At 49.8% G+C, this 57671-nt stretch carries 44 protein-coding genes (2 of these 44 cut by a window edge); 28 read left to right on the top strand and 16 right to left on the bottom strand.

The genetic code is table 11. From position 1 onward, the window contains the following. Nucleotides 1–6142: the 5' portion of a hypothetical protein gene (locus IYN85_RS19520; protein ID WP_196160629.1), read on the bottom strand. 1205 nt of this gene lie to the left of the window's left edge; 6142 of the gene's 7347 nt are visible here — the first part of the coding sequence; the start codon lies at nucleotides 6140–6142; the stop codon falls past the left edge of the window. A gap of 128 nt (nucleotides 6143–6270) precedes the next feature. Here IYN85_RS19520 and polA point away from each other — a divergent pair, with 128 nt between their 5' ends. The 6 genes from polA to IYN85_RS19490 all read left to right on the top strand — a co-directional run bounded on the left by polA (nucleotide 6271) and on the right by IYN85_RS19490 (nucleotide 12829). Next, the gene (polA, locus tag IYN85_RS19515) at nucleotides 6271–9063 is read left to right on the top strand and encodes a DNA polymerase I (protein WP_196160628.1); all 2793 of its coding nucleotides are present in this window, start codon (nucleotides 6271–6273) and stop codon (nucleotides 9061–9063) included. A 122-nt stretch (nucleotides 9064–9185) separates the two neighbouring features. Further along, complete coding sequence (locus IYN85_RS19510; protein ID WP_196160627.1) at nucleotides 9186–9557, top strand: response regulator; 372 nt, start codon at nucleotides 9186–9188, stop codon at nucleotides 9555–9557. A gap of 10 nt (nucleotides 9558–9567) precedes the next feature. Further along, a complete protein-coding gene (locus IYN85_RS19505; RefSeq protein ID WP_196160626.1) occupies nucleotides 9568–10176 on the top strand; it encodes a histidine kinase in 609 nt (202 codons plus the stop codon). Between the two features lie 2 nt (nucleotides 10177–10178). Then, complete coding sequence (locus tag IYN85_RS19500) at nucleotides 10179–11138, top strand: sensor domain-containing diguanylate cyclase (RefSeq protein ID WP_196160625.1); 960 nt, start codon at nucleotides 10179–10181, stop codon at nucleotides 11136–11138. A 67-nt stretch (nucleotides 11139–11205) separates the two neighbouring features. Beyond that, complete coding sequence (locus IYN85_RS19495) at nucleotides 11206–11760, top strand: hemerythrin domain-containing protein (protein WP_196160624.1); 555 nt, start codon at nucleotides 11206–11208, stop codon at nucleotides 11758–11760. 52 nt (nucleotides 11761–11812) lie between these two features. Next, nucleotides 11813–12829, top strand: a complete 1017-nt coding sequence (locus IYN85_RS19490) for a hypothetical protein (protein WP_196160623.1) — start codon at nucleotides 11813–11815, stop codon at nucleotides 12827–12829. Here the strand turns inward: IYN85_RS19490 and IYN85_RS19485 are convergent. Genes IYN85_RS19485 through gshB form a run of 5 tightly spaced genes read right to left on the bottom strand, consistent with a single transcriptional unit; the run spans nucleotide 12789 to nucleotide 18921 of the window. Continuing rightward, entirely contained in the window at nucleotides 12789–15071 is a 2283-nt protein-coding gene (locus IYN85_RS19485) for an ATP-dependent DNA helicase (protein ID WP_196160622.1), read from the bottom strand. The genes IYN85_RS19490 and IYN85_RS19485 overlap by 41 nt on opposite strands. Next, nucleotides 15049–16659, bottom strand: a complete 1611-nt coding sequence (locus tag IYN85_RS19480) for a VRR-NUC domain-containing protein (RefSeq protein WP_196160621.1) — start codon at nucleotides 16657–16659, stop codon at nucleotides 15049–15051. The genes IYN85_RS19485 and IYN85_RS19480 overlap by 23 nt, the downstream gene beginning before the upstream one ends. Further along, nucleotides 16656–17081, bottom strand: coding sequence for a Holliday junction resolvase RuvX (gene ruvX / locus IYN85_RS19475; RefSeq protein ID WP_196160620.1), 426 nt, complete (start codon nucleotides 17079–17081; stop codon nucleotides 16656–16658). Before ruvX ends, IYN85_RS19480 begins: the two co-directional genes overlap by 4 nt. After that, complete coding sequence (locus IYN85_RS19470; protein WP_196160619.1) at nucleotides 17074–17964, bottom strand: energy transducer TonB; 891 nt, start codon at nucleotides 17962–17964, stop codon at nucleotides 17074–17076. The genes ruvX and IYN85_RS19470 overlap by 8 nt, the downstream gene beginning before the upstream one ends. 6 nt (nucleotides 17965–17970) lie before the next feature. Then, on the bottom strand, nucleotides 17971–18921 hold the full coding sequence (gshB, locus tag IYN85_RS19465; RefSeq protein ID WP_196160618.1) for a glutathione synthase: 951 nt from the start codon (nucleotides 18919–18921) through the stop codon (nucleotides 17971–17973). A gap of 255 nt (nucleotides 18922–19176) precedes the next feature. Here gshB and pilG point away from each other — a divergent pair, with 255 nt between their 5' ends. The 8 genes from pilG to IYN85_RS19425 all read left to right on the top strand — a co-directional run bounded on the left by pilG (nucleotide 19177) and on the right by IYN85_RS19425 (nucleotide 31946). Continuing rightward, nucleotides 19177–19557 (top strand): twitching motility response regulator PilG, encoded by a 381-nt coding sequence (gene pilG / locus IYN85_RS19460; RefSeq protein ID WP_196160617.1) that lies wholly within the window; start codon nucleotides 19177–19179, stop codon nucleotides 19555–19557. 53 nt (nucleotides 19558–19610) lie between these two features. Beyond that, nucleotides 19611–19988, top strand: a complete 378-nt coding sequence (gene pilH / locus IYN85_RS19455; RefSeq protein WP_196160616.1) for a twitching motility response regulator PilH — start codon at nucleotides 19611–19613, stop codon at nucleotides 19986–19988. A gap of 5 nt (nucleotides 19989–19993) precedes the next feature. After that, entirely contained in the window at nucleotides 19994–20530 is a 537-nt protein-coding gene (locus IYN85_RS19450; RefSeq protein WP_230390872.1) for a chemotaxis protein CheW, read from the top strand. A 66-nt stretch (nucleotides 20531–20596) separates the two neighbouring features. Further along, nucleotides 20597–22693: a methyl-accepting chemotaxis protein gene (locus tag IYN85_RS19445; RefSeq protein WP_196160614.1), complete on the top strand. Its 2097-nt coding sequence runs from the start codon at nucleotides 20597–20599 to the stop codon at nucleotides 22691–22693. Nucleotides 22694–22722: 29 nt separating this feature from the next. Beyond that, nucleotides 22723–23571 carry a protein-glutamate O-methyltransferase CheR gene (locus IYN85_RS19440; protein ID WP_196160613.1) on the top strand — a complete coding sequence of 283 codons (849 nt, stop codon included), beginning with the start codon at nucleotides 22723–22725 and terminating at the stop codon, nucleotides 23569–23571. 17 nt (nucleotides 23572–23588) lie between these two features. Beyond that, nucleotides 23589–30413: an Hpt domain-containing protein gene (locus tag IYN85_RS19435; RefSeq protein WP_196160612.1), complete on the top strand. Its 6825-nt coding sequence runs from the start codon at nucleotides 23589–23591 to the stop codon at nucleotides 30411–30413. 5 nt (nucleotides 30414–30418) lie between these two features. After that, nucleotides 30419–31447, top strand: a complete 1029-nt coding sequence (locus tag IYN85_RS19430) for a chemotaxis protein CheB (RefSeq protein WP_196160611.1) — start codon at nucleotides 30419–30421, stop codon at nucleotides 31445–31447. Nucleotides 31448–31466: 19 nt separating this feature from the next. After that, entirely contained in the window at nucleotides 31467–31946 is a 480-nt protein-coding gene (locus tag IYN85_RS19425; protein WP_196160610.1) for a chemotaxis protein CheW, read from the top strand. 319 nt (nucleotides 31947–32265) lie between these two features. Here IYN85_RS19425 and IYN85_RS19420 read toward each other — a convergent pair whose 3' ends face one another. Next, nucleotides 32266–35130 (bottom strand): class I adenylate cyclase, encoded by a 2865-nt coding sequence (locus IYN85_RS19420; protein WP_196160609.1) that lies wholly within the window; start codon nucleotides 35128–35130, stop codon nucleotides 32266–32268. Nucleotides 35131–35442: 312 nt separating this feature from the next. Between IYN85_RS19420 and IYN85_RS19415 the strand changes: the two genes are divergently transcribed. From IYN85_RS19415 to IYN85_RS19390, 6 genes are all read left to right on the top strand, one after another. Next, nucleotides 35443–36165, top strand: a complete 723-nt coding sequence (locus IYN85_RS19415; protein WP_196160608.1) for a response regulator — start codon at nucleotides 35443–35445, stop codon at nucleotides 36163–36165. Between the two features lie 5 nt (nucleotides 36166–36170). Continuing rightward, entirely contained in the window at nucleotides 36171–37607 is a 1437-nt protein-coding gene (locus IYN85_RS19410) for an ATP-binding protein (RefSeq protein WP_230390886.1), read from the top strand. 355 nt (nucleotides 37608–37962) lie between these two features. Further along, on the top strand, nucleotides 37963–38673 hold the full coding sequence (deoD, locus tag IYN85_RS19405; protein WP_196160606.1) for a purine-nucleoside phosphorylase: 711 nt from the start codon (nucleotides 37963–37965) through the stop codon (nucleotides 38671–38673). Nucleotides 38674–38683: 10 nt separating this feature from the next. Further along, on the top strand, nucleotides 38684–39088 hold the full coding sequence (gene cdd / locus IYN85_RS19400; RefSeq protein WP_196160605.1) for a cytidine deaminase: 405 nt from the start codon (nucleotides 38684–38686) through the stop codon (nucleotides 39086–39088). 247 nt (nucleotides 39089–39335) lie between these two features. Then, nucleotides 39336–41210 (top strand): propionyl-CoA synthetase, encoded by a 1875-nt coding sequence (locus IYN85_RS19395; RefSeq protein WP_196160604.1) that lies wholly within the window; start codon nucleotides 39336–39338, stop codon nucleotides 41208–41210. 79 nt (nucleotides 41211–41289) lie between these two features. After that, a complete protein-coding gene (locus tag IYN85_RS19390; protein WP_196160603.1) occupies nucleotides 41290–43239 on the top strand; it encodes a diguanylate cyclase in 1950 nt (649 codons plus the stop codon). Between the two features lie 14 nt (nucleotides 43240–43253). Here IYN85_RS19390 and IYN85_RS19385 read toward each other — a convergent pair whose 3' ends face one another. Both IYN85_RS19385 and IYN85_RS19380 read right to left on the bottom strand, forming a co-directional pair. Continuing rightward, nucleotides 43254–44312, bottom strand: a complete 1059-nt coding sequence (locus IYN85_RS19385; protein ID WP_196160602.1) for a hypothetical protein — start codon at nucleotides 44310–44312, stop codon at nucleotides 43254–43256. A 10-nt stretch (nucleotides 44313–44322) separates the two neighbouring features. Then, nucleotides 44323–45333, bottom strand: a complete 1011-nt coding sequence (locus IYN85_RS19380) for a BamA/TamA family outer membrane protein (protein WP_196160601.1) — start codon at nucleotides 45331–45333, stop codon at nucleotides 44323–44325. A 306-nt stretch (nucleotides 45334–45639) separates the two neighbouring features. Between IYN85_RS19380 and IYN85_RS19375 the strand changes: the two genes are divergently transcribed. From IYN85_RS19375 to IYN85_RS19340, 8 genes are all read left to right on the top strand, one after another. Continuing rightward, nucleotides 45640–46287, top strand: a complete 648-nt coding sequence (locus IYN85_RS19375; RefSeq protein WP_196160600.1) for a hypothetical protein — start codon at nucleotides 45640–45642, stop codon at nucleotides 46285–46287. Nucleotides 46288–46292: 5 nt separating this feature from the next. Next, nucleotides 46293–47021 carry an ABC transporter ATP-binding protein gene (locus tag IYN85_RS19370; RefSeq protein WP_230390871.1) on the top strand — a complete coding sequence of 243 codons (729 nt, stop codon included), beginning with the start codon at nucleotides 46293–46295 and terminating at the stop codon, nucleotides 47019–47021. Further along, entirely contained in the window at nucleotides 47018–48235 is a 1218-nt protein-coding gene (locus IYN85_RS19365) for an FtsX-like permease family protein (RefSeq protein ID WP_196160598.1), read from the top strand. Before IYN85_RS19370 ends, IYN85_RS19365 begins: the two co-directional genes overlap by 4 nt. Continuing rightward, on the top strand, nucleotides 48228–48950 hold the full coding sequence (locus tag IYN85_RS19360; protein WP_196160597.1) for an outer membrane lipoprotein-sorting protein: 723 nt from the start codon (nucleotides 48228–48230) through the stop codon (nucleotides 48948–48950). The genes IYN85_RS19365 and IYN85_RS19360 overlap by 8 nt, the downstream gene beginning before the upstream one ends. 1 nt (nucleotide 48951) lies before the next feature. Continuing rightward, nucleotides 48952–50019 (top strand): sensor histidine kinase, encoded by a 1068-nt coding sequence (locus IYN85_RS19355; RefSeq protein WP_196160596.1) that lies wholly within the window; start codon nucleotides 48952–48954, stop codon nucleotides 50017–50019. Further along, nucleotides 50016–50774 carry a LytTR family DNA-binding domain-containing protein gene (locus IYN85_RS19350; protein WP_196160595.1) on the top strand — a complete coding sequence of 253 codons (759 nt, stop codon included), beginning with the start codon at nucleotides 50016–50018 and terminating at the stop codon, nucleotides 50772–50774. Before IYN85_RS19355 ends, IYN85_RS19350 begins: the two co-directional genes overlap by 4 nt. A 124-nt stretch (nucleotides 50775–50898) precedes the next feature. Further along, nucleotides 50899–51354 (top strand): bacteriohemerythrin, encoded by a 456-nt coding sequence (locus IYN85_RS19345; protein WP_196160594.1) that lies wholly within the window; start codon nucleotides 50899–50901, stop codon nucleotides 51352–51354. Between the two features lie 62 nt (nucleotides 51355–51416). Continuing rightward, nucleotides 51417–51875: a bacteriohemerythrin gene (locus tag IYN85_RS19340; RefSeq protein WP_196160593.1), complete on the top strand. Its 459-nt coding sequence runs from the start codon at nucleotides 51417–51419 to the stop codon at nucleotides 51873–51875. Between the two features lie 19 nt (nucleotides 51876–51894). Here IYN85_RS19340 and IYN85_RS19335 read toward each other — a convergent pair whose 3' ends face one another. From IYN85_RS19335 to IYN85_RS19305, 7 genes are all read right to left on the bottom strand, one after another. Further along, entirely contained in the window at nucleotides 51895–52641 is a 747-nt protein-coding gene (locus tag IYN85_RS19335; protein WP_196160592.1) for a TrmB family transcriptional regulator, read from the bottom strand. After that, complete coding sequence (locus tag IYN85_RS19330; RefSeq protein WP_196160591.1) at nucleotides 52638–53348, bottom strand: NAD(P)H-flavin reductase; 711 nt, start codon at nucleotides 53346–53348, stop codon at nucleotides 52638–52640. Before IYN85_RS19330 ends, IYN85_RS19335 begins: the two co-directional genes overlap by 4 nt. Before the next feature lie 110 nt (nucleotides 53349–53458). After that, complete coding sequence (locus IYN85_RS26000) at nucleotides 53459–53833, bottom strand: hypothetical protein (RefSeq protein ID WP_230390870.1); 375 nt, start codon at nucleotides 53831–53833, stop codon at nucleotides 53459–53461. Between the two features lie 115 nt (nucleotides 53834–53948). After that, a complete protein-coding gene (gene ubiD / locus IYN85_RS19320) occupies nucleotides 53949–55412 on the bottom strand; it encodes a 4-hydroxy-3-polyprenylbenzoate decarboxylase (protein ID WP_196160590.1) in 1464 nt (487 codons plus the stop codon). A gap of 25 nt (nucleotides 55413–55437) precedes the next feature. Next, nucleotides 55438–55818, bottom strand: coding sequence for a gamma-butyrobetaine hydroxylase-like domain-containing protein (locus IYN85_RS19315; protein WP_196160589.1), 381 nt, complete (start codon nucleotides 55816–55818; stop codon nucleotides 55438–55440). A gap of 57 nt (nucleotides 55819–55875) precedes the next feature. After that, a complete protein-coding gene (locus IYN85_RS19310) occupies nucleotides 55876–57183 on the bottom strand; it encodes an ATP-binding protein (RefSeq protein ID WP_196160588.1) in 1308 nt (435 codons plus the stop codon). Between the two features lie 6 nt (nucleotides 57184–57189). Continuing rightward, a protein-coding gene (locus IYN85_RS19305) for an HD domain-containing phosphohydrolase (RefSeq protein WP_196160587.1) crosses the window boundary here: on the bottom strand, nucleotides 57190–57671 show its end. It continues 1054 nt past the right edge of the window; only the last 482 of its 1536 coding nucleotides appear in the window; the start codon falls outside the window, past its right edge; its stop codon occupies nucleotides 57190–57192.

The raw sequence follows: 57671 nt of genomic DNA, 5'->3' as shown, positions 1-57671 counted from the left end.
TGTAGCCCGACGCATTGCCATTGGTGGCAGACAAGTCTTCATAGCACTGTTCAGAAGCGCTGTTAACGGTGCCGGTAAAAATCAGCGTGCCATCGCTGGTCGTCGCAGGTGGCGTAGTGGCCTGGCTGCGGATTTCCACACGGTTAAAATGTGAATGGGAGGTCGGTACCCAGCAGAAGTAGTTACTGTTGTCTTTTTCCATGGTAAAGGAGAGGGTGGCGTCACTGATGGTCGCGTAATCCGTATAGGTTGAAACACTGACCCCGCTCGCCAGATTATTCGACGTGTCGCCAGCGACAACTAGGTAATAGTAATTTGTGTAAGCGCTCAAGCCGGTATCGTTATAACTGGTTTCACCGCCGGTCAATGTCGTGACCAGGTACGTGCCCGATTGGGTTGGTATTGCATTGACACGCCGATAAATACGCACCTGAGAGAAATCCGCATCACCTGGGTTCGTCCAGCTTACCGTGGTTTCGTAGTCGCCACCCACGACGGACGCCGCAGTCACGTTCGCCGGTGGGGTTAGGTCAACTGGTGTGGCGGATATCTGCGCGGCGAGGGAAAAATTACCCACCTCATCTTCGCTGAACAGACTGTATGAATAGGTCGTTCCGGCGCTGACCGCGTTGTCCGTATGGCTGTCCGTCGCACCGGCGATGGCAATAATCGCGACGCCGGTTCCGTCAGTGGCATTAACGGGGAAGCCGCCGACAGCGCGCCTGACATGTACGTTTACCGTGTCGTCGCCGGGGTTGGTCCAGCTTAATCCGATCTGCAGGTTAGTGTCCGTTACCGTCAGTCCGCTGACCGCGGCCGGAGCGATGGTGTCTTGTGGCTGCATGATGGGTACGTTGTATCCGGCAGAGACATTGCCGTCGGCGTCTTCGCTGAATATCGCGTAATAATAGTTTTGCAGGTTGGTCAGCCCGCTGTCGACATAGCTGCTGGTCGGAATAGACAGAGTCGCAACGGCGACACCACTGGACAGGGTTGTCGGGTAGCTGGTGGTGCTGCGTCGAATGTGGATCAAGGCAGTGTCTGCTTCAGGCGGGTTGTTCCAGCTCAGCGACACCTGCTCATCACCGGCAGCGCAGGTTGTACAAGACACCAGCGACGGTGGTGTTAAATCGACCGGCATGGCGCTGATGTCAGTACTGGAGGCGTTATTGAACACATCTAGTGAGAAAAACCGGTAAAAGTACGTGGTGTCGTTGGTCAGCGCTGTAGTATCGGAATAGCCCGTCGCGTTGCCCTCATAAACAGTTATCGCGGCAACATCGTTGGCATCGGTCGGATACACATCGTCCCGACGCAGAATCCTGACGCGATCAAAATCCGGATCGGGTGGCAACGCCCAGGTGAGGTCAACACGCTGATCCAAAGCAGTCGCACTGATATTGAACACAGAAACCGGCGCAGTGACGTCCACAGGATACGCGTTTATCTGTACCGCTGTGGAGGCATTGCCGTTGGCATCAACGGCGAACAGGCTATAAAAGTAAGTATCGCCATCGTCGAGATTAATGTCGGTGTAAGTTTGCGGAATACTGCCGCCACCGTCGTCGAGGCTGGCCGCTGAAAAATCACTGAACTCATCGACCGGAAATGCGGTTTTACTGCGACGCACAACAATTTTCTGCAGGTCTGGGTCAGACGGGTTGGTCCAATTCAGGGTGATCTGACCTTCACCGTTAATCACACTGACCGTGGAGACAGCGGCGGGTGGACTGGTATCGATCGGGGTCGCGGTCGTGGTGACGCGATTGGAAATGAGCCCGGCATTATCACGCACAAAAAAAGAGTAGTAATAGGTCGTGTCGTTCGTCAGCGAGGCATCATTATCAATGATATTACTGGTGCCAGCCGGTAGGTCACCACCATTGACTGCAACGCCATCAAGCGGGCTGGTGGGGAAGTCATCAAGGCGTCGGCGGATGCTGATAGCAGCAACATCCGGATCCAGCGGGTTGATCCAACTGAAGGTTACCTGTTGATCCGCGGGCGTCACGATCAGCCCGGTGATCGAACCGGGTGGGGTCAGATCCTGGGGTGTTGCGGTAACCTCGATAAAACTGGCGTTGTCAAACACATCCAACGAATAGAAGCGGTAGAAGTAATCGTTGCCGTTGATTAAACCGAGCGTATCGGACACCGATGTGCTGTTGCCTTCGTAAATCAGGTCTGCCAATGGATCAAAAGCATTCGTCGGATACACATCTCCCCGCCGCAACACTTTGACCCGGTTGAAGTCGGCGTTGGCCGGGTTGTTCCAGACAAAGTCGATGCGTTGATCAAGTTCATCGACCGTTGACAGACTGACCGTAGGCGGTGGGTCATTATCGACGGGTTGGCCGAGTAATGTGGTGGCCGCCGAGGCGTTATTGTTCGCGTCCAGCGCAAAGACGCTGTAGTAATAGTCTGTGAGGTTGATTAGTCCGACATCTGTGTAGGTTGTAGGGATGCTGCCCCCACCGGCGTCTAGACTCGCGACGGACTGACCGTCTTGAAACGTCAGCGGATAGGCTCCGGAGCTCTTGCGGATGACGATGCGATCGAGATCCGGATCAGGGGGATTGGTCCAGCTGAGGGTCACCTGTGCATTGCCGCTCACCAGTGAGGCCGCACTGACACTGGCCGGTGCTGTGGTATCAATTGGCGATGCTCCGGTGGTGACCCGCGACGAAATGAAGCCAGAGGTATCTCGGGCAAAAAAGGCGTAATAATAAATCTGACCATTCACTAAACCACTGTCCGTAACGGTTTGCACACCAGCGGCAACGGGGCTGCCCGCAAGCCCGATCCCGTCGGCTTCATTGGTGGGAAACTCATCGGCACGGCGGCGGATGATGACGTCCTGTAAATCGTTTTCTGCCGGTGTAGGATCGTTCCAGGTGAAGGTAATCTGCTGGTCCTGCTGCACAACCTGCAGACCAGTGATTGATTCCGGTGGGGTCGCATCTTGTGGCGTTGCCGTCGCGTTCAGCTCTGCAGAATCGCCGTTTTCGTTACGGTTAATCAGCACATAGTAATAGCTCTGGCCGTTGATCAGACCACCGTCTAGATAGCTGTTGGTCGCTGTGGTGAAAGGATTGCCTGACACCAGCACGCCAGATGCTAATGCGTCTGCCAAGCTCACGGTACTGCGCAGGATCACGGTGTCATCGATGTTGGTACTGGGGTTCGACCAAGTCAGGAAGATTTCATTCTCGCCGGCGTTGGCCGTAAAGCTGAGCGCTTCTGGCGCTGGGTCAGTGGTGACCGGTATAGCACTGATCGTGGCGAGATTTTCGTAGTTACCGTTGTCGTCCAGGGCAAAAGCGCTGAAAGTATACAGTTGATCATTCGTCATCCCGGTAAAGGAAGTACTGTTGCCCGGTGCCAGGATTTCATTGGCAGTAACCAGTGCATCGACGCTGAAAGCGGGCAGATCACCAAGCGTGTAGCCGACAACGGTTTTGGTGAAATCCGCGTCGGTGGGCAGTTGCCATTGCAGATCCACACGTTGGTCATCCGCAAACGCCAGCAGATTGGTAATCGGGGCCGGGGCGGTGTAGTCCGTCGCCTGACCAACGACAAAAGCAGGCAATGATTCATTGCCACTGCTATCGATAAAGTAGACGCCGTAATAGTAGGGCACATCATCTACGACGGTGGTGTCCGAATAAAACCGGACTGAGGCTGGTAACTCAATGGCGACACCATCGGCGCTGGTGACAATAGGTGCTTCGCTGCGCACCAGTTTGGTTTGTGTTACATCATCGGTATTGGCCGGTAAGTCCCAATACAACGAAATTTCTCCCTCGCCTGGCCGAATCGTGACGTTGCTTGGCGCGCTGGGGGGGATCCGATCCACGGTGCGCGCATAGACACTGATAGGCAGTGAATCGTTACCATTACTGTCGGTTGTAAAAAAAGAAAAATAATAGTTTGCGTTGGTGTCCAGACCTTCGACCGGGAACGACGTCAGCCGGCCGGGGGCGTGATCGTAAATTTTTGTGCCCTGACCGCTGTTTGCCGGGGCTTGATTGGTTGACATACGAATGCGGATAAAACTGGCATCCGTCAGGTTGGATTCGTCCCAGCGCAACAATACCGAATCTTCAAAGCCCTGTGCTTGTGCATTCTGGATCTGCACCGGTGGCAAGTCATCGCGCGGTGTCACCTGTAAAAAAATGTACCCACTTTGTGCACTGCTCGCCGGGTCGTAGGTTGCCAGCCAGATATTCTGCTGCGCGCCGTTTGCGAGACCGGTCAAGGCAAGCTGGCTTTGGCTGGCTGGCAAAATACCCGGTGTCGCACCAGGGTTGAGGGCCAGATAATTGGGGTCGGTACTGACATGGTAGTAAACCGACAAGCCGGTATTCTGTAAGGGTTGCCAGTTGAGTTGAACGCGACCGTCTCCCGGCGTCGCTTGCACATTGGCCAGGGTTTCCAGCCCAGCGCTTAAGGGGGTTGTGGCGCTCGCATTCAGTGCCCAGGCCACGTTAATGTTTTCAGCAAGATCGGTCGTGAACAGGCTGTAGTAGTAAGTGGTATCCGCCTGCGTGCCATAATGATTCAGTGATGTGGTGGCGGCTGATATTTTACTCAGCCGTTGGCCATCGTTGCTGGTGGCCGGCGGCGCGGTTGTCGACCATTGAATAATCACGTCAGTCAGATCACTGTCGTTGGGCACCGTCCAATTAAGTTCTACCCCGACCTCGATTGCATTGGCTGTGAAAACGGTTGCGCCAGGCGGCGGAATTGTATCGGTTGGTGTTGCCCTCAGTTTCGCCGGTATTGCGCTTGCGACCCCGTTTTTAACCGCGAACAGGGAGAAAAAGACTTCGTTGGCGCTGGAAGCAGTAAAGTTCAACGTAGTCATGTTCGCGGCGAGATCGAACCGTTGTTCGCCGTCAACCGTCACCGGCGTGTTTCGGTAGCCCAACGCACTGGTCACAAGAATCAGGCTATCAGCATAGCCCGAGGCATCGTCCCAGGTAAGATAGATTTCGCCTTCACCTGCCCCCGCCTGAGTGGCAAAACCGGTCGGCGTGACGGGTCGGATCACCGGCATCGGATGAGCTAACAGGGTGGCCGCTGTTGAGGCGTTGTCCTGCGCATCCAGCGAAAAGACAGAGTAATAGTAATCACGTTGCGACAGGCCCAAATCGTTATGAAACAGGTTACTGGTGAGCGTGTAACTGGTGTCATCCGCCAGCGCTTCCGTGTAACCGGGAAAGTGGTTAGGGTGCCGGGCCACCATATACTGGCTGACATCGTCGCTGTTTGGTGCAAGCCAGCTTAGCTGCACACTGTCTTCGTTGACCAGGGCTTCCAGTTGTCTCGGGGGCTCGGGCGCCAACTGGTCAACAAAGGTGACGGATACCGTGGTTAACGGGCTGGTTTGACCCAGAGCATCGGCCGCCACAAATCCATACACATAGTTGGTACCGCTGGTCACAGACCGATCTGAGTAAAAGTCGGTAGGTGCCTCGATGGTTGCAAGGGGCGTTAGCGTTGCAATGTCGGTAAACGCACTGGTTTCACGATAAAGCGTGATAGTCCGTAAATCGGTATCGGCGGGATTGAGCCAGCGCAGGTCCAGATAATCTTCGCGGATTGTCGTCGTGACGTTGGCGACCGCCGTGGGTGCACTGTCGTCAATCGAGGTGAGCGTGCGAATCGCAGCGGCATCGCTAGCGATGACCTGACCGTCACGCAGTTCAATAAATAACCGGTAATGTACGGAGTCAGCCAAAGGGGCTGCCGCGTCCAGATAGGCGGTGTCCCGACCTCGGTAGATTTCAGTACCGCCCCGGGCATCGGTAATGGGTGCCAGTGCCCGGCGGATTTTGTAGGCTGAGAGATTTTCAATGCCGGTTGTGTTCCAACTCAGTTCAACCTGGCCCACCACGTAGCGCCCGGTAAAATTCAGCTCAGTTGCCGTGTCGTCACCAGTGGTACCCGTGCCACCCCCAGTCGAACCATTGTCTGCGGTCCCACTATTGAACCCTCCACCGGTTACCGGATCCTGGATCGCCGACAACTGCGGTTCTCCAGTCGGAGTAGCGTTAACAGGCCCATCCGAACCGCCGCAGCCGGAGAGAAAGAATAGGGTTAACAGAAGAACCTGCGTCGATCGAACAGCGTCTAGCATTCCGTCCTACTTAAAAATTATCGAATTGGCGCAACCACAGCCTAGCTGGGTTGCCATAGATTGTCAGATAAGCCGTGTTACACTAATCGGCCGAAAATTAAAAATATTTACTATTTGGAACACCGTTTATGGTCAATAACTCAGCGCCTGTGGTGCTTGTCGATGGATCTTCCTACCTGTTTCGCGCTTATCACGCTCTGCCACCGCTCGAAAACGCCCAAGGCATGCAGACTGGCGCCATCAAAGGCGTTGTGTCGATGCTGCGCAATCTGATCAAGATGTATCCGGAAAGCCCGATAGCGGTTATTTTCGACGCCAAAGGCCCGACGTTTCGTAACGATATGTACGATCAGTACAAAGCAAACCGTCCGCCCATGCCTGAGGAGCTGCGTGAACAGATCGAACCGATACATCAATGTGTACGCGCCATGGGTTTGCCTCTGTTGTGTATACCTGGTGTAGAAGCGGATGATGTGATCGGAACGCTAGCGCAACAGGCCACTGCAGGTGGTCACGACTGTGTCATCAGTACCGGTGATAAGGACATGGCCCAGCTGGTGAGCCCTCACGTGTCGTTGATCAATACCATGAAAAACGAATTTCTGGACGTGGCAGGCGTCGAGAAGAAATACGGTTTCGGGCCAGACAAGATGATCGATTACCTGGCGTTAATGGGCGATAAGGTCGATAACATTCCCGGGGTGCCGGGTGTCGGCGAAAAAACTGCATTGGCGTTGATTCAGGGGCTGGGTGGACTGGATGACATATACAGCCGGTTAGATGAAGTGGCGACACTGACATTTCGTGGCGCTAAAACGATGGCCGCAAAACTGGAAGCCAACAAAGAACAGGCCTATCTGAGTTACCAATTGGCCACCATTAAACTGGATGTTGAACTTGATGTTCGGTTGCAGGAGCTGCAACCAGACCCGGTTGATAATGAGGCGTTGTTGGCGTTATTCGAGCAATTTCAGTTCCGTACCTGGATTCGAGAAATGAATGGGGATGATAGCCCCGCAGCCGACAAACCCGAAACGGCAAAAAAGATACAGACAGATGCCGCGCCATCGGTTCTCGACCCCGAGCAAGTGGATTATAAAGTAGTCACCGAATTGGACGATTTGGATGCCATTGTCGCCTCGGTACAATTGTCAGAACAATTGGCCTATTTGCCGGTGTTCGCCAAAGGGCACTATCTGCAGCCAAAATGGATAGGGTTGGCAATCGCCAGCGAGCCGGGTAAAGCCTGGTACATCGTGATGCAGGAGCAGGGTCAAACTGTCCTGGATGCTGCCAGTGTTTTCGTCAAACTGGCACCCTTATGGTCTGAACATCGCATTGAAAAAACCGGATACGATATTAAGGCGGATCATCATTGGTTTAATGATCTTGCTATTGAGCCTTCCCGGCTGGTTAATGACGTGCAGGTCATGGCGTTTGTGTACGACAGTACGCTGAAACGGGACAAATCTTTAAGCGCTCATTTTCCACATTTATCGTTAGATAATTTGGCCATTACTTATCTGAACAAACAGCCCAAGACGGTCGAAGATTTTCTGGGTAAAGCGGGTAAAAAACAACTGGCGGCCGATGAAGTAGCGTCAGCAGAGATCGGTGTGTGGTGGGCCGAACGAGTTGACTTCTTACTGCGCTTGGGTGTCTGGTTCCGGCAAGGTTTGGCACATCGTCAGCTGACGTCGGTATACGAAAAAATAGAACGGCCTTTGTCCCAAACGCTTGCTCAAATAGAAACCAATGGCGTTTGTTTGGATACCGAGTTCCTCAACGATTTAAGCCAGCAATTTAAAGCACGTTTAGCGGAAATTGAACAACAAGCGCACCAACTTGCCGGTACCGAGTTTAATCTCGACTCGCCAAAACAGTTGGCCGAGATTCTGTTTGAAAAGATGGCTTTGCCGGTCGTGGCAAAAACCGCCAGTGGTGCACCTTCGACGAATGAAGAAGTCTTGTCTGAACTGGCTGCCGAATATGAATTACCTCGGTTGATTTTACAGTCCCGTCATCTGCGTAAACTGGTGGGCACCTATACCGATCCGTTACCGACTATGGTTCAGATTGAAGACGGTCAAAGTCGTCTGCACACCACATACAATCAAACCGGTGCGCAAACCGGTCGACTGAATTCCAACGATCCGAATCTACAGAACATTCCGGTACGCAGTGATGAAGGGCGCTCCATTCGTAAAGCTTTTATTGCACCACCAGGTTACAAAATTGTGGCCGCGGACTATTCGCAAATCGAACTGCGCATCATGACGCATTTGAGCCAGGACGCGAACCTGATCAAGGCCTTCAAAGAAGGTAAAGATATTCACCGGGCTACGGCTGCCGAAGTGATGAACGTTCCCGAAGACGAGGTCACTAATGAGCAGCGCCGCTCTGCCAAAGCCATTAACTTTGGCTTGATTTATGGCATGTCTGCCTTTGGTCTGGCCAAACAATTGGGCATTTCACGAACCGATGCGAAAACCTATGTCGATGCCTATTTTGAACGTTACCCGGGCGTTCGCCGCTACATGGATGAAACGCGAGCGGAAGCCGCAGAAACCGGTTATGTGGAAACCGTGTTTGGCCGTCGCTTGTATTTACCGGGCATACAAAGTTCTAATCAGATGGTGCGCAAAGGCGCTGAGCGAACGGCCATTAACGCACCCATGCAGGGCACCGCTGCTGACATCATTAAAATGGCGATGGTGGATGTCGAAAACTGGCTGGAGTCCACTTCCCTGCGCGCCAAAATGATCATGCAGGTGCACGATGAATTGGTGTTCGAAGTGCATGAGCAGGATATGCAGGCACTGGTTGAAGGCGTCAGGTTCCGTATGCAACATTGCGCCAGCTTGGATGTGCCACTGATTGTCGATGTCGACACCGGAGCCTCCTGGGAGGAAGCCCATTGATGAATGGGCGGGGCGCAGAACCCGGTTAATCCGATACAGCGTACAGTGACCTCAGTGAACGGTCACTTGCGCTACCTGCGTTTATTGTCTTTATTTAACCATAGTGATTTTTTGGAGTTCCTATGTCGTTACCGTTGTTGATCGTCGATGACTCGAGCTTTGCTCGCAAACAGGTCATTCGTGCGTTGCCCAAAGAGTGGGAGGTCGAAGTTTCCCAAGCGGGCAATGGTGAGGAAGCGATCGCGCTGATTGAACAGGGCAAGGGCGAAGTGGTGCTGCTTGACCTGACCATGCCTGTGATGGATGGCTTCGCTGTACTGGAAGAAATCCGCGCCAAAGACCTGCCTGCCATTGTTATTGTCATCTCCGGCGATATCCAGCCAGAAGCGGAAGCCCGCGTCATGAAACTCGGGGCCGTTGCCTTCATCAAGAAACCTCTGGAGCCTGCTGTACTCAGTCAGGTGCTTCGAGATTTTGGCATTTACTCAGGCTAAGGGGCGTATTTTGACTGACGAAGTGTTAGACGAGGAACTCAGAGATTGTTTTCAGGAACTCAGTAACGTTGCCGTAGGTCGAGCAGCTGATTTACTGGCCCGCCTGTTAAATAATTTCGTCATCATGCCTATTCCGGTCGTTAATTTGTTAGAGCGTTCGGAATTAAGCATGGCGTTGTCGTCCGTTCAGGATGCGCAATCGGTGAGCGCAGTTTGCCAGGGGTTTACCGGGTCAAAAATAGCAGGTGAAGCCTTGTTGATTTTCAATGATGCCAGTTTTACAGATATGGCCGAACTGACGCATTTTAAGGGTGAGATCACTGAACAGATTGAACTTGAGTTATTGATGGATATCGCCAATATTTTGATCGGTGCCTGTTTAAAAGGCTTGGCTGAGCAGATTGATGTCAGCTTTTCTCAAGGGCAGCCTTATTTGCTGGGCCAGCATATTAATATCGATGAGTTGCTAAACAAAAATGGCGCGAGTTGGAAACGTCTTTTAACGATTGAATTGCCTTATCGTTTGGAGGGCCGTGCGGTTAATTGCGATCTTCTGTTGTTGTTTACGGAAGACAGTTTGAATGTTTTGCGCGATAAAGTCTCATACCTGCTGGAGTAATCATGAGTCAGGGACATCACGGTTTAGAGGAATTCCATTGGTTAATCGAGGTTATGCAAACCGTCGATGTCGGTGTACTTGTACTGGATTTGGAATACCGCGTCACCGCTTGGAACGGTTTTATAGAAAACAATTCCGGCATTGATTCCTCGGATGCGATGGGCAAATCATTGTTCGATGTATTTCCGGATTTGTCTGTAGAGTGGTTCAAACACAAAGGTGATACTGTAGTTCAATTACGTAACCGCGCCTTTACCACCTGGGAACAGCGACCTTTTGTTTTTAAATTTCGAAACAACCGGCCTATTACCGGTGTAACCGAATACATGTATCAGAATTGCACCTTTATTCCAGTGATTGGTACCACTGGAAGCGTGCAAAATTTGGCCGTTATTGTTTATGACGTGACCGATATCGCCGCCAGTAAACTTGAGTTAAAGGCCGCCAATGAACGGCTTGCTCAGTTGAGTCGGACCGATGGGTTGACTAAATTATTTAACCGCGGTTACTGGGAAACGTTGTTTGAAACGGAATTCATGCGTCAACAACGACATGTGCGCGACATGTGTTTGATTATGTTTGATATCGATCACTTTAAAAAAGTTAACGATACTTACGGCCATCAGGCCGGGGACGACGTGATTCGGGCTGTTGCCGAAGCTGTGCGCTCCAATTCGCGGGCGACGGATGTCGCTGGGCGTTATGGTGGTGAAGAGTTTGCCATTCTGTTGTTGGATTCTGATCTCGACAACACCTATGCCTTAGCCGAGCGTTTGCGAGCGTCCATCGCCAATACCGTGGTTAAGACAGAGGCTGGTGATTTGCAGGTGACAGTCAGCCTGGGGGTTGCACCATGGTCGGCGTCTTTTGCGCATCATGGCCAGTGGATCGAGGCTGCTGACCAGGCCCTATACCATTCTAAGCAGGCTGGCCGTAACCAAACGTCTGTTGCCTCCACTTGATGTGCATCATGGCAGATTATTCAACCCGAACTATGCTCAAAGACAACCATTAATATTGGGTTCGCTTATGAATAATGCCATTCTTCAAAAGCTCAATGCAGACCACAAAAACATCGCCAAGGTGATGTATTGTTTACGTGCGCAGATCAAAGGGTTTGAGGACCCCGACATTGAGCCCGCCATCGCCCAGATTATGGATATTTTGGACTACATTTCGACGGTTCCGGAACGCTGGCATCATCCGGTTGAAGACATTGTCTTTAAGAAACTTCTGGAGAAATCACCGCCTCACCCAGAACAGATCAAAGCCGTGTTACGCGAGCATGAAGATCTTGAACGACTGACCATGGAATTGAAAAACGCCTTTGAACGCGTTGCGATGGACATCGCCGTGCCAGTTGCGCATCTGTACCGAACAGCAACTATTTATCTGAGTCGCCAGATGCTGCATCTGGATGCTGAAGAAAGCGTTTTGTTCCCGATGGCAGAAGAATATCTGGAAGACTCGGATTGGACGGATATCGAAGAAGCGGCTCAGAATATTATTGGCGCGATGGAGGATACCTCTCGTTTGGAATATGACCACCTGTTGGATTCCATTATCAATTTTGAGGCAGGCTGATCCGAACGTCCGTAGAGAGCGTAAGTACCGCTGAAACGAACAGGGTGCGATTATGATCGGAAACTCAAAACTTTGGACTGCGCGTCTGGCTTTACAGGTAAGTATCGTGACCGCGGTATTCTGTACCGCCTTAATTTATATACTCAGACCGTTGGGGATCAGTCCCGATTTGTTGCCGGACGCGGGCCCCGCCTGGTATTACTGGAAACTTCCCGAGCCCACTTTCTGGACTCACTTTACCGCCTGGGCTGGTTACTTGCTGCACCAATTTTTTATCTGGGGTTTGATCTTCTACGCCCAACGAACAGCGCTTAAATACAGCAAACGTCTGCAGCCGATTAATGTGATTGCCTTGTTGGGAACCTTGGTGTTCGTGGCCCTGCATTGGGTTCAAACCGCCATTTGGTACGATGGTCTGGCGCAGGATGTGTCGGTGTTCAGCTCTCAAGGATCTGTGATCATTCTGCTGGTCATGGTTCTGGTGATGGAAAATAATCGACGGGGTTTGTTCTGGGGGAAGAAAATCCCTTTTATGGACGAGCCAGGAAGAGTGTTTAAACGCTATCACGGTTATGTTTTTGCGTGGGCAACCATTTACACTTTTTGGTTCCACCCGATGGAAAATTCCTCCGGCCACCTAATCGGGTTTTTATATACCTTTTTTATCATGATTCAGGGCGCGTTAATGTTTACCAGTATGCATGTGAATAAATACTGGAAGGTTACCCTGGAGGTGTTTGTCCTGTTTCACGGAACCATGGTAGCTTTCATGTTGGGGCAGGAAGCTTGGCCAATGTTTATGTTTGGATTTGCCGGGTTGTTTATTATTACGCAGATGCATGGGTTGGGTTTGAAAGACTGGCAGAAATGGCTGTTTCTGTCTGTTTACGTCGCAGGTATGGTGTTGGTTTATTCCGATCGCGGTTGGGCTCAATTGAATGAAGTGGTCCGTATTCCGATGATCGAATATCTACTGGCATTCCTTTTTGCTGGTGTCACCTGGGGTGGCATGAAGCTGGTAGGACGTTTTACTCGAGGGAAGGCCATTGCACCAGCGGTCCAATCCTAACGTTCCAGAATGATGGCAACCATTGTCGTTTGTAATAGTCGACGAAGCGGTCGTCGATCAGCAGAATCTGGCCTCGATCCGTTTCCGTTCTCACACAGCGACCTGCAGCCTGTAAAACCTTTTGCAGCCCTGGAAACAGGTAGGCAAAGTCAAAACCAGGGTGCTGTTGGCTATCCATAAGCTGACGAATCGCGTTATTGACATCATTCACTTGAGGTAACCCCGGCCCGACGATAACGACCTGCTCTAATTGAACACCGGGCAGGTCGATACCTTCTGAAAACACGCCGCCGAGAACCGTCATCATGGTGAGCCCCGTTTCTTGTTGAAAGCGACTGAGCGCCGCGTCCCGATCTTCCGTTTTCCAGGATGGGGATTGAATCAACAGGCTTGATTTCGTCGCCAGTGTCTGTGTGCAACTTTTTAATTGTTGATAACTGGAAAAGAAAACCATGCTGTTTTTTGATGAGTTAATCACCGTTTGTAACGTCTGTTGCAGCAATGACGCCAGTTGATGTCGATCAGCAAACCTCGTGGATACATCCGATGCAATAAAAACCTGATACTGCTCCGCGCTAAAAGGGGATGGTAACTCTTGTGTTACTGCCTGAGCTAAACCATTCAGAAAATTTGTGTAGGGCCAGGGTTTCAGAGTTGCACTGAACGCAACAACGTTGTTGACCAAGTTGTGTTTGCTCTGCAGTAAAGCACCGGGATTCAAGCACAGCAGCTCGACACTTCTTTCCTCAGGTTTTCCCTGTTGATAGCGCCACCGAAAATCCGTTGGGTTGGCCAATTCGTTTAACCGTGCAAAACGTGCGCAGGCGAAAATCAATTCTTGCCAATCACTGTCGGGTGTATAGCTTTGGTGGTCGCGCAGCAGTACCGGGCTTTGGGCGATAAAATCTCTTAATACGGCGCATAGTTGTGACGGGTTATCTGAACTAAGTTCGAGGGTTCTGTCCTTACAGGCTTTTCGCAGTGCGGATTGCAATTTACGTAAAGCTTTTTGGATACCGATAGGGGTTTTGCCAAGTAATTGTTGAATCAGCCGACCCTCGAATATATCGCTGAATATCATTCGCCCGCGGTCGATCAGATTGTGGCTTTCGTCAATTAACAGCGTCGCGTTGTTGTTGATCTCTTTCAGCAGATAAGGTTGTACCGCGGTTGTATCATAAATGTAGTTCAAATCAGCCACGACGATGTCCGACCAAATCGCCCAGTCCTGACTTATGTAGTACGGACAGATACTATTTTTTTCACCGAATTGTTTCAGCGCTTCATCGTGCCAATGCGTTTGCGAAAACAATTGATCACGCAGACGTCCGCGTTTGCCGTAATAGTCTTCAGCGTAAGGGCAATAGTCACCGTCGCAAACCGAGTCTTGTTGCAGGCATAGGCGTTTTTTTGCAGACAAATAAACATTGGTGAGGTGTTTGTCAGGATCCAGTTTTGTTAGTGCTTGTTCGGCGGCTTCCCGTCCGGTGGTTTTCATGGTCAGAAAAAACAGACTCTGCGTTTGTGCTTTCGGCATGGCTTTCATGGCGGGGAACAGTGCCGCGAGCGTTTTTCCAGTACCGGTCGGGGCTTCGATGGTGACGTGCTTGCCCGTGCAGCAAGCTTTGTAAACAGCCTCCGCCATTTGCCGTTGACCGTCGCGCATGGTTGGAAATGGGAACCTGAGCTGATTCAGAAAAACGGCGCGATTCTGTCGCTGTCGAAGTAATTTCTGCAGCCAAATGTCGTATCGGGCACAATAGGTAATCAGTTGGTCGATGAGTTCTGTGCGTTGCCAGGTTTCCGATTCTGGCCATTGTTGTAAGGTCTGTGGATGAACATAGGTGACGATGATCTGTATTGAGTCACTGGTGGGGCTCGACAGCGCGTATAGAGCGCCGTAAATTCGCGCCTGTATTCGATGCAGTTCCTTCGCACTGTCTGGTATTTCTTGTGCGGGAATTCTCGACGTTTTTATTTCTTCGATGCCATCCTCGAAAACGCCGTCTGCTCGACCACTGATTTTCAACGCAAAATCGCGACACTGCCATAGGGTGCTTAAGCTGACTTCCGCGCGATATTCTCCAGAGCGAGAGGTCTGCGTAAGCTTATGGGTTTGTTGGCCCTCAAAGGCCGAAGGTGAAGGGCGAAAACTGCCAATCAGGTTGCCTTGAGTCTGGTTGAAGTCAGCCAGGGCACGAACACTGACGGTAAAGGTTTCAGTCTTCGGCATAGCGGACATAACAGACTTCGGCGTTAATGTTGTTTTGCTGAAAAACAGTTAACCAGGCAATTTGATTGTCTTGTAGTTTGTCGCCAGGACCTTTGATTTCGATAAAGCGATATTGACCATCATTGACTTGAAAAAGATCCGGAAAGCCAGATCGATGATGACGGATGTCCGACAGAATATGATTGAAGATCGCCTGCCATTGGTGGTGAGAGAGTGCATCAAAGCAGGTCAGCACCAAATCCAGAGACAGTGCAGACCAATTGACGAAAGGGTTGCGCAGCCCGTTTTTTTGTTGCCAGTGGCTTTGGATTGCCTCTCGCCATTGTTCCAGAGAATGTCGGGCAATGTCGTCCAGAATAGCTTTTCGCCGTAAGGAAAATTCCGCTTCGGTTAAATCGGTTGGACCACTTTGAAAAGGGTGGTGCCAAACACCGGAGACATCCGCAAAAATGGCCGGCCAGTAAATTAGCCCGAACACGGCCATCGGCAATTGATTCTCCAACCAAACGGAACCGTTAAAATGCTCTGTGGCCAGCTGTTCAACACAGCTGTCACCTTTGGGCCAAGTGACCTGAAAATCTTTAATCAGCGGTTTGCCTTGAACGATTTTTTTGAGCCCCAATTTGTCTCGAACTTTATTGGCGAACCGTCGATAGAACTGCGGTTCGTCAGTCGACAGCGGATTGTCGGCAATGGCTTGTAAGATATTCCAGGCTTCTTCATATCTTTCAAGTTTAAACAGAATTCTGGCTTTGCGTTCACGACTGGGCGGTTGATCGTTCGTTTGAAAAAGTGTCAACGCTCGCTCCAATTCGCCCAGCTGCTCCAGTCGATACGCGATTCGGTTCAACAGTCTGTGCCATTTGTGCGCCAGGTTTTCAGGTAACACCAGCGCTTCAGCCGCCTCAGCCAATATATTCAAATTTGACCAATCTTTGCTGTCATTGAGCAGATAAAAGTCTGCGGACAAGTCCTGCAGCGCGATCAGCTGTTCAATATCTTCAGCACGATTGAAAAGGCGATTGCTCTTATCGAGGCGGTATTGCTCGTATTTGAACAGCCCAAGGTCTTCGAGAATGAACTCCGTCAGATCCTGTCGCGCATTACCAAAATACATCAGCTGTAGGCGTCTGACCGTTTCATAGTGACACGGTGTAATAACGGGTTCTTCCACGCCCCATTCGGAGCAGGTTCTTAATTCATCGTCATCTATCCAAGCGTCAACCAAGTCCGCCTTGCGACACTTAGGATCGTCGCTGAAAATTTCTCGGCTCACAGCGATGGGTAGCAGTTCTACCATCTCATATCCAAAGACGACAGGATTAAGTTCCACCAGTTCTGCAATGACCAGCTCACTCACCGCGCCTTCTAAATCCGTCACTTCGGCATAGTTCAGCTTGTGAACAAGGAAATTTGGCCCTTTGCGGAGATACAGCCGAACCAAAAGTCGAGCCGCCTGATCGGTGCATTGATTTAATCGATGAATAAAGGCTTGATCCTCCGCATTGAGGATATCCGCATACCGCTCAGCCACAACCTGAACCATCTGCCTGAAATAGTTTAGGTAATAATCTGGCGGCGGAATATGCGGTGTCATGTTTGTTTTTGTAATTCGTTGAGCCACGATTGCAGAATGATTTGGGCGGCAATAGAGTCGATGTCCGCCTTTTTTGCCTTATTCATTGACATCCCGTCACCCAAATGATGAAAGGCTTCCCGGGTGGTCAATCGCTCATCCGCCGGTTCCGCAGGGAGTCCATAGCGTCCGTGCAATCGTTTGCGGAACTTATGGGCTCTGACAGTCATCTGCGATTCGCTGCCGTCCATGTTGTAGGGAATGCCAACCACGAAACCGGCTGGCTGCCACTCTTTGACCAGTGAATCGATATCAGCCCAATTGGGTATGCCGTCCCTGGCACGGATGGGTTTCAGTTTCGATGCTGTAAAGGTTTCTGTCTGGCCTGAGGCAACGCCGATCCAGCCCAATCCCCAATCAAAACCAAGCCAGAGTTTAGCCATCGGCTAAGCCAAAGCTATTGTCGACCCTGAATTGCCAGGTTCGGATGATTTCCAGAACATCATATTCGTCCAGCATTTCAGCGTTGAACTCGGTGAAGGGCGCTGCCAGATAAACAATCTGTTTGGCGGCTTGATCCAACATAGTGTGGCCACTGGAACCGGTAACCTGCACAGAGCGCAACGTTCCGTCTGAGTTGATGGAGACAGCCAGACGGACCGAACCACTGATGCGCTGTTTACGAGCTGCTTCTGGATAATTCTGGTTTCCGATACGTTCTACCTTATCCAGCCAGTTGAAGATGTAGTTGGCGTCAGTGGCTCTTTTCGTCGAAACGGCAGTAAGGGTGCGGACTCTGGGGCGTTTCGCGTAAGATTGTCGGCTTTCATCCAGCAGGGCTTTTAATGTCGATACATCTGTAATGTTGTTCAAAATGAGCCGCTCATCGGTTTGTACCGGTTGTTCGGCGCTGCCGTCGTCTTGGCTGACCGCCAGGGCTGAATGGTCCGAACGAGCATTGGTGGCAATGATACGGTCGTGACTGACGCTCAACTGAGAAAAGGCAATCTGCTGAATCGTCGGCGTGGTATGGAAGATCTGGTTGTCTTCAATGTCGGCCAGTTCGGTTGTTTTCAACAGTGCTTTGTCTTCCAGCGTACCACTGCCCTGTTGATCAGCGTCCGCCAGAAAGTCCGCATCTTCATCGCGAACATGATCGTCGCTTCGGTGCAGGCTTAACGTGACATCTAAGGTAGGGCTGCGGCTGGTACTGACATCATTTTTGAAGCCAATGCCAAATATCAATAACGCATGCAGCGCCAGTGCCAGAAAGACGGTAAAACTTAATCTGTCAAAGGCACCGACGCGTGCCGCCTGATTACTCATGTTGCTTTATTTCTCTAAGTGACTTTCAATGGCCGACATTAACAACCCGGCGATATCCGTATCGTAAGCAGCGTCAATCTCCCGGATACAGGTAGGGCTAGTGACGTTTACCTCGGTCAGATAATCCCCGATTACATCGAGACCGGCAAATATTAAACCACGTTTTACCAATTCAGGAGCGACCTGGTTGGCAATCCAGCGATCTCGTTCAGTCAACGGCTGCGCTCGACCTGTGCCTCCAGCGGCCAGGTTGCCCCGGGTTTCGCCCTTGGCCGGCAGACGGGCCAGGCAATAGTCAACGGGAACGCCATTAACAACTAATATCCGCTTGTCTCCGTCCTTAATCTCTGGAAGGTACTTCTGTGCCATGATCTGCTGTTGGCCATGTTCGGTCAGGGTTTCAATAATGACGCTGACATTGGGATCATCGTGTTTTAAGCGGAATATAGCGCTACCGCCCATGCCATCCAGTGGCTTGAAAATGACGTCCTGATGTTCTGCGTGAAACGCCTTCAGCAACGAGGCGTCCCGGGTGACCAGGTGTGGCGGTGTACATTGTGGAAATGCAGTAGCAAACATCTTCTCATTGCAGTCTCGAAGGCTTTGGGGTTTGTTGACGACCAATGTTCCGTCCTGCTCAGCACGTTCGAGAATATAGGTGGCATAGATGTATTCATTGTCGAAAGGGGGATCCTTGCGCATTAATATCACGTCAAAGTCCGCCAATTTAATGTCACTGGTGCTGCCCAGGTCATAAAAATGGTCGGGGTCTCGGAACACTGTTAATTCAGTTGCTTTGCCATAGGCTACACTGTCCTTTAAATAGAGGTCTGACATGGTCAGATAATGCAGCGACCATTTCCGATCCTGAGCAGCCCAAAGCATGGCCAACGAGCTGTCTTTTTTGTAGTTGGTCTGTTCGATGGGATCCATCACAATTGCCAGCTTGATGCTCATAATTTAATCCGTTTTTCTGTGGTGGCACACATGTTAAATCAATACGCGCTGAGTCAAAATAACTTTCTTTACAACCAGTTATAGCGATAAGTTAGAATCTATGATAAAAGTGATCCGTTATAAGGCGGTGACAATGTACCTTAGCTGAACACGAAACCTGTGTTAGGCTAATGTCTTGCTGTTGGTTGAATTTCCAACCGACATTTGCGACCGTAACTAAATATAGAATAACAGCGCTTACCCTTGGGACGATCTATGGATACAAGTTTTGAAAACCTGAAAGTCATGGTGATTGATGACTCCAAGACGATACGCCGGACCGCAGAGACTTTGTTGAAAAAGGTCGGATGTGAAGTTATTACGGCGACAGACGGTTTTGATGCGCTGGCTAAAATTGCTGATTCGAAGCCAGACATCATTTTTGTCGACATCATGATGCCGCGATTGGACGGGTATCAAACCTGTGCGCTGATCAAGAATAACAGTGCCTTTAAAGAAACACCTGTAATCATGCTTTCAAGCAAGGATGGGCTATTTGATAAAGCAAAAGGACGTATAGTGGGTAGTGATCAATATTTAACCAAGCCGTTTGGCAAGGAAGAATTGTTGGGCGCTATTCGTGATTACGTAAAATAACAATATGTTACCTAACTTTTTTAGCCTATTGCCAAACTTAAAGGTTTTTTAATATGCCACGTGTATTAATAGTAGATGATTCACCAACCGAAACCTATGCATTTCAGGGCATGCTGGAAAAGCATGGTTATGAAGTGCTGACCGCAGACAATGGAGCAGACGGCGTTGCTTTAGCTCGTCAAGAATTGCCAGATGTTGTCCTTATGGACATCGTTATGCCAGGATTGAACGGCTTCCAAGCCACTCGACAATTGACTAAGGGTGCCGATACTGCCCATATACCGGTTGTTATCGTGACCACAAAAGATCAGGAAACGGATCGAGTGTGGGGTCGACGTCAGGGGGCTTCTGGCTATCTTGTGAAGCCAGTCTCTGAAGATGAGCTGTTGAAAACCATTGAGGCAGTCATGGCAGGAAAAACCTTAGGGTAATGACCATGTCTGAATTGTCTCCCATTGACCTGTTACGTGAACTTGAAACCAGAGTTCGATCGACAGCCCTGGGTTTGCCGGAACAGGAAGAGATTACCGAAACCTTCAGCGGTATCGGATTTCGTATAGGGGCGCATTTTTTTGTGTCCCCAATGTCCGAAGTGACTGAGCTACTGCGGGTGCCCGCCTTTACTCGCTTGCCGAATGTGAAGCCTTGGGTGTTAGGCGTGTCAAATATCCGGGGCCGCTTGATTCCCCTGATCGATCTCAACGCTTTTTTCTCCTACGAAAGCAGTGATCCTATTCGTACCCGAAGAATTTTGGTAATTGAGCAAAATGAACAAACCGATGGTTTAGTCGTCGACGGCGTGGAAGGTATGCAGTATTTTGCTGCCGACAGCTTCGATGAGACTGTACCGGAAATACCGAATGACCTGAAACCTTTCGTTTTGGGTCATTTTGTTAAGGATAGACGAATTTGGTCGCGATTCAGCATGAAAGCGTTAAGTGACCATGAACAATTTCAGGAAGTTGCAGTTTAATCCTGAAGTTGAATTTATAACGATTAGTTAAACAGATGGCAGCCAGAGGCCGAACTGGAGTTCAAAATGAAGCATAGAGCCGGAAACCTACTGACTATTCTAGGTACTAACCGACTTCTCAGTATTTTACTGGCGAGTTTGTTGTTGGTGATCCTGGCCGCGGTAGCGGTAGTCGTACAGGTTGGAACCTTAACTCGATATGATACTGAGTTTTTTGAAAACGCAGGGGAATTACGCGTACTGTCGCAGGAAATTGCGAAAAACGCATCGGAAGCCTCAGCGGGTAAAGAGGAGGCCTTCTCTTTGCTTCAAAAAGCCCGTGCAGAATTCGAAATTCGCTGGAATTACATTCTGCAAGGTAACCCGGTTAGCCGTTTGCCTGCGATCAGCGAACATGCCCCGGGGGTTAATGTCAATGACCTAGGTAATGTCTGGATTCGAGTCAGTGACGCGGCGGACTTAATTGTTGAGTCTCGTGACACGATTATCGCCCTGCATACCACGGCAAATACTCTGGCCGAACGTATTCCTGAGTTACAGGTTGAATACGATGAAGTTATTGAAATCCTCTTGGAGAACGATGCCAGTCCGGCGCAGGTAGCGGTGGCGCAACGTCAGTCTTGGTTGGCTGAACGTATTGTCCGGTCGATCAACAAGGTATTGGTGGGTGGTGAAGGTGCCGTAATGGCCGCCGACTCTTTTGAACGCGATGCGGTTTTGTTTGAACGCGTACTTGACGGTATGCGATTCGGCAACCCGAACCTCGATATTGAACAGATCAAAGACCCAGAGGCTGCAACCTCACTGGAAAGTATTGCTCAGATTTTCGAAGTGGTTTCCGGTTCTGTCACACAGATCATGGCAACCTCGCCAGAGCTGTTCCAGGTACGTGAAGCTTCCGGCACTATTTTCTCTGACTCTCAGGCACTGCTTGAATTATCTTCCGATCTTGCTGGTCAGATTCAGGTGGCTGCGGACACCCGTTGGTGGAATCAAAATATCGTCCTGTTCTTGGGTATCGCCGCATTGTTCCTGATCGGTGGCGCGGTATTCGTTATTATCCGCGATACTCAGATGGACTTGCATACAACAGCAGAAACCAACGAACAGAACCAAAACGCTATTTTGCGCTTACTTGATGAATTGGCTGACCTTGCTGACGGTGACTTAACAACTCAGGCAACAGTAACCGAAGACTTTACGGGTGCGATCGCCGACTCTATTAACTTCGCGATCGACCAGATGCGTTCCTTGGTATCGTCCATTAATACAACGGCTGTGCAGGTTTCATCTGCAGCCCAGGAAACGCAGGCAACTGCGATGCACCTTGCCGAAGCTTCCGAACATCAGGCGCAGGAAATTGCTGGCGCGTCCGCGGCGGTAAATGAAATGGCTGTGTCTATTGACCAGGTATCAGCTAACGCCGCCGAATCAGCGGCGGTTGCGGAGCGATCGGTTGCGATCGCGAAGAAAGGTGCCGACGTGGTACAGGCAACTATCAACGGCATGGATAACATCCGTGAACAGATTCAGGAAACCTCAAAACGTATTAAACGATTGGGTGAATCGTCACAGGAAATTGGTGATATTGTATCCCTGATTAACGACATTGCTGACCAGACAAACATTCTGGCTTTGAACGCAGCGATCCAGGCATCTATGGCGGGTGACGCGGGTCGAGGCTTCGCGGTTGTTGCCGACGAAGTACAGCGACTTGCAGAACGTTCATCTGCGGCGACTAAGCAGATTGAAGCCCTGGTAAAAACCATTCAGAACGATACCAACGAGGCCGTTATTTCGATGGAACAAACGGTTGCCGAGGTGGTACGTGGAGCTCGATTAGCACAAGACGCGGGTGTTGCTCTGGAAGAGATCGAGAACGTATCCAAGAACCTTGCGGACTTGATTCAAAACATCTCGAACGCAGCCCGCCAACAGGCATCGTCTGCTGGTCACATCTCAAATACGATGAACGTTATTCAGGAGATTACCTCACAGACGTCTGCCGGTACGACGGCGACCGCGAAATCGATTGGTAACTTGGCGCAATTAGCAAATGACCTTCAATCGTCAGTTGCCGGTTTCAAACTGCCAGAGAATGACGACGATCTGGATTCGTTGTCTATCCCTGAGTTAGATGAGGAAATGGTTTCTGTCGGCTAAGCCGGCAGATACCTTAACTAGGCATCACTATGGCCGCTTCTGTTAAACAATCTCCGGAACTCTCGGATGCGGCCTTTGCAACCTGGCAAGACATCATTGAAGATCGATTAGGTCTTCAATTGCCAGAGCAACGCAGAAGTTTTCTGAAAACCTGTTTGTCGATTCGCATGCGCGAAATCGGTTTCGATGACTACCTCGGCTATTACCGATTCATTTGTGAAGGTGATGCGGGGCTCATCGAATGGAACCTGTTGATCGATCGGTTAACAGTTCAGGAAACCAGGTTTTTCCGAGACCCCTCTGCTTACGCCTTAGTGAAAGATCATCTCAAACGTCGAGTTAAAGAAAGCAATCGTCCACTGAGTTTATGGAGTGTCGGCTGTTCTACTGGTGAAGAGACCTATAGTCTAGCGATGCTGACCTCTGAAGTGTTGAACCGGATGGATGAAGGCAGCCAGGTGAGGTTCGGTATTACCGGAACCGACGTCAGTAAGAAAGCGTTGGATCAGGCGGCTGTTGGGTTATACACGGCACGTCGACTGGAATTGGTTGACGACCGACTGGAAGAGAAATACTTCCGCAAAATTGGTGACAAGTATCAGGTTGTTCAGCAAGTCAGAGATCGGGTGTGTTTTATCCGACTCAATCTACTGGAACTGGCACGGTCTCCGATTCGAAATTTGGACGTGATCTATTGTCAGAATGTTTTGATCTATTTTCGCAAATGGCGAAGAAAGGACATTGTGACTGAGTTGGCTAATCGTTTGGCGCCTGGTGGTATGTTAGTGCTCGGGTTAGGAGAAATGGTTGATTGGTCTCATCCAGATCTTCTGAGAGTGCCGGGTGAACGTGCGTTAGCCTATTTAAAACGAAAATAACACACGAGGAATTCGGCATGGCGGACCGCCGAGACTATGTGGCACTTGAATGGGTCAAAGGTGAAATTGATGAAACGCTGAAACAGGCACGTTATGCCCTTGAAGCGTTTGTCGAAACACCGGATGACACCACACGCCTAGAATTTAGTTTGTCATACATTCACCAGGTTTACGGAACTCTGCAAATGGTGGAGTTCTTTGGTGCAGCCTTGCTTGCCGAAGAAATGGAACAGCTGAACCAGGCGATTGTAAATGGCTCAGTGCCCGCCAATAGTGATAATCTGGCCGTACTTATGCAGGCAATTATTCAATTGCCAACTTATCTTGATCAGCTCAAGCAGGGCCAGCATGATTTGCCCGTCATTGTTTTACCTCTGCTTAATGATCTTAGGGCGGCCCGTGGCGAGTCGTTACTTTCTGAAACTGCGCTTTTTGCACCGGAATTGTCTGCAGCACGTCGATTTATCGGTGAACCCGATTATTCAGCCTTTAGCAAGCCTCAGACCGCTCAGCTCATCCGCAAGTTGCGCCAGATGTATCAGCTTGCATTATTGGGTTGGCTGAAAGGTGATGACGTTTCCGGCAGTCTGGATTTTCTCGCGAAATCCGTAGCCCGCATGGTTAAGTTAACAGAGCGCACCAAAATAGGGGCGCTATGGCGTGTCGTCGATGCTTTTGTTACGGCCATTAAAGCCGATTTAATTACCCGCTCACCGGCGACTGTAAAAGTCATGCGGGATATTGACCATGCCTTTAAAGACATACTTAGCAGTCCGCTGAATAGCGTTCAGGAATATCCCTCAGAAACTTTTCTGAAGAACTTGTTGTTTTATCTTGCTAAGTTGGGCACTACTGGGATTGATCGTGTTGACAAAGTCCAACGGCAATTCAGGTTAATCGAAGCCCTGCCATCGGATCACGAAGTTGAGACGCAACGCGCTCGTTTGGCCGGTCCGGATAAAGAAGCCGTAGGCAGTGTGGTAACTGCACTGTTGGAAGAACTTTCGCGACTGAAAGATGCGTTGGATCTGATGGTTCGTACGCAGGTAACCGAAACTTCGCGTCTGAGCGAGTTAGCTGCCCCTATTCAACAGCTATGTGACACGATGGCTGTAGTTGGTTTGGGCAATCCACGCCGCGTCCTCAGTGAGCAATTGGATATCATCCGCGATGCCCAGGCTAAACCAACGTTGGAAGATGACGGCGTGCTCATGGACATCGCCGGTGCCGTGCTCTATGTCGAAGCCACCCTGTCAGGAATTGTCGCCGATTCCAATCTCGATTCGCCCAATCATGGAAATCAGGTGGATGTTAATAACGCCCACAATGCAGTGTTACGCGAAGCTAGAAATGGTATCGAACAGGTAAAAGATGCCATTGTTGAATACATTGGTTCGCACTTTGATCATGCTCTTTTGGCGGAAGCACCAGCTACTTTAGGCGCCATTCGGGGCGGTCTGTTAATGGTGCCACTGAACGATGCAGCGCGCATTCTGCAAGCAGTTCAGGAGTACGTACAAAACCGGTTGATAACAGAGCGTTATCGTCCTGAATGGCAGGAAATGGACCTGCTCGCAGATGCTTTGGTCGGGGTTGAATACTATCTTGAACGGTTAACCCGTGATGGTCATGCGACCAGTCTGGACATTTTGGAGCGAGCAGCAGGATCGCTTGAGAAACTCGGTGTCACTATCATTTTGACCGGCAATCGTCAGTCGGAAGCGTCGCCTGTATTGGAGCCTGAAAGTGAAAGTCACGACGCTAAAGCCGACTCTGCGTCTAGTCTGGGTGATGGCGACTCGGCGGTCAATGTGAACGAAAGCTTGGATTCTGATCAATTCTCTGTCGAATCTGAAATTGAAATCACACCTACTTTGGCCGAAGCAGAAGAACAGAGTAGTGTTGTCGAGGTGACTGAAACTGATTCGGACGACTCGCTGACAGAAACCGTTATTGATTGGGGTGATGAAGTCGCTTCAGAAACCGATACGGTCATTGATTTTGGTGATGACTCCATAACGCTTGATATTGAGGACGATTGGCAGGAGCTGCCCATCGCTGAAATCAATGAAGATGAATTCAACGATACTCTCGTAATCAATCAGGCAGAATTTTCTTCTGAAGAACAGGATCTTACTTTGGATTCTGGGGCTGATGTGAAAGCGGAAAGCATCCCGGTCGAGCAGCCTGAGTCTGACGCGATTGATGAGTTAGTTGTTGACTCTGAAATTGAAAGCGAAACGTCCGATTCTGTTGTCATGGAAACGGACGTTTCTGATTCCGCAGGGACCGAGGAATCGGATGATTTGATCGACGATGAAATTCTCGAAATATTCATCGAAGAAGCCGAAGAAGTCATTGAGACTATTCGTGAGTTTTACCCTAAATATAAAGCAGATGAATCCGACTCTGGGTCATTAACCGAATTCAGACGGGCATTCCATACCTTAAAAGGCAGTGGACGTATGGTTGGGGCAACGGTTGTTGGTGAAACCGCCTGGGCCATTGAAAACATGTTAAATCGGCTGATTGACGGGTCCATTCAACGCAGCGAAGATTTACTCCGTGTTATTGAGGAAGTCACCGCCGAAGTCCCAGCCTTGGTTAAAGCGTTTGAAGACAAGGTTAAGCCAGATACGACTCGAGCTGATTTCTTATCTGAGATTGCGCATGCCTTGTCCAAAGGGGAAGCAGTGCAATGGGAATCTACAACGCCTGCGATAGATGATGCGGATGCAGTTGATGAATCCGTTGAGAATCAGGAAGACCTCGACAATATATCCGCTGTAGAAGCCACAGAATTGGATGTCGGCATTGCCGAAGACACTTTTTCTGCTGCCGATAATTTTCAGGTAACAGACGACTTTGAACAATTTGATGAAGATTCCGCTGAGGTTGGCGACGCGGATGGCGACGAAAATCTTCTGAAGATTTTTAAAACCGAGTTGGAATCACATCTTGAATTTGTTGAAAACTATTTAACCGATGAACCGGTAGGTAACAAGCTGCCGGATGCGTTGCAGCGTGCTCTGCATACCATCAAAGGTTCTGCTCATATGGCCAGTATGGAAGTCATTGCAGATACCGTGTTGCCGGTTGAATTCTGGGTGAAGGATTTACAGGAACGTGGACAACAGGCGTCGCAGGAGTTTGTTGCCCTGACCGGAGAAATGGTCAGTCTGATAAAGCGTTACGTGGATTCTGAACCGAGTGCTGCACAGCCACAAGATGTTGCCAATTTTATCAGCCGGGTGACTGAGCAGCGTCGTCAACTGTCTTCCGCTGATATGGCTACGCAGCAAGAAGAAGTGAGTTTGATGTCCATTTTCCTGTCGGAAAGCATGGACATTGTGATGGATGCAGAAAGCATCCTTGAGCAGTGGCGCGACCGCGGTGACTCTGGGCACGCAACAGAAACATTAATTCGGGAACTTGATACCTTAGCTCAGGCCGCTCACGCGGTAGATCTGATGCCCCTGTCGCAGTTGAGCAATGAACTGAAATCTCTGTATCAGGCAGCGGAATCAAATCCTTATATCATTGAAGAAAAGTTTTTTGACCTGGCCTACGACGGTCATGAATCCTTGATTTCAATGATGGATCGGTTGGCCGCGGGTCAGTCCATCCGCACTGATGCTTTGTTTTCTGAGAGGCTACAGCAGCTCTACACCGTCTATGCGATACCATTTGAAGTGGTGGCGCCGAAGGCTGTTGATAGTGAATTGTCGCAATTGGAATCATTGAACCATGAGTCTGGTGCGACCAAAGGTGATTCATCGTTGGTCGAAGACCCTGCACCAGTGGCAACCGAGGCTGCTGAGCGCTATATGATCGATGGCGATCCGGAATTGGTTGAAATCTTCCTGGAAGAAGCCAATGACATTCTGGAAAGTATCCAGCACTCACTGGAAAACTGGGTTGCTGACACCAAGAACACCATTGAAGTAGAGTCCCTGCAACGTGATTTACATACGTTGAAAGGTGGCGCTCGCATGGCAGAAGTGACACCTTTGGGTGACTTGGCACACGAACTTGAATTCTTGTACGAAGGTTTGGCTCAGGGGCAATATCATCCCTCAGAAGGTTTGATCGCCCTGTTACAGCAGTGTCACGATCGGTTAGCCGTTATGGTTGGCGATATTGAAAGCAGCATGACCTGCATGTCCGCTCCTGATCTCGTGGCTGCCATTTCTCATTTTCGGAAAAACCCAGGTGCTCCTGCCACACCAGCCACGTTAACCGCTGTTGTTGAAGAGCCGGCTGAAGAGGCCGATTTTGATGAGGTTGTACCGGCTTCTGAATCTAGTGATGAGATAAGTTCGGCAGAGCCACATGACGCTGATGACGCTGATATTAGTAAGCCTGAGTCTGAAGTGACCGCAATAGACTCTGATCAGCAGGATGTTTCCGTTGATCTGCCAGATGATCTGGATTTCGATATTCTGGAAATTTTTATTGATGAAGCCGGCGAATTGCTTAATGAATTGGAAAATGCCGTTGAAGAATGGCGGGCTGATTCAAGCAATGAGGCTCATGCCGATGAAATGAAGCGTGTTTTGCACACCCTGAAAGGGGGGGCAAGGCTGGCCAGATTGAAAGAACTGGGCGATCAAAGTCACGACTTTGAAACTTTCGTTATTCGTGCTCAACAGAACAAGTTGCCGTTGGATGAGCGCTTTTTTGCTGACATTCTTGCACGTCAGGACAGGTTGGTCAGCAATATCGAAGAGTTGCAAAAAATTCTGGAACAGCATGGAACTGAAGGCGGCGGATTTGGCCCCAGTGTCATCCAAATGGTATCTGACCTTGATGAATCTGAAATCGAACAGATATCCAGCGAACGTCAGTCAGAAACCCCAAAGCTGGAGGTAGTGCCGAAGCCTGAGGTAACTGCTCAGGATGAACAACCGGCTAACAAAGTGGTTCCTTTCAAAGCCAAAACGTCACAAGTCGATAGCCGAAATGATGGCGGAGGTGCTCAAGCTCGGCGTGCCCAGCCACAGGAAACCGTGAAGGTAAGTGCTAACTTACTTGAGGGGCTGGTTAACTTAGCGGGTGAAACCTCCATCTCACGTGCCCGATTGGAACAGGAAGTCAGTGACTTCGGCTTCACGCTGGGCGATATGGATCAAACCATTGATCGCTTGCGTGACCATGTGCGTCGCTTGGATATGGAAACCGAAGCGCAGATTATTTTCCGGCAGGAACGGGCAGAAGAAACAAACTACGAAGATTTTGACCCGTTGGAAATGGACCGTTATTCGCAAATCCAGCAGTTGTCCCGTTCATTGATGGAGGCGACATACGACCTTCAAGACATCAAATCAACGTTGTCGGACAAAACGCGGGACGCGGAAACAATTCTGCTGCAGCAAAGCCGTATTAACACCGAATTGCAGGAAGGTCTGATGCGTACCCGAATGGTACCGTTTAACCGACTGTTGCCCCGACTGCGTCGTATTGTTCGACAAGTCTCCGGTGAGTTAGGAAAACAGGTTGATTTTATTGTCGGTAATGCAGAAGGTGAAGTTGACCGTACCGTATTGGAACGGATGATCTCTCCTTTAGAGCACTTACTGCGTAACGCTGTAGATCATGGTATTGAAATGCCCGAAGGTCGTCAGGCAGCCGGTAAGAATGCCAAAGGGATCATTGAGCTGGAATTGTCCCGAGAAGGCGGTGACATCGTCTTGCGCTTGCAGGATGACGGTAAGGGAATTGATGTTGATAAGATCAAAGACAAGGCCATTGAGCGTGGGCTGATGAAGCCTGATGCTGACCTCAATGAAACTGAAATAATGCAGTTTATTCTTGAGGCTGGTTTCAGTACGGCGGAAAAAGTCACTCAGATTTCCGGTCGCGGTGTGGGTATGGATGTAGTGAACTCCGAAGTTAAGCAACTCGGAGGCAACATCTATATTGATTCTCAACTGGGTCAGGGCACCGTATTTACGATTCGACTGCCGTTTACTGTGTCAGTTAACCGCGCCCTGATGGTTAACACATTGGATGATCTTTACGCACTGCCATTGACGTCCATCGAGGGTATTGTCCGCGTAACGCCAAAGCAGCTGGCAGAATATTACCAGCCAAATGCACCACTGTTTGAATATGGTGGTCGCCGGTATCGCCTTGAATACATGGGAGCGTTGTTACATACCGGAGCGCGTCCTGCAATGTCGTCCATTGAAACGTCAGTGCCGCTTGTGTTGGTGCGCGGTAGCGATGATCGTCATTCTATGGCTTTGCATGTTGATCGCTTGATGGGTTCGCGTGAAATCGTGGTAAAAACTTTGGGTGCGCAGTTCAGTAAGGTGCCTGGAGTTTCAGGTGCGACGATTCTCGGTGATGGTTCCGTGGTGGTCATTCTTGACCTGTCCGCATTGATTCGTTCCGAGTTGGTGGTCGAACATCAGAATGCCGCCATGTTGGGGCACTCTCAACCAGAAAACGAGCCGCGTAAGAAGGATGGTCCTTCAAAGGTTATGGTGTGTGATGACTCGGTGACGGTTCGTAAGGTAACCAGTCGTCTGCTTGAGCGGAACGGTATGGATGTCATGTTGGCAAAACATGGTGCCGATGCTATTGCTCAGATGATTGATGAAATACCAGACCTGATCTTGCTGGATATTGAGATGCCACACATGGACGGTTTCGAAGTCGCATCACGCGTGCGTCACGATGAACGTTTGAAACACATCCCCATCATCATGATTACGTCTCGTACCGGAAGCAAACACCGAGAGCGAGCGTTATCGATTGGGGTAAATGAATACATGGGTAAACCTTTCCAGGAAGGTCCGCTGTTAGCCATGATCGAACGTCTGTTAAACGAGTCGTAATTCTGATGAATGGCAAACATAATCGTGTCGGTATCATTGCGACGACTCCGTTGGTCCAGCATCAGATGCAGTCTGTGATCACGGAGGCCGGTTATGAAGTGGCGGTCAATACCTCGCCAGAGCGTTTGAATAAAGCGTTCCTTGCCAATGAAACCATTCGTTTGTGGGTGGTGGAATTGGAAGAGGAAGAGCAGTGGACTGACTTTGTTCAGGAAATTCTGGAGCTGACCGAAGCTCCGATCCTCTTTGGTGATGGCAATATTCCGGGTAAAAACGATGAAGACTATATTCGCTGGTGCAGGCGAATACACGAAAAACTGGAGTCTTTTGCGCCAGCCGTTGAAGACAAGAGTAACGCAGCACCTCAGATAAACCTCGACACACTGATGGCTAAGTCTGAACAGCCAGTGTTTGAGCTGCCAGAGTCATTAAAAAACGCACCCAGCCCGCAGTTGGGTCCTGTTTGGGTCCTATGCGCTTCTCTCGGTGGTCCTCAAGCCGTGAAGGAATTTCTTGATCTGTTGCCCGCCGAAATACCCGCTACCTTCTTGTATGCTCAGCACATTGATGCCGGTTGTCTGGATGCGTTGGTGCATTCGGTGGGTCGCCACACCGCTTTATCTGTGATTAACGGCGAGCATGGTGTGCAAATGGCCAATGGGCAAGTGTGTGTCATACCGGTCGATAACGAAGTGAACTTTACGGAAAACCACGGCATTTTATGGCAGGCGAACCCGTGGAGCGGTCCTTACGGCCCCAGTCACGATCATTTGTTGGAAAACGTCACCGAGCATTTCGGGTCGAAATGCAACACCATCATATTTAGTGGCATGGGTAGCGATGGTGCCTTGGGGTCCGCATTGGTGAAACAGAATGAAGGCACGGTTTGGGCTCAGTCGGCTGAAAGCTGCGTGCAAAGCTCCATGCCGGACTCTGCTTTTGAGGCCGGAACGGTCGATTGGCGGGGCACTCCGACTGAAATGGCTGAGAAATTGATACGTTGGCTTGCTGAACATCAAGAGCAAGCCGCTTAAAGCGTTAAGGAAGTATGAGATGAAAAGTCCGACCAGAATGAAAATCAGCACTAACCAGAATATTGTGGCCAGTTTGTTGGTTCCGGTGCAAAACAAGAGTTTGTTGGTACCTAACGTGGTTATTGCCGAAGTGGTGCCACTTCCGCAAATTGAATCCTATGAAGGTGCTCCTTCCTGGTCCATTGGATTTGCGCAATGGCGCGGCGAGCATATTCCTGTTATCAGTTACGAAATTGCCAATAGCCAGGTTCATGGCCGAGATTCCGACAATGCTCGTTTAGCGGTATTCAATGCTACCACGGGGCAGTCTCGGTATCGCTTTTTTGCGGTATTGGTCCAGGGTATTCCGCGTATGATCAAACTGTCAGAAGCTGAAGTGCGTGAAGACAAACAAACGTCGACTGGGATTGCGGAGAAGATGGCGGTCATTACGCAACTGGGTAAGGCTGTAATTCCCGATCTGGATTACCTGGAGTCGTTGTTAGCCAAGCTTGGCTAGTGTCCTGAGTCAGAAGTTCGCATGTATTCAGCGTGTCATTCAATGTCTTTAGCAAGGCGTGTCTCACAGTCAATGGCTGTTCCATTGGCAAGAGGCAGAACGACGCTAGAGAGCTTGAATGTCGCGCCCGAAGGGAACTCATGAAAAAAACTGCTACGGCGTTGCTCTTCTTGAAAAGATCTCGATATTCTCTACAAAGAGCGCCTTGTACTAGCGTTTCCCGTTCGCTCTGAAACTATACGATCTTCCAACTTAGGACACTATGACCTGTATTGGATTTCTGGTAACGTGAGACAACCCGATCATTTCATCGGTTTTTTTACAGCTGATTCATGGCGTTGTTGATACGCGCTTCCAGTTTTAATTTCATTTCGATGTAATGCAATGTCTGGTCGTGGCCGAATGGTAGGTTTTCTGTGACTGCTTCTGTTAACGCAAGGTCAGTGATGTAGGTCGGGTATTTCTGACCAGACGCACGCAGCCCGAGTATAAATGAGGCAATGGCGTTATAAAGGTTGTCACCCAATACCGTGCTGTGGAATTCTTGTTCATTACACACGACATGGTAGTCGAACCCACCTTGGTCATTAATGTCGACATTCACCTGGATGCTGATAAAGCGTCCTTTGTTAACCAAGCCGCCTAGCTTAATGCGGGTCAGCTGCAAAGTGGCATTTTTACGTTGAATTTGAAAACATTGAATGATTCTTTGCGGCATTAACTGCACATCCGTGTTGCTGCGTTGCCGGTGTTCTGTGACTTTTAAAAATCGTACCAATGGCGAAAGGACGTTTTCCATACTGTGGAAGGGCTGGGTAAATCGTTTCAATGAGCCCTGTTCGTCCAGTACAAAATAGTCCACGACAGTTTTCTGTATTTCAAAGGCAATATTCACCATGTTTGCATTGTGATGCGAGTACAGCAGCGTAAGCAGTGGGTGCTCTTCCTGAAAGTGTCGATCGAAAATCACCGGGCTGTATTCCGCTTGCTCCTGAGCCAGTTGACGTTCAAGCTCCGTCAGGCTGTGCAATTGCAGAAAGTTGGTGACTTTGTTGAGATGCTGGAAAATAACGTACTGATCACTGATGTTGAATGTGAAGCGGGTATTTTTGGGGTTGGTCGGTGAACATAGGGCAGACAATGCATCGCTGAACAGGTCTTTAACGCGTTTGGCAATGGCCTGTGGACGAGTTTGGTTGTGACACACCGTTTCCACTAAGGGCAGTCCGCTACGGCTCTGTTTGTTTACCCGGTTGATCAGCGATTTCAGTGCCTTTGTCATTGCATCGTCGTCGATGAATCGTTCAACAACGACTTCTCCCCAGGTGTTTATCAGCACCATGTCCAGACTGAGCACCAGGTTCTCTCTCAATCCACTGAAATCAAGACTATTGCTGCGCGCGGAAATTTTCTGCAGTCCCTTTGCGGACAAATAGTGCAGCGGGTCGCGTCCCAGGTTAATAAATAACACGACCTTGGTCAGAATAGCCGGGTGATAGAAACTGGTGCTGTCGGTTTTGGGTAATGGCAATGGAATCAGCTGACGCATTGACGACAGCGTCATGCGAATTTCGAATTCGGAGACACTGTGTTGTTTTACCGGAAAAACAGGGATGTGAAGATGCGCGGCTATCAGCCCGTTTAAGTGCGACCACAACAGTGTCTCCAATAAACCCTTGGAGTATTTTAACGGTGACGGCGCTGGGTCATTGTCCAGCGGCCGATTATAGGCTGCCCATAAAAACACGCCCGGTTCCTGTTTACTTTCACGTTCATACAAGCGAATCTTTTCGTGGCTCAGATCCACGTCCAGTCCAATGCGGATAAAATCAATTTTTCCGGGTCTACGATCAAACGCTGCGTGCAGTTTTCGGCTCAGGATGAGTAAGTCGCGTTGGCTCATGACATGACCACCATGATGCTCCGACGCAAACTCGGTCAAAAAACGGTAGCTGTGAGTCAACTCATTAATCAGTAAACGACGTTCGTCAAGCACTTCCTCTATGGTCCATGAACGGAAATTATCCAGGTGCGCCAGCGTTCTTTTGTCCCAGCCCCAGGAATTGACCAGAAAATCCATGAGTTCCCGGCGCCAGTTAAAACTTTTTGTGGTTTTGGATAGATTGAGTCCAACCTTGAAATAAAAACAGCGACGAATCAGATCGAGGCGTTGAAATTCTTCCCGCTCAATGAGGTACTCTTCAATTCTTCGATACAACATCACATAGGGATCGAGATCATCCAGCGAGAGTTGCATCCGGTATATGTCGGATTTGTACCAGTGCGCAAGACTGTTGATGAGTGGATACTGACGGGCATAGATTTCCAAAAGGATCAGTTTTAAAACCGATTTGTATGGTGAGTCAATAGCCTTGTAAATCTGCCACATACCCGCACCGATAAATTCTCCTGCCGGTAACCGTGCAATGGCGCCAAAATCTGTACAGTTATTGTCACTGATGAAACCTTCGTCATACATCGTCTGTACAACGTCGGCGTAATTTTGCTCGTGAGCCACAGGGACCAACCACCAGGCTGGGATATTGCCGGCTAACAGCTGCGCCGTGCGGTAAAATTCATCCAGCAACAGAACATGTTGTGTCGAACCGCAGTTTTCGCCGGTCAGCGATTGCTGCTCGCCTCCTGAAAAACGATGTGCATTCATCAGGAAAAAATGCACTTCAAGATTAAAGTCCATTGCCCAGGCAGAAATCGCGCGTGATTTCTCATCCAGTAGCTGAATTTGGTGATCGCTCAGGTCGCTGTTGTAGCATACCCAGATATCCAGATCGCTCGATGTCGACTGCCCGATGCTACCGCTCGACCCCATCAAATAAAGTGCCGACAACTGCGGCTTAGTCAATTGCATCCGTTGATTGATCTGAGCCCGACTCAGGCTTTGTGCCAGACGTTGTAACGAATCGTTGGGATGGTAGTTGGCTATGCCCGTGGGGGTGTCGGCACTGTTCATATAGCCGGGCAAGCCATCACGGTTGGTATGAAACAATAATGGCAAGAGGTCAAAGCATTGTTGTTGTTTGGGTTGCAAACCTTCACGCACCCGACTGATTCGTCCCTCGTTAACCACCATAAAACGTTGAGTCGCATGCTGCACATGCGCAGACGTTGGGCTGTTACTCTGTATGTAGCCGGTGTCAGCGGCTCGATTGGCGGATTCTGTCATCTGTGGTTGAATTTCGGTCAGGTCATTGATTATAAAGCTGAGTTTAGTTGAGTTTTTTGTCGAAAGGGGTGTAATACTTTGTTACAGACTAAACTGGTTAAGCAGGTTAGCATTAAAATGCTAAGAGACTCGCTTGTTGACGGCCGCAATTCAAGTTTATTTAGTATCGAGTGATTCCCCCAATGCTCCGTGAATCCTGAAGAATATACAGAGATGACGATTCGGGGTGAAAAAATTCGCCGCGGTCGGCATTATTTCATGCAAGTTAAGTCTACATTTAAATGGCAAGCTCAAAACGACGGTGAATGCAGTATGTCCGAACAACAAAAAAAATTGCTCGTAGTCGATGACGATCAGGAAATCCGGGAACTACTTACCGAGTATCTGCATAAAAATGGCTTTCACGTTGAGTCGGCGGAAGAAGGCAATGCTATGCGTCGACAGTTGGCGGCTCATCATTTTGATTTGATTGTACTCGACATCATGATGCCTGGTGATGACGGCTTCACGTTGTGTAAAGAAGTGCGCACCACCTCAAATGTCCCCATTATCATGCTTACGGCTGGCTCGGATGAAACCGACCGTATCATAGGTTTGGAGTTGGGCGCGGACGACTATGTCGGCAAACCCTTTAATCCGCGCGAATTATTGGCCCGCATTAAGGCCGTTTTACGGCGCTTTGAAGAAACCAGTTCTTCAAGCAGCAAACAAATCGAGTCGATCAAGTTTGGACAATTTACCCTGCATATGACCAATCGTGAATTGCAGTATGCCGATGAGCCACCAGAACCGCTAAATGGGGCAGATTTCAATCTCTTACGCCTATTCTTGACGCGGCCAGGCGAAGTGTTGAGTCGGGACGATCTGTCTCATCATTTGCGCGGGCGCGATGCATCCCCATTTGATCGCTCAATTGATGTCCAGATCAGTCGGTTGCGTTCAAAACTCAAAGATGATGGAAAGTCGCCTCAAATGATCAAAACGGTTCGCGGCGCGGGATATATATTAACCACTCCGGTTGAAGTGAATTCCTGACTTTGATGCGCCCATCATCGTTATTTGCCCGTTTCATGATGTTTATGGTCGCCGGTTTGTTGCTGGCGTTTCTGGTCAGTAATACCCTTTGGTTTAATGTGCTGGAAAGCCGTCGAATCGAACAGGGCAAGGAAATGGCGCGCGATATGGCCTATTCGATTGCGTCAACTATGGAATTTATCCGTTCTTACCCGCGCGAATACCGCCACATTATTCTGAATCAGTTTCGGGACATGGGGGGCTCGCGCTATTTGGTGTCTATAAATGCCGAATACATAGATGTTGACCCCATCTACGAAAGCGAACGCAAACAGACCTTTCTGGAGGACTTCAACGGCGCCATTGAAGAGAAAATTGGCAGTCGTTTGGAAGGGTTGAAAGTTGAGTTTGCCGACCCGTTGGAATTGCGTGTTTATAACGGCGTAAAACTGGTTGATTTACCTGAACGGTGGGCGCAAAACTCGTTGATCCGCGAGCCGGAACCAGCCCCGGTATTGGTCGCTCAGGTGCCGATTGGAGAAGGTGAATGGTTGTATCTGGCCGGTTTGCTGCGGGAACCCTATTACCTCAGCGAAGCCCGTTATCTGAGTGCCGACCAGGTGTTGTTTGTGTTGATTATGCTGGCCATCCTGCTGGTGGTCAGCTGGTTTATGGTGCGCTGGTTAACCCGTCCGCTCATGAAACTGGCCAGTGCCGCTCGTCATTTGGGAACCGACTTAGAGTATGACTTGAAACCGCTGCAGGTCGAAGGTTCGCGGGAAGTGAGAGAAACGGCAATTGCCTTTAATTTCATGCAAGAGAGGGTATTACGCTTCATCGAAGACCGTGAACGTATGTTTTCCGCCATTTCCCACGACCTGAAAACACCGATTACCCGTTTACGGTTGCGCTCTGAGCTCATGCCGGAATCCGACGTTAAACGCAAAATGATTGTCGACCTCGAAGAACTGGACGCCATGGTTAAAGGCGCCCTGGATCTCGGTAAAAGCACCGATATTCACGAGTCCATTCACGCAATCAACATCAACCAGCTGGTTCGCACCTTTAAAGATGAATTTAAGTTAATGGGAACGGACATTGAAATAAGGGGCATTGCTCGCCGTCCCTTCTTTGGTAAACCCCTGGCACTGAAGCGGGCGATTTCCAATCTGATTAATAACGCCATATTTTATGGCAAAGATGTTCGCCTCGATTTAGTCGATACCCGTTCGGAACTAAAAATATATGTGGTGGACAAAGGACCCGGCATCCCGGAAGAGAAGCTTGAAAAGGTTTTTGATCCCTATGTCCGGCTGGAAAGCTCCCGTAACCGCAATACGGGCGGGGCAGGACTGGGTTTGAGCATTGCCCGCAACATTGTTCACGCGCATGGGGGGCGCTTGCAGTTACGAAATCGAGTAGGGTCAGGCTTGGAAGCCGCGATTATCTTGCCACGAATCTAGCCCTAGAAATACACCACATCGTACAAAATATCGTTGCATCCCTCAGCCCTCGACCTATGATGAAATTTTCAGGCTAGGGCACACATATTTTCCCTAGGCTATTCTCGTCGATTGGCTGATTTGTGACGATCAGTGTTTGAATTTTCTCCCTTTTTTCTTCTACCTCTTCTATGCTGAAGCTTGTTTCCCCCGTTTCGGTGCCAACACTAGACCTGCGAGTGCCCACGCATTTGTTGACAGTATGCGCAGAGATCGGGAGCGGCATAAAATTTTCAGCAAGGCTTGGCCTTTTGATGGGTAAGTCGTTATAGTTAACCTGTTCAATTGGTCAGGTTTTTAAACGAAAGGGGAAGATATGGCAACGCCACACATAAAAGCAGAAAAAGGTGATTTCGCAGAAACTGTATTGATGCCGGGTGATCCGCTGCGTGCGAAACACATTGCAGAAACCTTCCTGACGGATGCTGTGCTGGTCAACGAAGTCCGTAACATGTACGGATACACCGGCACCTACAAAGGCAAAACCGTTTCTGTCATGGGTTCAGGAATGGGGATTCCGTCTATTTCCATTTACGCCAAAGAACTGATTACCGAATTCGGCGTCAAAAACATCATCAGAGTTGGTACCTGTGGTGCCCTGAAAGATGACATTCAATTGCGCGACGTGATTATTGCCATGGGGGCCAGTACGGATTCCAACGTAAACCGCGCCCGGCTACAAGGCTACGACTACGCGGCAATCGCGAATTATGACCTGCTTGAAGCCTCGGTCAAGGCGGCACGGGGCGCTGGTAAGCAGGTTCGGGTCGGCAACGTCTTTTCCGCTGATTTATTCTATTCTCCCGTTGATGGCATCATGCAGACATTGGCTAACATGAATGTTCTGGCGGTCGAAATGGAAGCCGCGGGATTGTATGGCGTGGCAGCAGAATACGGTGCGAATGCACTGGCGATGATGACGGTGAGTGATCACATTTTACGTCATGAAGCCCTGAGTGCGGATGATCGACAAACGACATTCAACGACATGATCGAAATCACGCTCGACGCAGCGTTGACGTTTTAAAGGCGCTTTTATGAGCACGCAATTTGATACCCTGCTTTCGATGGCAAAGGTGGCGGCAACAAAAGCTTACGCACCCTACAGTAACTTTCAGGTCGGCGCTGCCATCCATACCAGAAATGGTCAAACCTTTATGGGCTGCAACGTTGAAAACGCGTCCTACGGTATGGCTATATGTGCAGAACGCAATGCGATAACGACGGCCGTTACCGAGTCGGTACAACCAGGTGAGATCGATGAACTAGTGCTGTACATCGATCGTCCGGAACTGTTTTCACCCTGTGGCGCCTGTCGTCAAGTCATCAGCGAATTTATGAAACCTGATGCCAAAGTGACTGCTTGCAATAAGAATGGTGAAACCAAAACCTGGACCGTGCAGGGGCTGCTGCCGGACGGCTTCTCAATGCCGGAAGACTGAGCATCAGCATCAGCATCTATCTATATTGAGCCAAAGCCCTTTGGCTCAATTCTTTCCCGTTTTGTTTCTTCGTTATACCACCTGAATGTACGTGTCCGTCGATTGGCTTTTCTTTATTCAGATTTCTTAGACATTGGTCTTAATTGTTAACAATATGGTTGTTTTTCGTGCTTAATTGGCGCTTTATAGGCATCAATACCGATTTATTGTCGACAAGCAAAGATAAGAAACGAATATCGGAGGCAGCATGGGCAATTACAACGAACAGCACCATCGGGCGCGCAAACACGCGGATGAGTTTTGGTTGGAGCAAGCATCAGCATTGGCATGGTTTGAGCCGCCCACGGTGGGTTTCGCGCTGGATGAATTGGGTAATGATCGTTGGTTTACCGATGGCAAACTAAATACAGCGTATCTCGCGCTGGACTGGCACGTTCAACAGGGGCGTGGAGATCAGGTGGCGTTGATTTACGATTCCCCTATGACCGGAACTGGTCAACGTTTCACCTACGCGCAACTGCTGGAAGATGTTCGGCTTTGTGCCGGTATGTTGCAGGCGCTGGGTGTCACCAAGGGTGACCGCGTTATTATTTATATGCCGATGATTCCTCAAGCTGCTATTGCGATGTTGGCCTGTGCCCGTTTAGGCGCCATTCACTCGGTTGTTTTCGGTGGTTTTGCCGCAAATGAACTGGCAGTGCGTATTGATGATGCTGAGCCGAAGGTCATCCTGTCGGCGACCTGTGGCCTGGAAGTAAACAAGTTGATTGATTATCAGCCCCTGTTGCGTAAAGCCCTCGAGTTGGCCAGCTATCAGCCAAAACAGACCGTGGTATGGGAACGAGATCAAGCCAAACTCGTTGAGCCTGAGTTTCTGCGCTGGCAAGACCTGTTAGTGGACGCGACGGGAGTCGATTGTGTTAGCGTCCAGGCGACGGATCCTCTGTATATTCTCTATACCTCCGGAACCACCGGTAAGCCGAAAGGCGTCGTTCGGGATAATGGCGGGCACGCCGTAGCCATGCATTACTCCATGTCGGCGCTCTATGGCATGGAGGCAGGTGAAGTCTTCTGGGCTGCGTCGGATGTTGGTTGGGTGGTAGGGCATTCATATATTGTTTATGCGCCATTAATAAAAGGGTGTACAACGGTATTCTATGAAGGCAAACCCGTTGGGACGCCTGACGCTGGAGCATTCTGGCGTGTAGTAGAACAACATCAGGTCAAAGTCCTGTTTGCTGCACCAACGGCTTTCCGGGCGATCAAGAAAACAGATCCGGACGGTAAGTTCATACAGCAGTACGATCTCAGTTCGTTACAGACGATCTTCATGGCGGGTGAACGACTGGACCCGCCAACGTTGGCTTGGGCTGAACAGCATACTGGCAAACCAGTGGTCGATCATTGGTGGCAAACCGAAACCGGTTGGGCTATTTCCGGCAATCCTCTGGGTATTGAGCGATTCGCCACCAAACCCGGCAGCGCCTGCAAACCCTTGCCGGGTTTCAATGTGGAAATTCTCAACGCGGGCGGTCATTTTGCTCAGCCCAATGAACAGGGGTTAATTGCTCTGCAGCGGCCGTTACCGCCGGGCTGTTTGACTACGATCTGGAATAATCAGGCTCGCTTTCGGTCCGGTTACTTGAAACAGTTTGTTGGTTTTTATGTGTCGGGTGATGGCGGTTATATCGACGAAGACGGTTATCTGTTTGTGATGGGGCGCATCGATGATGTCATTAATGTTGCCGGGCATCGGCTATCAACCGGTGAGATGGAGGCCGTACTGGGCGCGCACGACGCGGTCGCGGAGTGTGCGGTTATTGGTGTTCAGGATGAACTCAAGGGTCAGCTGCCGCTGGGTCTGGTGGTGTTGAAGGATGGGGTCTACCCGGATGAAGATGAGTTGTGCAGCGAACTGATCGCGAAGGTCCGTGATGAGATCGGTGCCATCGCCTGTTTCAATCGTGTGCTGATCGTCAATCGCCTGCCAAAAACCCGCTCCGGTAAAATATTACGCGCAACGCTCAGAAAAATGGCCGATAACGAACGCTATACGATTCCATCCACCATCGATGATCCGACAGCGCTGGATGAGCTAGAACCCCTGTTGACGGCTTCCTGAAAAAAGGAAGTTTCATCGTTTCGGGCCTTTAATTCTTGGTCTATGGTTTAGAGTATGTTCGTTAGTCAGTGGATTTCTCATGTCGTTGGCCAAAGTTTTTTTTGTCATCCTGCTTATGTGCTTTGGATGGGCGAAGGCGGCAGCGTTAGAGCCGGTTACTTTACAGTTAAAATGGCAACATCAATGGCAGTTTGCCGGCTATTATGCCGCCCAGAAACTGGGATATTTTGAAGACGCCGGTTTTGATGTGACACTGCGTTCGCGTGATGGTAGCGAAGATCTTTTCAAACCTGTCAGGGAAGGAGAAGCCACCTTTGGTGTGGCGGATTCCAGCCTGGTGCTGCGCAGGCTGCTCGGTGAGGATCTCGTTGTCCTTACTACCGTGTTTCAACATTCACCGCTCGTGCTCATTACCTTAGCGGAAGACAATATCCTCAGCCCTTACGAACTGATTGGCAAACGGGTCATGGTGGAGTCCGGTGTTGACGATGCTGCGGTCGTTGCCATGTTTGCGTCATTAAATATCCCTGCCGACCGGTTTGAGCAGGTCCCGCATAATTTTAATACATTTGCTTTGCTCGACGATGATATCGATGCCATGGTTGGCTACAGCACCGATCAGCCGCATCAATACCAGGAGCGTGGTATCGATGTCAGAATTATTGACCCCAGTAATTACGGAATTGATTTTTATGGCGACCTGCTTTATGCCAGTCAGGATTACGTCGAAGCATTTCCTGAACGGGCAAAAGAGTTTGCCGATGCTACTATTCGGGGATGGGAATATGCTGTTGCCAATCCAGACGAAATCAGCCGTTGGATCATTGAGCAATACAATCCGAATGTCTCAATGGATCAGTTGACCTTTGAAGCTGAGAAATCCATTACCATGATCGCTGCCAATTACATCGAACTGGGCACGATGTATGACGCTCGATTCGAACGCATAGCGGACATTTATAAGCAATTACGAATGGCACCACAATCTGCCCAACTCGACGGCTTGACGCTACCCCACTATCTGAGGACACCGGAGAAGCAGACCGCGTTCTGGATAAAGATCATTGCCAGCGTCAGTTTTATACTGATTGTGATCGTTTTGGTCATGCTGGCGGTTAACCGTCGGTTGCAGCAAACGGTAAAATCCAGGACCCGAGAATTAAATGAACTTAATTATGACCTGCAAAGGCAGCTGCAGGTGATTGACCAATACGTGATGTCAGTGGAGACAGACTTGGCTGGCACGATCGTGCAGGTTTCTGATGCGTTCTGCCGAATCAGCGGCTATGAGAAAGATGAATTGATCGGAGCGAATATCAGTTTGTTAAGACACCCCGATCAATCGGCGGATGTTTTTCAGCAAATGTGGAAAGTGTTGATGAACCGTCAAAGCTGGCACGGTGAACTGAAAAATCAACATCAAGACGGATCTGCCTTTTACGTAGAAATGAATATTGATCCGATTATCGGTTCAGAAGCCAATACCATTAAGGGTTACTCTGCGGTCAGTACCGACATCAGTTATCGCAAATTACTGCTTTCTCTGTCAGAAACCGACAGCCTGACCGGATTGCCGAATCGGTACAAGCTGGATCGATGTCTCGCAGAGGAATGGCAGCGTTATCAGCGCTATCAAACAATATTTTCAGTGATAATTTTTGATATTGACAACTTCAAAAAAATTAACGACCAGTACGGACACCTGGAAGGTGATAAGGTATTAAAAGCGATCAGCGATATCGCCAGCCAATCGATCCGCCGCATTGATACTGTAGGTCGCTGGGGTGGCGAAGAGTTTTTGATTGTCTGCCCGGGTACCGACATGGAAGGTGCGCGGCAGATGGCCGAGAAATTGCGTCAAGCCATTGCCAATATCAGCGTTATTCCTCAATATCAGGTGACCTCCAGTTTTGGCGTCGTCAGTGTAGCCAGTCACTATGAGAAAGTGGACACCATACTCGGGCTGGCTGACGAAGCATTGTATTTTGCGAAAACCGAGGGTAAAAACCGTGTTGAGGTGATCGATTGATATATCAATACGATTCAAAAACCATCGGTGAACTGAAACTGAATAGCCACTCGGTTTCCCTGACCGATGTCGTTCAATACGCTTCCTTTGACATGATGTTCCCAAACGATTTCGGCACTGAGCGTGGCGTTGATATCGACGCCGATCTGAGTCCGGTTAAACAGACTGTGATTTGCCTGGGGCCAGTAAACACTGACGTTCTCAATATTGAAATCCCGCCAAGGCTGAGCAAAGCGGACCATCCATTTTTGTTGGGTCAGCGGCTCCGCAAATGCTGCTCCGATCAATGCCGCATTCGCTGAATCCAGCTGGGCGTGAATGGTGTTCCAGTCATTAGTATTCAGACCTTGTTGCATCCAACGGACTTCCGTCTGTAACGTCAACTTGAATGGAAACGTCCATTGGGCTCCGAGATTCATTTGACGTTGAGCACCTTCCACGGTTTCGGCAATGTGGATTGCCGGTCCGATCGTTGTTAGTTTCGTGTAACGCTCCGTTTCACTGCTATAGAGTTCTGCGTAGACCAAACCACCATCACCGATCAGCGTTTGTACGGCCAAACCTGCCCGCCAATAGTCGCGGTAATCGATCATCATCTGCCAGTCCGCATTATTGAACCAGCCCGATAATCGATTGGCGCAACCAGCGGTATCGTCGAGGCTATAGCACCAGCTTTGCCAGCTGCCAAACGAAAAGAACTGCTCACGCATGAGCATTAAGTCTTCGTCGACCCAGTTCAGTGCGCTTTGGCTGTAACCGTATGCCCATTCCTGTGGTTTGCGACCAACACTCCATTCGGCGCCTGCCCAAGACAGATCGTAATAGAGTTCGTTGAGCGAGACGGCGTTGTCACTGATATGCGCAAGCACGGTAAAGCCGTTGTGTTGTAGACCCAGGTCGACTTCGGATTGTGCTTGCCAGTCCTGCGCGTCAGTCCAGTTCTGTAAGGCGTGGCTGCCCGGCCAAACACGATCTAATGACCAAACCGCATCAAGAGTACCGGTCATCGCTGCCGCTTCAGTTGCGACAATGGCAGTGAGCAAAAAGCCTAGGTAAGTGATAACAGGACGCATACGTGGTACCTCAAAAAACCTGATTAAAATTAACAAAGGTTTGCCATTGCCCTTGGTCATTCACGGCAATATCCCATCGAACGGACATGGATTGATCAGGCGGTAATCCAAACCGGAAGCCGCCGCCAGCCGATTGGTAGTGGCTGACCGAAGCGCCTTCAAACAGATGGACCGATTCCGCAAAGCCGACGCCTTTCATGAAACGCCAGATCGGGAATCGGTATTCGATTTGCGCAGCGGCCATCGTTGGTGCCTCAAACTGGCTGGTCAGATAACCTCTGAGTAATTCTGAGCCGCCGGCTTCGCTGACCAATCCTTCTCCCAAGGCGGTTTCAGCGATGGTTCGCAGCGCCAATGTCTGCTGGGCCGACAGGGGTAGAAAAACTCGACTCTCGAGTCTCAACTGACTGCTGCTCGTGTCGAGCTGGTTGTTTAGACCTGCCGGTTGGTAACGCATTTCGGCATTCGCCATCCAACCACTATGACCGTTGACCGGATCATCCCGGTGATCCAGCGTTAACCCACTAAAAAGGTAACCTTCTGCCACATCCGGTTGTTGTTCATGCCATTGCCAATGAAAAGAGGGGCCAAGGTACCATTCAACATGGTCATGCAGTTTGCGGCGCGCTTTGGTTCTGGCAGACAACGTCAGTTGATCGTAGGTTTGCAGAATCTCAGTTGATCGTTCTGCCGTTTGGTAATCAAAAAAATTGTTCAGTGAAAAACCGTAATCCCAGCCCCAGTGAGCGCTGGCATTCGGTTTCTCCTGCTGATAGGTCAACGCACCGTTTGTGCCGAAGCGCATGACAAAACTCAAATTGCGTCGGGTTTGTGCTTGTGCCACCTCTCCGGTTGGGTACGAAAACCAGGCAAAGCCCAGCAATGTGCCGTAGGCGGGGTCGTAGCCAAACACCGGTGAAACAGCGGTAAAGTAAGGTTCCTTTTGCGGTAGACCGAAGGGGTTAGCTGCGGCCGCACCGAAACAAAGAATGAAACATAAGGTGGTTAATAAACGTTTCATGACGGTTTTCCTGTTGATTCTGGAATGCGGGCGTTAATCGCTTTGCAGACGGTTCAAGACATTTATCTATGCCATGCACCATAAACCGGCGAGTGCTGGGAACGTATTGGAAGTGATAAACGGTTGCCTTTGGCGATAAAAGGAAGGTAGAGCCGATGAAACGTCTGTACATTACATTGCGGAGAACCAGATCCGTTTGTCCGCCATACTGACCAATAACGCCTGCAGACAACGGTTTATCGCACGCCCCGGCAACGAGGTCGACACGCCGTTACAGTGATCTCATCAATTCAAAGGAGATTCACTATGAAAACGCATTCTTTATCCATACACGCCCTGATTCTGATCGCCGTTGCCCTGAGCTGTTTTAATCCGATTAATGCAGCAGACTATGATAGTGAAGAGTTTCAGTTGGCCTATCAACAATACCTTGCCGTTTCGGGTGATGAAGGCGGTTCTGCAAAAAAATTGGCGCAACAGTGGCAAGACATTTATACCGACGATGTGAACGATCCGCTGGCGTTGGTGCTGCTCGGCAGCAGTCACACGCTCATGGGTCGCGATGCGTTGATGCCCTGGTCCAAAATGAATCATACCGAGAAAGGTCTCGATGAAATGTCGCTGGCCGTGCGTCTGCTTCAGGATCAACACAAAACCCAACTGTTTGAACAGATGCCGGTGTATCTGCACGTTAAAACCACTGCGGCGATTACCTTTTCTCAGGTGCCGGAATTTTTCGGTCGTCATGAAGACGGCTATTACCTGTTTGAAGATGTGTTGTCCGACCCTGTATTTTTAGCAATGCCTGCGCAAGCTCAGACCTATGTTTATTACTACGCCATTGCCGCCGCCTTACAAGTTGATAAATCTGAGCAGGCGGCGCAGTGGCAAATAGATCTGGCCGCGAAGGGTTTCTCCGATGAATACACCGCAGCCGCCGCTGAACTGGAGTGATGATCATGAGCACTTTAGTCGCGCGACATGTGTCTAAGTCGTATCTGTCTGGCGGTAAACCGATTAGCGTTCTGACTGACGCGAGTCTGTCCGTTGACGAAGGCCAGTTTGTGACGATTCTCGGTCCGTCCGGAAGTGGCAAAAGTACGCTGTTGAACATCTGCGGTTTGATCGAAACGCTTGATGGCGGCGAGCTGATCCATAAAAATACGGTGTTGAACAAGTTGACGCAGCGGCAACGGACTGACTACCGTCGTCAACATCTGGGTTTTATTTTTCAGAGTTTTAATCTGGTACCGGTGATGACGGTCGCGGATAACGTTGCCTACCCGTTGATGCTGCTTGACTGGTCTGAAGCCGATAAAAAACAACGGGTACGTGAAGTACTGAAGCAGGTTGGGTTGTCGGATTTCGCCGACAAAAAGCCAGAACAGTTGTCAGGTGGTCAATCGCAACGGGTCGCCGTCGCACGCGCGCTGGTAAAACGTCCGAGCATTATTATTGCTGATGAGCCCACTGCCAGCCTGGACGCTGAGACGGCGACGCAGGTGATAGAGCAGATGAAAGCACTGGCGACTGAACAGGGTACCGCGTGTTTGATCGCGACACATGATCCGCGCTTGTTACCGTACAGTGATTCTGTCCTTCACGTCGATCACGGTCTCATCGTTCGCGAATCGGTGACTGTTAAACCGGTGTCAGAGAACCACATTACCTTGGGGGAACTGTCATGAAATGGATTCTATTAGCCTGGCAGAATTTAGGTCGTAACCGACGTCGTACCTTAGCGACCTTGTTGCTTATCGCCATGGGTGTAACCGGTATTATGACCACGACCGGTTTCGCTCTGTATACCTATGAGTCGTTGCAGGAATTTGCTATGCGCGAAAATGGCCAATTGATTCTCAGTCATCCAGATTTTTTTGAACGTGAAGAAGAGTTTCCTTTGCAATTGGGTGTGGCGGACAGTGATGACATCCGCGCGACGTTGTTAAAAGATCTGAATGTCAGCTACGTGCTTCCCTCGATCGAATTTAACGGATTAATCAGTAATGGTGAAAAGACCACCATTTTTATGGGGCGGGGTGTCGATACCGATTTGCCTAAAGTCATGGGACCGGCGTTAAACATCGTCGATGGTCGCGCCCTGAGTCTGCGACCCGATCCAGCACAGGATTACGAAGTGATCTTAGGGCAGGGGCTGGCTGAGTCTATGCAAGCGTCGATCGGCTCTGGGTTAACCTTGATGTCCACCACATCCGATGGCGCGTTGAATGCTATTGACGTGATTGTGCAGGGCATCGTTGCCACCGGTATTCCAGAAATGGATGCTCGCTACCTGATGGTTCACAATAGCTCAGCGCAGTTTCTGTTAGACACGGACAACGTCAGTCAGTTGAGTATCTATCTGCGTAACAGTGATCTGCAGAGTGATTACCAGCAGCGCTTGACGGATGAGTTCCCACATCTGCTGGTTACGCCTTGGCAAGATCGTGCCTTCTTTTACCGCTCGGTAAAAAATCTCTATGATCGGATTTTCGGTGTCATGGGCGTCGTCATACTGATCATGGTGCTGTTCGCCATTTTCAATACCAGTGCCATGAGTGTGATGGAGCGCATTCGGGAGATTGGCACATTGGGTGCTCTGGGAACCCGGCGCAGTGAAATTATTCGCTTGTTCCTGTTGGAAGCCTCATTGCTGGGTGGTCTCGGAACCCTGCTGGGGTATGGTTTAAGCGGCATATTAACGATAGCCCTTACCGTGTTTGATGTCCAAATGCCCGCGCCACCAGGACAAACGGAAGGCTACCCGTTGCAGGTGTACTTTTCAGGTGAAGTGGCCTTGTGGGCGCTGTTTGGCGTGGTTGTTATCAGTATGCTGGCCAGTGCGCTGGCCGTACGTAAAGGCACTCAACTGACTGTCGCGGAGGCACTACGATATGCGTAATGTAACGAAATTTGCCCTGTTATTATTAACGGCAACAGCCTCCGTGAGTCTTTGGGCCGACACACTGTCCGCGTTGGATGTCTTGGACAGTATGCGCACTCAGGATGACACCGTGAAAGTCACTACTCGAATTGAAGTGTACGAACAGGGGGTTATGCAGCGGCAGTCGGTGATGGACGTTTATGTTGCCGACCAGCGCCGTTCGCTGGCTGTGTATCGGTCTGAACGTGAAGCAGGACAAAAAGTCCTGATGATCGATGATAAGTTTTGGTTATTTCTTCCCTCCTCAAAGCGTGCCATGCGAATTACCGCCATGCAGAAGATGATGGGCGAAGCCAGTGTTGGGGATGTCGCGTCATTGGATTGGTCAACGGACTACCGAATTGAATCTCAGATGACGGACGCCGATGAAATCAAGCTGGATCTGATCGCTGCCCGCAAAGGGCTGAGTTATAGTCAGGTGACTCTGTGGGTGAACGCGGTTAACTTTCATCCATTACGAGCAGATTTTTATCTGAAGTCTGGTAAGCTTGCTAAACAAGCCTCATTTGTTGTTAGCCAAACCGAAAACAACCGTTGGCAAGTGAGCAGTATGGCACTGCAGGATCGGGTTCAGAAAGATCAGACCACCATCATTTATTATGATGCGGTTGAGCCGCTGACTATGCAGGATAAGTGGTTTACGCCCAATTTTTTACTTCGGGAAACACCTTGATATGGACTCTAGTTCAGCCGACCAAACACAGGGTTTCTGGCACGCCTATGTCTCTAACCCAAAGAGCCTGCTAATGCTGGTGGTGGTGTGTTGTGTCATTGCCTTCATCACAAATCTGTTAAACCAGCTGGGTATGATCACCAATATCGGCTTCAGTTTCTGTTTTGGATTTCCCATTTCCATGATCGAAACGTTCCTGCGGACACGCAGGCAACCGTTACCGGATTGGGCGATCAATCTTATTTCTTTAGTCGTGGGTAGCTTGTTTGGTACCAGTTGTATTTACGGCTATATCGTTTATGTGGGCATAGTACCGTTTGGCTTTTTTGGTCGGTTGTTTTTTGTAAATTTAGGTGTGGCCTTTGCGTTCAGCGCCGCTGCTTTTTACTTTTTCTGGTTTCGCTATCGCAATCAAACGTTAACTTTGGCATTGCGAGATCAACAACTAAAAGCGGCGGAATTGGAAAATCTCAAACAGCAAGCGGAAAACCGTTTATTGCAAAGTCAGATGGAACCACACTTCCTGTTTAATACTCTGGCGAATATTCAAAGCTTAATCGACATTGACCCGACACTTGCCAAAGGGATGGTGGCAGACCTCAGTCATATGTTGCGCGCTTCGTTAAAAAATTCCAGTCAGGATCAATGCAGTATCGATCAGGAGCTGGCTTTGGTCCGTGCTTATCTTGCCATTCAACAAGTGCGTATTGGTGATCGTTTGCAGGTGATTGAGTCGATTGATACCGCTGTGTTGCCGGTATCGATACCACCAATGATCATTCAGCCCGTTATTGAAAACGCGATTAAACACGGCGTTGAAAAGTCTGTCGGCACGTCCACTATTCAATTAAGTATTCAGCAACATGGCAATGCCCTTGAGATAGACGTGACAGACAACTGTGCAAGCAAGCACACTACGCAAAGTGGGTTGGGTATCAGTCTAAAAAATATCCGCCAGCGCTTGGATAACCGGTACGGCGATGCCGCGCGTTTAAATAGCGAGGCAACAGAGCACGGCTGGCGAACGCTCATTGAAATTCCACTGCCGGATAAACAGGAGGCGCAATGACCACTGTCATTATTGCCGATGACGAACCCTTGTTGCGGTTTCATTTACAGAAAGCGCTGGCCGAAGTCTGGCCGGAGGCAGAAGTCATTGCTCAGGCCGCTAATGGTGATGAAGCTTGGTCACTCATTGCGCAGCTGAAACCCGACGTTGTGTTTCTGGATATTCACATGCCCGGACTGTCCGGGCTGGAAGTGGCACTGCACATGAGCCAGGCCGATTTTCAGTGCCAGATCGTGTTCCTGACCGCGTTCGATGAGTACGCCATCCAGGCATTCGATCGTGGGGCCGTGGATTATCTGTTAAAACCTCTGGACGAAAAGCGTCTGGCGCAAACCGTGCAGCGAATTGAAGAACGCCACATTGAGAAACCGGCCCAGTCACCCGAAGTGGAAATGTTGTTAGACCTGGTGGGGGCGCATCGGGGACATCAACATCTGACCTGGCTGAATGCGCAGAAAGGCGAAGCTATAAAAGTCGTCCACGTCGACGATGTGCTGTATTTACGGGCCGAAGATAAATACACCACACTGGTCAGTGCTGAAGGGGAGTTTCTGCTACGGTTGAGTATTAAACAACTGGAAGAGCAGTTGGATTCGACTATTTTCTGGCGCATTCATCGCAGTACCTTGGTGAATATCAAGCATGTCGACCGGGTGGAAAAGAACCTGAGCGGCCAATGCCTGCTGTATCTTCGGGATGTCAAAAAGCCACTGATGGTCAGCCGCGCGAAGCAACATCTGTTTAAAGCTCATTAAGAGTCTTCATGGGTGTTGCAGCAGCATTCACATCGGGCAGATTCTCATTTTATTGATCTGGATTCTGGAAAAAGTCATGTCACACGATACTCTGAAATGATAATCATGTACTTGGAGGATTGTGATGGCAATTGTGTGGAGTTCAGAATTAGAAATCGGTATTCCGGTAATCGATGCGCAACATCAGCGGATTGTGGAATACATCAACACCTTGGCCCAAGTGCAGAAAACCAAGAGCCAGAAAGAACTGTTGTCATTACTGGATGAGTTGGTGGATTACACCCTGTCACACTTTGCCTTCGAAGAAAGCCTCATGGAAGAGGCTGGCTACCCTTTCACCAACGCTCATAAAAAGGTTCATCAGTTGTTTGCCAAGCGGGTGGTCAGTTTCCAGCAACGTGCCAAGGTCGGTGAAAATATTACTGAAGAGCTTATGCATGTACTTAAGGCGTGGTTGGTGAATCATATCAAGCGGGATGATCACGATTATTCTGATGTGGTGAAAGCGAATATGGCCGAGGCGACGAAACGGGCCAAGGCCAGAAAGGGTTCGTGGATTGCCCGTTTATTTCATGCGTAACTCATATCTCAGCCGGATATGATTGTTGCCATTACTTGACAGAATAGCCAGAAGAGCATGTTATGAAAATACAATGGTCAACGGATTATGAATTGGGTATCGGTGTGATCGATGCCCAACATAAACGCATCGTAGAGTACATCAATGATGTGCATGACATCGCTGAAAACCGCGGTGGGCGTGAAGAGATTGATAAAGTGTTGCACTTGCTGGTGGATTATACTCTGTCCCATTTTGCCTTCGAAGAGGCCTTGCTGGAGGAGTCCGGATATGCTGAACTGCCTGAACATCAGGTCACGCACAGGATGTTTGAAAAGCAGATTCAGGTGTTACAGGAGCGGTTCGCAAACGGTGACGATGTTGCCATTGAGTTGGCCGATGTGCTACAGGATTGGCTGTTAAAGCACATAATGACTGATGATCAGAGTTATCGGGCGACGGTAAAAAACCGCTTTCTGAACAGCACGCCGGAAAAACACGCGAGCTGGATAAAGCGGGCCACTAAGCGTTTTTTTAGCTGATGGCCCGTGACGCAAATCGTTACAACGTTTTCCACAGTGTGTTGAAAATAGTTAAATGTGTGTTGGCGATCGTGGGCGATTGGATGACCACGGCAGTGGGTAAATCACCGTCGCTGAGTGAGATCAGTGCGACCTTCGGTGGGTAAATCGCAATGTAAGAGCCCGCATTTTCACTCGATTTTTCATCGATCCACTTTCGATTCGCCAGAGGCGCTTCCTCGCCTCCTTCCCCAATAGCTATTACCCGTACATTGATGTCCAGCTTTACCCGTTGGCGGGTGTAATTTGGAAATGGACGGTATAGGTGTTTGCGGATCGCTTTCGCCGAATAAACGCTATAAGTGCGATCTTCCTGTTCACTGACGGTCGACAGTATATCCTTCAGGACGAGTTCAATCCCATCATCACCTTCGTAGTAATGCACATCTGCATTACCGGTAATCGGGCGCAGGTGCGATAACTGCGGGATTACTTTTTCTTCCAGTAATTCCATCGCTTCGGAGACCTGATTCTGGTGATTCAGGGCCAGTTCTTTTAGCCGGCTGGGCGGCTCGGCGCTGAAATGGCGCCGTTTACCTTTGGGGAAGTAGCTGACTACTCCTTTTTGCTGCATGCGTTTAAGTAGCTCGTGCGTTGTGCCCCGGTTTATACCGGCGCGATCGGCAATATCGCGGATGGACGCAGGCCCGGACTCCAGAAGTGCAAGATAAATACGGGTTTCCCTAGGTTCCAATCCAAAAACGCGCAAAACTTCAGCGGTATTCATTGGCTATCCCTTGGTGCAATTTCGAACACATCACTGATCATATGTTGCGACTGAAAGCCATGCTCGCAAAGTGTGTCGAGCACGGTGTAGACCATTTCCGGCGAACCGCAGGTAACAGCGTGACACTGTGCGATATCTTCATGGTCGGCAAGAATGGAATGAACCAGCATCTGGTTTTTATCCTGCCAGTGACCCTGCTCGGAGATTAGCATGGCGGTATGGATGTGTGCATTCTGCTCAGCCCAGAGTTCGGCCTTTTCCAACATATAAAGCTGGCTCAGTTTATAACTGGTCCAGTAGATATAGGTTGGACGCTGCGAATGCTGATGCAGCAAGTCTTCCACGATGGCTTTTACCTGGCTGAATCCGGTCCCTGAAGCGATCAGCAGCAGCGGTTTTTCACTTTCTGGCAGGCTTCTTAGTACGCAACGACCTGCTGCAGGTGCCAGTGCGACAGCGTCCGTTTGCTGGAGATGTTTGATCAGTCGGTTGTTGGTGTCGGAACCGCATTGTATGTGCAGTTCTATGCAAGGCGAATGAGGTGCGGAAGCGATGGTAAAGAATAAGAATTCGAAACCGTCGATCACCAGTTCGGTGTATTGGCCTGCTGCATAAAGGTAAGGTTCAATGGGTTTTAATCGGACCTGCCAGACATCGCCACTGAGCGCTTTGATGTCGTGTACAGTCGCTTGCGTGTTGGTTGCCAAGTCGGCGTCTCCACAATAAATTGGTCAATGTCCATGGACATTTTACGCTTTATCGATCAGAACGCCATAACCTGGCCCCATATGATGAGAATTAGTCTCAAATATAATGATCAGCTGGCCAGAACCTGAAAGTCTTTCGGTTCGTTACCGTGAAACGTGACTTCCACCTGGCTCTGCTCGCTGATTTGTTTTAGCTGCGGCCATTGCAACGCAAGAATGTCAGTGACATACGGGTTGGTGGCTTTTAGCCGGGTTTTTCGTACGTCTTTTGGCGTCCGGTAGATATGCCACAGATGATAGATATCGATCAGTACAATAAAGCCATTCAACACGGCCACCGGCCAGGCATGGATCACCAGCCCATAGGTTGAAAAAATAGCCGCACCTACCAAGTTGATCCAACGTAGGGGGATGATGTTCGACATCATTAACGATAACGCGATCAGTACGGAACCCGCGTAACCGTATATTTCGACCAGTGGCATGATTTACTCTCTTGTTGACCAATAGGTCAGGAATTATAGCGAGGAAAAAAAAAATTCCAACACTGTCTGATCATCTAATGAAAAATAGTGTTGGAATAATAAGTTGACAGTGTGGTTAGATTTTAAGCTGGTTCAGCAAACTCGCCATTTTTTCCTGCACCACAGGGTCTTTTTCAATGGGGCGGCCCCATTCCCGATCGGTTTCTCCAGGCCATTTGTTGGTTGCGTCCATCCCCATTTTTGATCCCAGACCAGAAATCGGGCTGGCGAAATCAAGGTAATCGATTGGGGTGTTGTCTATCAGCGTGGTGTCCCGTGCTGGATCCATGCGGGTGGTCATCGCCCATATCACATCTTGCCAATCGCGGGCATTGATGTCGTCGTCAACCACAATCACAAACTTGGTGTACATGAATTGCCGCAGAAATGACCAAGTTCCCATCATGACCCGCTTCGCGTGACCGGCGTATTGCTTTTTCATGCTGACTACGGCGATCCGGTAGGAACAGCCCTCCGGCGGCAGGTAGAAGTCAACAATTTCCGGAAACTGCTTCTGCAAAATAGGGACAAACACCTCGTTTAACGCTACCCCTAGAATAGCCGGTTCATCGGGTGGCCGTCCGGTATAGGTACTGTGGTAAATCGGGTTGTGTCGATGCGTCATGCATTCCACTGTGAACACAGGGAAATTGTCGACCTCATTATAGTAGCCGGTGTGATCGCCATAGGGTCCTTCTGGTGCCATTTCACCAGGGTAGAGAAATCCCTCAAGGACAATTTCAGCACTGGCTGGCACCATCAGATCGTGGCTTTGGCATTTGACCAGTTCGGTTCGGCTGTCACGCAGCAGTCCGGCAAAGGCATACTCGGACAATGAATCTGGAACTGGGGTCACAGCACCTAAAATCGTGGCGGGATCTGCGCCTAACGCAACCGCGATAGGGAAGGGCTCACCTGGATGCTTCTGCTGCCAGGCCTGAAAATCCAGCGCACCGCCACGATGCGATAGCCAACGCATGATCAGTTTGTTTTTTCCAATACGCTGTTGACGGTATATTCCGAGATTGGTGCGACCGCCATCGGGTCCCTGTGTGATGACCAGTGGCCAGGTGACCAACGGGGCCGCATCACCTGGCCAGCAGGTCCAGATTGGCAGTTTTTCCAGATCAACATCGGCCCCGGTGACTATGTTTTCCTGGCACGGCGCTTTACGCAACACTTTAGGCGCCATACTGATCACTTTTTTCAGAAGTGGGGCTTTATCCCAGGCGTCTTTTAAACCTTTCGGCGGATCGGGCTCTTTCAGGTAGGCCAGTAGTTTGCCGATTTCGCGTAGTTCGGAAACCGTGCTTGCCCCCATACCCATGGCGACGCGTTCCGGCGTACCGAATAAGTTGCCCAGCACCGGCATGTCGTAGCCGATCGGGTTTTCAAACAACAGCGCGGGTCCCTGCTTACGCAGTACCTGATCGCAGAGTTCTGTCATTTCCAAATGTGGATCGACCGGTTGGGTGACTCGAATCAGTTCACCTGCTTTTTCCAAACCAGCGATAAAGTCGCGTAAGTCAGTGTATTTCATGTCAATGCCGTCAGGAGATGTGTGGTTAGAGTTGTTTTACCGAGATAAACATAGACTCGCGTGACTGGCCAGTCTCCGCCAGTTTGTCCAGATATTCTTGCCATAGCGCCTGCTTGTTGTCACCGAGTGAACGCAAGTAAGTCCAGTCGTATAAGCCGCTGTCATGTCCATCATCAAAGATAATTTTTAGAGCGTAACGACCAGCTGGCTCCAGCCCAGATATGCTGACGTTCTTCTTCCCGGTTTGCAGTATGGATTGCCCAATGCCGTGGCCACGTACTTCAGCCGAAGGTGAGTGCACCCGCAGAAACTCAGCCGATAACTCATGTGCGAGCGCGTCTGACCAAGTCAGCGTTAACAATCGTGCTTCACGATTATAATGAATAGATTTAGGCGCGGTTTGCATCTATCGATGTCCGAAAGCAAGTTGGTTCACTATGTTAGCAAAAGAATGGTCGGTTCTCTAAACCGGCATTGTAATTTCAATGCCAAAACCGGGTTCCGATGGCAGCAGGGTCAACTCCCCGGCCAGCTTCTGTCTGACCAAATTATAAACAATGGACATGCCCAACCCGGTGCCGCCGCGCGCCCGGGCCGTCGTGTAGAAGGGTTCGAAAATATGTTCCCGGCAATCCGTTGTCAATCCGATACCATTGTCCTGGTAGGTAATGATGATGGCATTGTTCTGTCGGCGTGCGTACAAGCAGATGCGTTTATGGTCCTGGCCTTTAAATCCATGGGTAATGCTGTTGGTAATGAGGTTGGTCAGGATCTGAGCATGGGCTCCGGGAAATGTATCTACTTCAATGTCGGGGGCAATGTGAACTTCGGAACCGACACCATTTTGTTTTAACAAAGGCGTTAATGTTGCCAGTACCTGTTGGAAGTAGTCATTCAGGTTAATGTTTTCTTTGACGTCTGAGTGCTGGTCAACAGCGGTTTTTTTAAAATTATTGATCAGGTTTTTAGCACGCTGAAGGTTGTCGCTCACTAATGGGAGCGCTTCGCTGAACAATTGGACAAAGTTAGACATCTGCGACTTTGACAGTTGTTGTGTCTGCAGCGCCAGTACGAGTTGATTAAAGCTATCCTGCAATAGGCTTTGGCCGGTGATCGCAACCCCTAAGGGAGTATTCACCTCGTGCGCTATGCTGGCCACTAAATTGCCCAGCGAGGCAATTTTTTCAGACTCAATGAGCTGATCCTGAGTCTTTTGCAGTTGATTGAGCGTGGTATTCAGATCAGCTGTCCGTTCAGCCACTTTTTGTTCGAGAGTCGCATTGAGGCTCAGCAGTTGCTTCTCATACTCAACTCGCTCTAATTCGGCGGCGATTCGACCGGAGAATATTTCGAATAAAGTTTGGGTTTGTTCTGCATTGATAAGGGGGGTTGCGTAAAGCGCCACAATAATGCCGATGACATTGCCTCTTGCACCGATTAGCGGCGTGCCTAAATAGGCTTCAATGTTCATGTCGATCAATAACTGATCTTGCGGGAACAAATGCGTGACGTTTTTAGGGTACAGGCACACAGCATTGTCGGCGACATTAGCACACGGCGTGTGTTCCAGAGAATATTCAATATTGTCGACCAGCTTGCCATTGGCGACCAGCGCGATGGTTTCAGAGACATAACGATCAATGTCCAGGCGGGCGACAAAGGTATAGGTTGCGCCGACAACTTTGGCCAAACTGAGTGTAATCGACGAGAAAAAATCGGCGCCACGGGTATTGGAAACGCCCTCAATGATGCTGCGCAGATGTTGATCCATATCGCCTCAGTCAGGAACTTGGTTTCTCAATGCCACCAATTCATCAAATGAATCGACAAGAACGGTAACCAGCTCTGGGTCAAATTTCTTGCCGCGTTCCTGTTCGATAAATGCCAAAATTTCGTGGTCAGGCCAGGGCGCCTTGTAGCTACGCTTGGCGCCTAGCGCATCGAATACGTCGGCTATTGCCATAATCCGGGCTTCCAATGGAATGTCGGTGCCTTTTAAACCGTCCGGATAGCCACTGCCATCCCAGTTTTCATGGTGCCAACGCGCCAACCTGGCGCCAAGGCGGGCAACGGGTAAATTCGATTTTTCTAAGATGGTGCCACCAGCTGCGGCGTGGGTTTTCATGATCTCCCATTCGTCGGCATCCAATTTCCCGGGCTTGTGTAAGATGGTTTCCGGAATGGCGATTTTACCGATGTCGTGTAGCGGCGCAGCGATCTTGATTGCGCTGATAAATTCACTGGGTTGATTCAGTTTAC

The organism is Reinekea sp. G2M2-21, from assembly GCF_015687175.1.
Taxonomy (GTDB): Bacteria; Pseudomonadota; Gammaproteobacteria; order Pseudomonadales; family Natronospirillaceae; genus Reinekea.
This window is presented reverse-complemented; position numbering and strand designations above follow the sequence as displayed.

Excerpts from the sequence above, each read along its gene's own strand:
- IYN85_RS19485 (WP_196160622.1), bottom strand. The coding sequence starts at position 15,071 with ATGTCCGCTATGCCGAAGACTGAAACCTTTACCGTCAGTGTTCGTGCC.
- IYN85_RS19500 (WP_196160625.1), top strand. The coding sequence starts at position 10,179 with ATGAGTCAGGGACATCACGGTTTAGAGGAATTCCATTGGTTAATCGAG.
- IYN85_RS19345 (WP_196160594.1), top strand. The coding sequence starts at position 50,899 with ATGGCAATTGTGTGGAGTTCAGAATTAGAAATCGGTATTCCGGTAATC.
- IYN85_RS19470 (WP_196160619.1), bottom strand. The coding sequence starts at position 17,964 with ATGAGTAATCAGGCGGCACGCGTCGGTGCCTTTGACAGATTAAGTTTT.
- polA (WP_196160628.1), top strand. The coding sequence starts at position 6,271 with ATGGTCAATAACTCAGCGCCTGTGGTGCTTGTCGATGGATCTTCCTAC.
- IYN85_RS26000 (WP_230390870.1), bottom strand. The coding sequence starts at position 53,833 with ATGCCACTGGTCGAAATATACGGTTACGCGGGTTCCGTACTGATCGCG.
- IYN85_RS19415 (WP_196160608.1), top strand. The coding sequence starts at position 35,443 with ATGTCCGAACAACAAAAAAAATTGCTCGTAGTCGATGACGATCAGGAA.
- ruvX (WP_196160620.1), bottom strand. The coding sequence starts at position 17,081 with ATGGCTAAACTCTGGCTTGGTTTTGATTGGGGATTGGGCTGGATCGGC.
- cdd (WP_196160605.1), top strand. The coding sequence starts at position 38,684 with ATGAGCACGCAATTTGATACCCTGCTTTCGATGGCAAAGGTGGCGGCA.
- IYN85_RS19510 (WP_196160627.1), top strand. The coding sequence starts at position 9,186 with ATGTCGTTACCGTTGTTGATCGTCGATGACTCGAGCTTTGCTCGCAAA.
- IYN85_RS19425 (WP_196160610.1), top strand. The coding sequence starts at position 31,467 with ATGAAAAGTCCGACCAGAATGAAAATCAGCACTAACCAGAATATTGTG.
- IYN85_RS19385 (WP_196160602.1), bottom strand. The coding sequence starts at position 44,312 with ATGCGTCCTGTTATCACTTACCTAGGCTTTTTGCTCACTGCCATTGTC.
- IYN85_RS19370 (WP_230390871.1), top strand. The coding sequence starts at position 46,293 with ATGAGCACTTTAGTCGCGCGACATGTGTCTAAGTCGTATCTGTCTGGC.
- IYN85_RS19355 (WP_196160596.1), top strand. The coding sequence starts at position 48,952 with ATGGACTCTAGTTCAGCCGACCAAACACAGGGTTTCTGGCACGCCTAT.
- IYN85_RS19350 (WP_196160595.1), top strand. The coding sequence starts at position 50,016 with ATGACCACTGTCATTATTGCCGATGACGAACCCTTGTTGCGGTTTCAT.
- IYN85_RS19435 (WP_196160612.1), top strand. The coding sequence starts at position 23,589 with ATGGCGGACCGCCGAGACTATGTGGCACTTGAATGGGTCAAAGGTGAA.
- IYN85_RS19450 (WP_230390872.1), top strand. The coding sequence starts at position 19,994 with ATGTCTGAATTGTCTCCCATTGACCTGTTACGTGAACTTGAAACCAGA.
- IYN85_RS19365 (WP_196160598.1), top strand. The coding sequence starts at position 47,018 with ATGAAATGGATTCTATTAGCCTGGCAGAATTTAGGTCGTAACCGACGT.
- IYN85_RS19480 (WP_196160621.1), bottom strand. The coding sequence starts at position 16,659 with ATGACACCGCATATTCCGCCGCCAGATTATTACCTAAACTATTTCAGG.
- IYN85_RS19375 (WP_196160600.1), top strand. The coding sequence starts at position 45,640 with ATGAAAACGCATTCTTTATCCATACACGCCCTGATTCTGATCGCCGTT.
- IYN85_RS19440 (WP_196160613.1), top strand. The coding sequence starts at position 22,723 with ATGGCCGCTTCTGTTAAACAATCTCCGGAACTCTCGGATGCGGCCTTT.
- IYN85_RS19340 (WP_196160593.1), top strand. The coding sequence starts at position 51,417 with ATGAAAATACAATGGTCAACGGATTATGAATTGGGTATCGGTGTGATC.
- IYN85_RS19445 (WP_196160614.1), top strand. The coding sequence starts at position 20,597 with ATGAAGCATAGAGCCGGAAACCTACTGACTATTCTAGGTACTAACCGA.
- pilH (WP_196160616.1), top strand. The coding sequence starts at position 19,611 with ATGCCACGTGTATTAATAGTAGATGATTCACCAACCGAAACCTATGCA.
- IYN85_RS19310 (WP_196160588.1), bottom strand. The coding sequence starts at position 57,183 with ATGGATCAACATCTGCGCAGCATCATTGAGGGCGTTTCCAATACCCGT.
- IYN85_RS19390 (WP_196160603.1), top strand. The coding sequence starts at position 41,290 with ATGTCGTTGGCCAAAGTTTTTTTTGTCATCCTGCTTATGTGCTTTGGA.
- IYN85_RS19430 (WP_196160611.1), top strand. The coding sequence starts at position 30,419 with ATGAATGGCAAACATAATCGTGTCGGTATCATTGCGACGACTCCGTTG.
- IYN85_RS19395 (WP_196160604.1), top strand. The coding sequence starts at position 39,336 with ATGGGCAATTACAACGAACAGCACCATCGGGCGCGCAAACACGCGGAT.
- gshB (WP_196160618.1), bottom strand. The coding sequence starts at position 18,921 with ATGAGCATCAAGCTGGCAATTGTGATGGATCCCATCGAACAGACCAAC.
- pilG (WP_196160617.1), top strand. The coding sequence starts at position 19,177 with ATGGATACAAGTTTTGAAAACCTGAAAGTCATGGTGATTGATGACTCC.
- IYN85_RS19420 (WP_196160609.1), bottom strand. The coding sequence starts at position 35,130 with ATGACAGAATCCGCCAATCGAGCCGCTGACACCGGCTACATACAGAGT.
- IYN85_RS19495 (WP_196160624.1), top strand. The coding sequence starts at position 11,206 with ATGAATAATGCCATTCTTCAAAAGCTCAATGCAGACCACAAAAACATC.
- IYN85_RS19410 (WP_230390886.1), top strand. The coding sequence starts at position 36,171 with ATGCGCCCATCATCGTTATTTGCCCGTTTCATGATGTTTATGGTCGCC.
- IYN85_RS19360 (WP_196160597.1), top strand. The coding sequence starts at position 48,228 with ATGCGTAATGTAACGAAATTTGCCCTGTTATTATTAACGGCAACAGCC.
- deoD (WP_196160606.1), top strand. The coding sequence starts at position 37,963 with ATGGCAACGCCACACATAAAAGCAGAAAAAGGTGATTTCGCAGAAACT.
- IYN85_RS19490 (WP_196160623.1), top strand. The coding sequence starts at position 11,813 with ATGATCGGAAACTCAAAACTTTGGACTGCGCGTCTGGCTTTACAGGTA.
- ubiD (WP_196160590.1), bottom strand. The coding sequence starts at position 55,412 with ATGAAATACACTGACTTACGCGACTTTATCGCTGGTTTGGAAAAAGCA.
- IYN85_RS19380 (WP_196160601.1), bottom strand. The coding sequence starts at position 45,333 with ATGAAACGTTTATTAACCACCTTATGTTTCATTCTTTGTTTCGGTGCG.
- IYN85_RS19335 (WP_196160592.1), bottom strand. The coding sequence starts at position 52,641 with ATGAATACCGCTGAAGTTTTGCGCGTTTTTGGATTGGAACCTAGGGAA.
- IYN85_RS19315 (WP_196160589.1), bottom strand. The coding sequence starts at position 55,818 with ATGCAAACCGCGCCTAAATCTATTCATTATAATCGTGAAGCACGATTG.